Source organism: Streptomyces sp. AK02-01A (assembly GCF_033795305.1).
Taxonomy (GTDB): Bacteria; Actinomycetota; Actinomycetes; order Streptomycetales; family Streptomycetaceae; genus Streptomyces.
Genome location: NZ_JARBAE010000045.1, coordinates 1 through 56748 on the forward strand (window position 1 = coordinate 1; position 56748 = coordinate 56748).

Below are 56748 nucleotides of genomic sequence, written 5' to 3' on the forward strand. Positions count from 1 at the left end.
TATCAGATGCTTTCGTATCCGATTTCCCCGGCCGGCGGGGCCGCCTTCCCGGTTCCCGCTTTCGCGTTTCCCTTTCCAGCGATTCCGACTCTACCAGATTCATTTGGCTGTTCTTGCCGCTTGAATTCCGGTGGCCTTTGGATTGGCCTTTTGCCTTTCGGCGGACCCGACTTTATCAGAGAAACATTCAGGCCGATCACATCGGCCTTCACTCATCCAAGAGTCGAGTCGCTGGACTCCACGGAAATTCAATTTCCGTCGGGAGCCGCGTAGATTTGTACCACCGCACTCGAAGCTTGTCCAACTTCGAGGCAACCGTTCTAATCTACCTCCCCACACAGACCGTGTCAACGGTTTGGTGAGGCGAAGAGGAGACTAACAGCTCAGGGACGGGATGCGCACATCAGGCGGCGACGGGCAGTTCGGCGCTCCGGTCCGTGGCCTCCACGTCTCCCGTCTCGCCGACACGGGCCGCTCGCCCGCCGAGGACGTAGACGTACGCCAGGAACGCCGCCTCAGCGGCGACACCAATGGCGATTCGGGCCCATGTAGGCAGGCCGGACGGCGTCACGAAGCCTTCGATCACGCCTGACACGAAGAGCACCAGGGCAAGACCGATGGCCATGCCGACCGCGGCGCGGCCCTGTCGGGCCAGTGCGGACCGGCGGCTGTACGGACCCGGGTCGATCAACGTCCAGCCGAGGCGGAGGCCCGTGCCGGCCGCCACGAAGACCGCGGTGAGTTCGAGCAGACCGTGCGGAAGGATCAGGCCCAGGAAGGTGTCGAGGCGGCCGGCCGACGACATCAGACCGATGCCAACGCCCAGATTGAGCACATTGGTGAAGAGGATCCAGATCACCGGCAGGCAGAGGAACGCGCCCAGGACCAGGCACATGGCGGCCGCCTGAGCGTTGTTCGTCCAGACCTGAGCCGCGAAGGACGCCGCGGGATGGCTGGAGTAATACGTCTCGTATTCACCGCCGGGCCGTGTCATCTGCCGCAGTTCCTCAGGAGCGGCGATCGCCGCCTGGACCTCGGGATGGGCTCCGATCCACCATCCGATGGCCGCCGCGAGAAGCGTGCTCAGGAGTGCGGTCGGGACCCACCAGTGCCGGGAACGGTAGACGGCCGCCGGAAAACCGGCGGTCAGAAAGCGCGCGGCGTCGCGCCAGGTGGCGCGGCGGGTGCCGGTGACAGTGGCACGGGCACGGGCCACGAGCTGGGTGAGGCGTGTGGTGAGCGTGGGATCGGGCGCGCTGGACTGGACCAGGGAGAGATGGGTGGCCGTGAGCTGGTACAGGGCGACGAGTTCGTCGGCCTCGTAACCGCTGAGGCGGCGACTCCGGCGCAGGAGATGATCCAGACGGTCCCACTCGTCGCGGTGGGCTGCCACAAAGACATCGAGATCCATGGTCGGCTGCTGCTCCAGGCACTTGGTGCGTACGGTCCGTACTACCGCGGCGCGCTGCGGGTCAGCTTGGCAGACTGAGGCTTCCAGGGGCAGGGAAGGTTGGCGAGGGGTGGGCATCGGTGGATGAGCTCGTAACGGGCGATGCGGTCGTGCTGGGGCTCCGCCCGGCGAAACTGCCGAGCCGGGCGCTGGCGCTGGCGATCGACCTCGTGGTGGCCTGGGCGGCCTACTTTCTGGTGTCGTTCGGGATTGTCCTGGCGACGGGCGCGCTGGACGACGCCGCGGCCATGGCGCTGGCCATAGCGACGTTCCTGCTCGTGCTGGTGGGTCTGCCGATCGCGGTGGAGACGCTCAGCCACGGACGCTCGCTGGGCAAGCTGGCCTGCGGACTGCGGGTCGTCAGGGACGACGGCGGGCCCATCCGGTTCCGGCACGCGCTGGTGCGCGGGGCGATGGCAGTGGTGGAGGTCCTGTTGTCGTTCGGGGTCATCGCCTGTATCGCTTCGCTGGTGTCCGCGCGAGGGCGGCGGATCGGCGATGTCTTCGCGGGAACTCTCGTCGTACGGGAGCGGGTGCCGGCCGTGCGTCTGGCGACGGTTCCACCTCCGCCGCCGTGGCTCGTCGGACGCTTCGCGGAGCTGGATCTCTCCGCCGTGCCGGATGATCTGTGGCTCGCGATACGCCAGTACCTGACGCGAATGGAGCAGCTCGACGCGCCGGTGGGCCGGTCGATGGCCGAGCGGCTGGCCGGCGATCTGGCGGCGTGTACGGGAACGCCGGCGCCGCAGGGAGTGTCTCCGGCCGCGTATCTGGCGGCCGTGGTCAACGAGCGGCAGACGCGGGACGCGAGGCGGACCTTCGGAGCCGCCGCTCCCGGTCCGGCCGGTGCCGCCGCCTACCCGGCTCCCGCGTTCGCGCCGCCGACGGCCGGGACGGCGGCGCGCGCGGCCGGTGCCGGGACGGAACCGGCCGCGGTACGGCGGCACGCGGCGGAGCCGGCACCGGGCCGGGCTCCGGATGCCGGATCGCCGCCTGCCACCGGCTTCGCCCCGCCGGCGTAGGCGCCTACGTCCTGTCCGGTCACGGCAGGACGGAGGGCGGTGTTTCCAGGTCTTCCAGTTCGATGCCCGGAGCCGAGAGCACCACGTCGCCGGCGAGGTGGACGGTGTGCTGTTCGCCGGTGTCCAGGGCGCTGACCTGGTACTCGTCCACTGTCAGAGGCCCATTGTCAGTGGCGTGCGCTTCACTCTTCAGCAAGGCCCACGACTGGTCGAGCGTGCGAGGTGCCAGGACCGGGTCTGTGAAGGCGACAAGGCGTACGCGCGTCGAGGGAGAGCCGGGGGTCAGCCGCAGGAGCCGGGCCGTCGCGACCAGGAAAGCGGGAGAGGTGCCGGTGAAGGCGTGGGCGCGGACATTGCCTTCGGTGGCGTGGACGCCGGACGGGTCGGTGCGGACCCAGGTGACGCCGTCGATGGCGGCGCCTCGGATCTGCCAGCTCGCGGCGTGGAGTTCAAGGCGGATGGGGCGGCCGAGTTCGTCGAGGGCCAGATCGACGGAGCCGGCGTGGTCGCCGGAGGGAGTGGTGGTCTGGGAGACATAGCGCCAGCCGGAGGGGCCTGGCGCGCAGTGGAAGTGTTCGTCACCGAGAGGGGTGTGATCATGCGGATCATGGAGCGAATAGCGGCCGCGGGGCATGGGGTCCTTCGAGTCTTTCGAGTGCTCGCCGACTGACACGGCCCGTATCGGACGGGCGCGAGCGGCACGGGCGCGAGCGGACCTGGCCGCGGGGCGCTGGAGGAGAGTCGGCGCGGTGTGCGGGCCCCGGATGAGCCGGAGCGGCCACTACGGTCGCCGCCCACGGGACAGGCCCCCGACACGGGGGTGCGGGGGCCTGTCCGGTACCGCCGGTACCTGTCTATGAGGGCGCGTCAGTGATCCGTCGGGCCGTCAGCCCTTCGGCGACGTGGCTCAGTAGCGGTAGTGGTCGGGCTTGTACGGGCCCGCGACATCGACGCCGATGTAGGCGGCCTGCTCCGGGCGGAGAGTCGTGAGCTTCACACCGAGCGCGTCGAGGTGGAGGCGAGCGACCTTCTCGTCCAGGTGCTTGGGAAGCACGTAGACCTCCGTCGGGTACTCCTCCGGCTTGGTGAACAGCTCGATCTGGGCCAGCGTCTGGTCCGCGAACGAGTTGGACATCACGAAGGACGGGTGGCCGGTCGCGTTGCCCAGGTTCAGCAGGCGGCCCTCGGAGAGGACGATGATCGTCTTTCCGTCGGGGAACGTCCAGGTGTGGACCTGCGGCTTGACCTCGTCCTTGACGATGCCGTCGATCTTCGCAAGGCCGGCCATGTCGATCTCGTTGTCGAAGTGGCCGATGTTGCCGACGATCGCCTGGTGCTTCATCTTGGCCATGTCCGCGGCCATGATGATGTCCTTGTTGCCGGTCGTGGTGACGAAGATGTCAGCGATGGAGACGACGTCGTCGAGCGTGGAGACCTGGTAGCCGTCCATCGCCGCCTGGAGCGCGCAGATCGGGTCGATCTCGGTGATGATCACGCGGGCGCCCTGACCGCGCAGGGACTCGGCACAGCCCTTGCCGACGTCGCCGTAGCCGAAGACGACCGCGACCTTGCCGCCGATCAGGACGTCGGTGGCGCGGTTGATGCCGTCGATCAGGGAGTGGCGGCAGCCGTACTTGTTGTCGAACTTGGACTTGGTGACAGCGTCATTGACGTTGATCGCCGGGAAGAGGAGGGTGCCGTCGCGGTGCATCTCGTACAGACGGTGGACACCGGTGGTGGTCTCTTCGGTGACACCGCGGATCTCGGACGCCAGACGGGTCCACTTCTGCGGGTTCTCGGAGAGGGTGCGGTTCAGCAGACGGAGGATGTAGCCGAACTCCTCGCTGTCGGCGGTGGCCGGGTCGGGGGCCTCGCCGGCCTTCTCGAACTCGACACCCTTGTGGACCAGGAGCGTGGCGTCACCGCCGTCGTCCAGGATCATGTTGGGGCCGCCGGTGGGCGTGTTCGGCCAGGTCAGCGCCTGCTCCGTGCACCACCAGTACTCCTCCAGCGTCTCGCCCTTCCAGGCGAAGACGGGGATGCCCTGAGGGTTTTCCGGAGTGCCGTTGGGGCCGACGGCGATGGCGGCAGCGGCGTGGTCCTGGGTGGAGAAGATGTTGCAGGACGCCCAGCGGACCTCGGCGCCGAGCGCGGCCAGGGTCTCGATGAGGACCGCGGTCTGCACGGTCATGTGCAGGGAGCCGGTGACGCGGGCGCCCGCGAGCGGCTGCGCCGCGGCGTACTCCGCGCGGATCGACATCAGGCCGGGCATCTCGTGCTCGGCGAGGGTGATCTCCTTGCGGCCGAACTCGGCGAGCGAGAGATCGGCGACCTTGAAGTCCTGTCGGTTGGCGACAGTCGTCATAACGAGCTGCTCCTCGTAAAGGGGTCGAGGGTGGGTACGTACGGCTGGCTCTGCGGCGGAGGGCATACGAATGCCCGGGCGCTCGCGGCGCAGTCCGTCGGAGGCCCTCTCTCCCTCGGCCGGTCCGCGAGGGCGGACCGCCCGACCGCCATCAGCAGCGACGTCTGGCTCTCCGGACGAATCTACACCGACCGGCCCGGCGGCCCACAGCCGAATGAGGAAGGGATACGGGACGAGGGAAGGTCCGGGCGGCCGTTGTCGTGCGTTTCAGGACGCGCCGCTGTCGAACCGGCGTCGCTCCGGCCACCGGCACCGGTGGCCGGAGCGACGGTGGAGCGCCGGTGTCAGTGGGCGGGATCCGGAGTCGGACCGTCCGGGTTCTCGGCGGCGGCCGGGTCCTGCGCCGCTGCCCGCTCGCTGTAGATGTCCGGCTCCAGGTAGATCACACGGGCGATCGGAACCGCCTCGCGGATCCGCGACTCGGCGGCGTTGATGGCATGCGCGACCTCGGCGGCCGTGTCGTCGTGCTGGACCGCGATCTTGGCGGCGACCAGCAGTTCGTCGGGGCCGAGGTGGAGCGTACGCATATGGATGATGTCCGTCACCACATCGCCGTCGACGAGCGCGGCCTTGATCTTCTCCACGTCCTCCGTCCCCGCGGACTCGCCGAGGAGCAGGGACTTCGTCTCGGCCGCCAGGACCAGCGCGATCACGATGAGGAGGACACCGATGCAGAGCGTGCCGACGCCGTCCCAGACGCCGTCACCGGTGGCCAGCGACACACCCACACCGCAGAGCGCGAGCACGAGACCGATCAGCGCGGCGAAGTCCTCCAGGAGCACGACGGGAAGCTCCGGAGCCTTGGCGCGGCGGACGAAGTCCGTCCAGGAAAGCTGGCCGCGCGTGACGTTGGACTCCTTGATGGCGGTACGGAAGGAGAACGACTCCGCGATGATCGCGAAGATGAGCACCCCGACCGGCCAGTACCAGGCCTCGATCTCGTGCGGGTGCATGACCTTCTCGTAGCCCTCGTAGATGGCGAACATGCCACCCACCGAGAAGAGCACGATGGAGACGAGGAAGGCGTAGATGTAGCGCTCACGCCCGTAGCCGAAGGGATGCTGCGGAGTGGCCTCGCGCTGTGCCTTCTTGCCGCCGAGGAGCAGCAGTCCCTGGTTGCCGGAGTCGGCGAGGGAGTGGACGCTCTCCGCGAGCATGGACGACGAACCGCTGAAGAGGAACGCCACGAACTTGGCTGCCGCGATCGCGAGGTTGGCGCCGAGCGCCGCCACGATCGCCTTGGTTCCGCCTGACGCGCTCATGGGTGCGTTGATGTCCCTTCTTCGGTGCCGCGGCCCTGGCGCCGCGCTACGGCGGCACATTGTTGCAGCCGCCCGGCGAGGCCAGTTGGTCAGACCACCACTGTTGCCCGGAAAACCGTGCCGACACCTGACAGTTCGGCTTTCTCGCCCGCCGGTACGAAGACGGAGGTACCGGGAGTGAGCGCGAGGTCGTTCGCGGACGGCGCCCCGGCCGTGCAGAGCAGGATCTGCGGCGTGGCGGCCGTGAGGTCGCGTACGGCCGCGTCCGGTGTCAGGACATAGCGGGACAGCCGGAATTCGTCGATGGGAGTGTCGTAGAGCTCCTCGCCGGAGCTGGACGCCTCGGGCCGCAGGACGTCCGGCTCGCTCGCCTCGAAGCGGACGATACGGAGCAGTTCGGGGACGTCCACGTGCTTGGGAGTGAGGCCGCAGCGCAGGACGTTGTCCGAGTTGGCCATGATCTCGACGCCAAGGCCGTTGAGATAGGCGTGCGGAACACCGGCGCCGAGGAAGAGCGCCTCGCCGGGACGCAGTTGTACGTAGTTGAGCAGCATGGCGGCGATCACGCCGGGGTCGCCGGGATAGTGGCGGGCGATCGACACGTACGGCGTGTAGTCGCCGCCGAGACGTTCGGCGGCCGCGGCGGTCTCGGTGACGGTCGCGGCCATCTCGTCCGGATCGGCGGCCAGGACCGCGGTCAGGACCTCACGCAGCGCGGCCTCTTCGGGATGGGCGTGGAGCAGGTCGACGTACGGCTTGAGCGAGTCGACGTCCAGCCGCGCGAGGAGCTCCGCGGCCTCGCCGGGTGCGCGGAAACCGCAGAGTCCGTCGAAGGGCGTGAGCGCGCATATCAGTTCGGGCTTGTGGTTGGCGTCCTTGTAGTTGCGGTCCGGCGCGTCGATCGGGACGCCGCGGCGCTCCTCGTCCGCGTACCCCTCCCGTGCCTGCGCGAGGTCGGGATGGACCTGGAGGGAGAGCGGTGAACCGGCGGCGAGGAGCTTGAGGAGGAACGGCAGGCGTGGGCCGAACTTCAGCGCCGCCGCCGCGCCCAGTTCCGTCTCGGGGTCGGCGTCGATGACGGCGGAGAGCGGCTGCTCCCCCGCGCCGCGGTCGAGGCGGGACGGTGCTCCCGGATGGGCGCCCATCCACATCTCGGCCTGGGGCTCGCCGGTCGGGGCGACGCCGAGCAGCTCCGGGATGGCGGTCGTGGAGCCCCAGGCATAGGGGCGCACGGTGTTGGAGAGGCGGTCCATGGATGGGCTTCCTTGTACGTGGTGATCAGTGACGTGGTGGATCGATGACGTGCCGGCGGCGCCAGGTCCGTGTCATACGGGTGCGCCCCCGGCGAGAGCCAGGTAGACGGTGGCGAAGTCGGTGACGGCGATGAGCTCGGCCAGTGCTTCGAGTTCGCTGCCCGCTTCCGGCTCCAGTTCGCTGATGGCCGTGTCATGGCCGAGGGCGAGTTCGCGGGCGGCGGGAGCGGCGGTCAGACCGCCGGCGGGACGGTCGCGGAGCAGGACGATACGGGCGCGCAGGGCCTGGCGTTCCTCGACCCGGTCGCGGAAGAAGTCATCCGGTTCGGTGCCGCCGCCCGCGAAGTTCCCGGCGAGCAGCGAACCGTGGGCCGTGATGGCTTCCGGGAGTTCGGCGGCGAGAGCGGGTCGGCCGGTCAGTTCGGCCAGTACGGCGGCGAAGCGGCGGCCCGCCGGCGCGGCCGCCGTGCCCTCGGTCCAGATCAGCGGCAGGCTGTCGGCGAGTTCGGCGGCGAGGGTCTTGGCCGGGTTGCTGTACGTGGCGACGGCCGGGCCGCAGCGTTCGGCCACGCGGTCGAGCCGGTCGGCGACGAGCTGGAGGCTCTCCGCCGGCGCGGTGAGCAGCCCGACCCGGTCGAGGAGCGCGAGCAGCGGGACCAGCAGGGACCACAGAGCGCCGGGACCGGCCGCCAGCGTTCCCTTGTCCTCGTACTGCTCGTGCGGTGTCGTCGCCATCGGGACGACCAGGCCGTGCGTACCGTCGACCGCCTCGCTCAGCTGAGAGCGCCGCGGAGCGACGGCGACGACCGTGCAGCCGCGGCGGTACGCCTGCTCGGCGAGGAGCGCGAGGCCGGGTTCGCTGCCCTCGGTGGTGACGATCAGGAGCAGATCCACGGATCCGGCCCAGCCCGGGAGTGTCCAGCGCAGCGCGCCCGCGGCCGGCGCGACGCCGGTGGGGCGGAGCCGGGTCACGGGCGCGGCTCCACCGGCCAGGGCCGCGACGAGATCGGCGACACCGGCCGCGGCGGCGCCGGATCCCGCGATCAGTACGGCGCGAGGACGGCCTTCGGGGCTGAGCGCGGCGACTCCGGCCTCGGCGGTGTTCCGCAGGGCGGTGCGCACACGCGCTCCGGCCTCGGCGACGCCACGGAGGAGACCACCGCGGTCGGCCTGGGCCAGCGCGTCGGGCGCGTCGAGCAGCGACTCGTCGAGCATGTGGATGGGCCTCCGATCGCCGGTCGCTGTGGCGGTGCCAGAGCGGGGCTTACGTGGACTGGCGGGCCGGACCGGCTGACGGGAGCGGAGCGGCACGCCTGGCTGGTTACGCGGGGCGGCGTGCCTCGTCGACAAGGAGAACCGGGATGTCGTCCCGTACCGGATAGGCCAGACCGCAGTCCTCGGCGGTGCAGATCAGCTCAGGAGTCTCGGCCGCGGTGCGGTCGCTGAGCGGCGCGTGGCAGGCCGGGCAGGCGAGGATCTCCAGGAGACCGGCTTCGAGCGGCATAAGGGTGGTGTCCCTTCGAACAGGCGGATCGGGCCACGTCAGCCTACCGCCGGGCAAAGGGCCGGGGCTCATTCCGGGATGACGGACGCGGGGCCGGACCGCGGAGGCCGGACCGCGGAGGCCGGACCGCGGGCACGGCGGCCCGGAGCGCGGAAGAGGCACGGGCCGACGCCGTCGCGCGGGCCCGCGCCTCCTCACCCGTACTGAGGCGCCCATACTGAGGCACCCGTACTGAGGGCACCCGTACTGAGGCACCCGTGCTCAGGCACCCGTGCTCAGGTCCCTCGTACTCCCGTCCTCCGGACTCAGGCGCGGATCAGCGCCAGCGCCTCGTCCCGCACCTTCGCCATCGTCGTCTCGTCCCGCGCCTCCACATTCAGCCGCAGCAGCGGCTCCGTGTTGGACGGACGGACGTTGAACCACCAGTCCGCCGATGTCACCGTCAGCCCGTCGAGTTCGTCGATCGTCACGCCGTCCCGCTTCGCGAACGCCTCGTGGACGGCGGTCATCCGGGCCGTCTGGTCGTCGACGGTGGAGTTGATCTCTCCGGAGGCGGCATAGCGGTCGTACGAGGAGACGAGCTCGGAGAGCGGGCCGTCCTGGCCGCCGAGCGCCGCCAGGACATGGAGCGCCGCCAGCATGCCCGTATCGGCGTTCCAGAAGTCGCGGAAGTAGTAGTGCGCGGAGTGCTCACCGCCGAACACCGCGCCCGTGGTCGCCATCTCCTGCTTGATGAAGGAGTGGCCGACCCGGGTGCGCACCGGAGTGCCGCCCTGTTCTCTGACGACTTCGGGCACGGACCAGGAGGTGATCAGGTTGTGGATGACCGTGCCGCCCGGGTGCTTGGCCAGCTCGCGCGCGGCCACCAGCGCGGTGATCGCCGACGGCGAGACACCCTCGCCGCGCTCGTCGACGACGAAGCAGCGGTCCGCGTCACCGTCGAAGGCCAGCCCCAGGTCGGCGCCCTCGGCCCGGACACGGGCCTGGAGGTCCACGATGTTCTTCGGGTCGAGCGGGTTGGCCTCGTGGTTCGGGAACGTACCGTCCAGCTCGAAGTACATCGGCACCACGTCCAGCGGCAGGCCACCGAGCACCGTCGGGACGGTGTGCCCGCCCATGCCGTTGCCCGCGTCCACGACGACCTTCAGCCGGCGGATCCGTGAGATGTCGACCAGCGACCGCAGATACGCGGCGTAATCCGCCAGCGTGTCGCGCTCCGTGAGGTGTCCGGGCCTGGTCACCGACGCCGGAGCGCCTTGCGCCAGCCAGCCTTCGACCAGCGCGCGGATCTCCGCCAGGCCCGTGTCCTGGCCCACCGGCGCCGCCCCGGCCCGGCACATCTTGATGCCGTTGTAACGGGCCGGGTTGTGCGACGCCGTGAACATCGCGCCCGGCAGATCCATGCTGCCCGACGCGTAGTAGAGCTGGTCGGTGGAGCACAGCCCGATGATCGTGGCGTCCGCTCCGCGCGAGACGGCGCCCCGCGCGAAGCTCGACGCCAGTCCGGGTGAGGAGGGCCGCATGTCATGGCCGACGACGATCGCCTCGGCGCCCGTGACCTCGACGAAGGCGGCGCCGAAAAGCTCCGCGAGTCCGTCGTCGAGCTGGTCCGGGTACACCCCTCGCACGTCGTACGCCTTCACGATCTGCGACAAATCGGCCACGGCCAACCCTCCAGAGGTTTCTGTCACTGCGGACACTTCAAACTACCCGCACGGTTACCCGCTCGCAGTCACGGAAGCATCCAGCCCAGCACCGACGTGCTCTGTCCCAGCACGATCAGACACATCACCAGCAGCAGCCCGAGACTCCACGGCAGCACCTTGCGCAGCAGATCTCCCTCCTTCCCCGCGAGACCGACCGCAGCGCACGCGATCGTCAGATTCTGCGGAGAGATCATCTTGCCGAGCACTCCGCCGGAACTGTTCGCCGCCGCCAGCAGCTCCGGCGAGAGGCCGGACTGCTGTGCCGCCGTCACCTGGAGTGCGCCGAAAAGGGCGTTGGCCGAGGTGTCCGAGCCCGAGACCGCGACCCCGAACCAGCCCAGAATCGGCGAGAGGAACGCCAGTCCGGCGCCCGCCGCCGCGACGAAGTGTCCAATGGTGCCCGCCTGTCCGGACAGATTCATCACATACGCGAGGGCCAGCACCGAGGTGACGGTGAGGATGGCGTACCGCAGTTCGTAGACGGTCGCCGCCCACTCCCGCGCCGCGTCGCCCGCGCGCACACCGATCACCACAGCCGTGAGCAGGCCCGCGAGCAGGACGAGCGTGCCGCCCGTGGCGACCAGTGGCAGAGAGAAGATGTTCGCGCCGACCGGCTCGCCCTTCGAGTCCGCGACATCGAGGAAGGGCCAGTCGAAGCTGCGCGTCGCCTTGGCCAGCAGGTCCTTGACCGGCGGGAGTTGCGCGACGGAGAAGACGACCACGATCAGCGCGTACGGCGCGTAGGCGCGCACCACTTCGCGGCGCGGGTCCACCTGGTCCAGGTCCTCGCTCCGGGCGCCCGTGAGCACCGCCGCGCGCACCGGTTCCGCCGCGGGACGGCGCGCCGAGGGAACCGCCACCAGCGCCGCCGCGCCCACCAGCGCGGCCCCGATGTCAGCGAGTTGCGCGGAGACGTAGTTCGAGGCGGCGAACTGCGCGACGGCGAAGGCGACTCCGCACGCCAGCGCGGGCACCCAGGTCTCGCGCAGTCCGCGCCGCCCGTCGACCAGCCAGACCAGCACCAGCGGTACGACGAGCGCGAGCAGCGGTGTCTGCCGGCCGACGACCGCGGCGACCGTGTCCAGCGGCAGCCCGGTGACCTGAGCCAGTGTCACCACCGGTGTGCCCATGGCACCGAAGGCGACCGGCGCGGTGTTGGCGACGAGGGAGACCACGGCGGCCTTGACCGGGTCGAAGCCGAGCGCCACCAGCATCACCGAACAGATGGCGACCGGCGCCCCGAAACCGGCGAGCGCCTCAAGCAGCGCGCCGAAGCAGAAGGCTATGACCAGCGCCTGGATACGAGGATCGTCGGAGAGGCGTCCGAAGGAGCGGCGCAGGATGTCGAAATGGTGGGTACGGACCGTCATCCGGTACACCCAGAGGGCGTTGACGACGATCCACATGATCGGGAAGAGGCCGAAGAGCACGCCTTGCGCACCGGCCGAGAGGGTCTGGCCGAAGGGCATGCCGAATACGAGCCAGCCGACCAGCACGGCGACCGTGAGGCCGATGAGCCCCGCGAGGTGGGCTTTCATCCGGACGGCGCCGAGCAGGATCAGCACGGCGGCCAGTGGTAAGGCGGCGACAAGGGCGGAGAGGGCGAGCGAGTCGGCGACGGGTTCCAGTTGCTGTACGAACACGACAGTCCTCCGGATTCCGCGATACGGAAACTGATCTCTCACAGGTGGGGGAATGGTCGTGTCCGCGCCAAGCGCAGGTCAATGCCCGACACAGGATCCGTACCGGAAAACCTCGTCAAAGAGAGCGGCGCCGGAGAAATTCCGGAGGAGACAGGGACCGGAAGCGACGGCGAAGAGACGGACGGCCGCGCGCGCCACGAACGTGACCGGCCCGGCCGGAAGCGCGGATCAGTGGCGCGGGATCAGGGCCGGCGGCTCAGGATCTGGCGGCCCGGCGTCGGCGTATCACGACTCGGGAGAGCGCAGCACCCGCAGATGCCCCCGGCGCCCGGCCTCGGTCGGATCCACTCCTCGGGTCCCCTTGTTACCGGTGTTGCCGGCGACACCGCCGCCGGCGGCGCGCTCCTGAGGGCGGGCGGCTTCACGTACGGCGTTGGCCAGTGCCTCAAGATCGTCACCACTCGGGCGTGCGGGAGCCGAGCCGTCCGTCAGACGGACGACCTCCCAGCCGCGCGGAGCGGTCAGCCGCTCGCTGTGTTCCGCACACAGGTCGTAGCAGTGAGGCTCGGCGTAGGTGGCGAGCGGGCCGAGGACCGCGGTCGAGTCGGCATAGACGTACGTCAGTGTCGCGACAGCAGGGCGGCCGCACGCGGTGCGCGAACAGCGACGTACAGGGCTCACGATGTTGGACGGTACCGCACTCTTGAGCGGGCCGCGACGACTCTCCACCAGGTCACCCCACCGTGTCGCGCCATGGCATCCCACCCAACTTGGCTGGAAGCAACCGGTCTGACCTGCATGAAAGGTGGTGTGACAGGTCAACGACAGCCCGTGACGCGGTCATCACTTGGGACAAATCCCGTCAAGGAAGGCGAGATCGGTGATCGCGAGGGCGTATGGAATCGAGCCCAAGCTTGGCCTGAATGTTCAATATGCGACATGCCGTCCGAGGGGCCGGCAGCCGCGATCGCCCGCTCCCCGGGAGGGCTACGCTGCGTCAGTGATGGACAGTCCTGTACCGCCCCGCCCGGCCGAACCCCGGCCGCGCCGCCGCGACCGGCACGGCCGCGGTATGCGCGGGCCCGTCGCTCCGCCCCAGGTGCCACTTTCGGCCAGCCGTTCCGAGACGTTCCGCGATCTCGTCGCGGACTCCGTGGACCGGCTGGAGCGGCGCTGGCCTCAGCTCGCGGAGGTCGAGTTCCTGGTCTTGGACGTGCCCACCGCACAGGACGAGTCCGTGCCGCTCGGCAGTTCGGTCCCGGCGGGCAAGGAGCATCCCGCGCGCATCATCGTCTATCGCAGGCCCGTGGAGATCCGCACCAAGAGCCGCGACGACCGGGCGATGCTGGTGCACGAGATCGTTGTCGAGCAGGTCGCGGAATTGCTCGGCCTGGCGCCGGAATCCGTCGATCCGCGGTACGGACAGGAGTAGGACCCCGGCCGTCCGCCGACCGGGCCGGGGTCCTTCTGTACGGGACAGCCCTTAGTCGCGGGCGCCGAGGATCGAGAGATCCTCCCTGGCCTTCGGCACGGACACCGTTCCCCGGTCGTCCGGCAGCGTCTGCACGGTGAACATCGGGACGCCGTCCTCGGGCAGCGCCAGCGTGCGCGCCGCGTACACCGGACCGCCCGACTCCGGCTCGACCGTCAGCGCGTACGAGCCCTTCAGGCCCGCCGGCACCGGCGGGGTCACGGCCAGGGTCGTACCGGCCTTGACGGTGTACGTCTTCACGACCGGCTCTCCCGCCTCGGTGCCCGCCGAAGCCGTGACCTTGACCTTCGCGGCCGCGCCCGGCGCCGTCAGCGAAAGCGTCGATCCCTTGGCGCGGTTGTCGGCCGCGGTGGCCCGTGCCGCGATCGGGCCCGTCGCCGGGATGAACGCGATCTCCTGCTTGTCGCCCTTGCCGCGCACCACGCGCAGCGCCGCGACGACCGGGGTCGCGCGTCCGCCGTCGGCCGGGCTGAGCACGAGCGAACCCGCCTCGCCCTTGGTGACGTCCGCGAGGTCGAGGGACGCGGTCATGCGTGACTTGACGTGCAGGGTCTCGTGGCCGGCCGGAGTGATCGTGCCGTCGGCCCCCGCGAGCTGCACCTTCAGATCGGCGTCGTCGTCGCCGGGCGCGAACGCCACCACCCGGACATCGGTCGCGTCCGCCGGGATACCCGGCAGCACCACACGGCCCGAGGGATCGGCGGAGGCGGCCAGCCAGTCGCTGCCCGCCGTGTCGTCGGCGGCGCGCACCACGGCGCCCACCCGGCCGGTACGGGTGGTGACATGGACGGTCACATCGGCCGCGGCGTCGGTGGTCAGAGTGGAGAGCAGCACCGGGACGCTGGACCGAGGAGGCACCGGAACGCCCTCGCCCACCTCAGCCTTGAGCGCGCCGTCCTTCCCGTACAGCTCGATGTCGGCGACGGCGGCGGTGTCGTCCGGGTTGGTGAGATGGACGTAGTCCTGCCGCGTCTTCTCCGTGTCGGCTCCCGGGAACCAGAAGTCGGTGTCGGGCGCGGCGCAGGCCGTGCCGAGCAGGCCGCGCGCGCCGCCCACGGCGACGGTGGTGGTCTGCTGAGTGGTCCAGCCCGGCGCGAACCGGCCGGTGGCGACGCCGACGAGAGCCGGTGCCTCGGCGCCGCTCGCCTCGGCCGCGACCGGTTTGCCGGGCTCCTTCAGAGCGATGAACGCCTTGTCCTGAGCCGCGTCCTTCTTCGGGTCGTCCTTCTTGCCGGCCTTGTCGTCGGCGCTGTCCTTGTCCTCGGCGGTGTCGGCGCTGTCCTTGTCATCGGCGCTGTCGTCGCTCTTGTCGTCGGCCTTGTCGTCAGTGCCGGACGGGTCGGCCAGCGTGACGGTGGACTCCCGCAGTTCCGCCGTGCCGGTCGCGGCACCACCGCCGGTGCCGCCGGCCGGCGTGAACGAGGTGTACGTCGTCTCCGCGATCTCCGAGACGCTCGGCGCCGGGCAGAGAAGACTGCTGCGCTCCACCGGCAACCGCGCCGGCGCCTGGGCCGACGCCGTGTCCGTACCGTCCGGCGCGGTGAGCGCCGCGAATCCGGTGACGGCGGCGAGTGCGGTGGCGGCCGCGAGGAGGGAGAGGGTCGTACGGTTCACTGGTTGCTCCCGTCGGGACGCTGACGCCGCTCGTTCTCGGGGTCGTCGGCGTAGGGCTGCTGCTGTCCGTAGCCGTACGGGTCGTACACCGACGGGTCGTACTGCCCCTGGCCTTCCTGATACGGATCGGCCTGGTACTGCTGATACTGCTGCTGGTACTGGCCTTCGCCGTACTGCCCGTCCTGGTACTGCTCGTGCTGGTACTGGTCGTGCTGGTACTGCTCATTCGCGTACGGCTCGTTCGGCTGCTGGGCCTGGGCGTATTCCGCGCCCGTGTACGCGCCGCCGTCCCATTCGCCGTACGCCGGCTGCTGCGGCACCGCCGCGTACGGCGCCTGCCGGGCGTCCTGGCCGTCCTGGCCGTACGGGTCAGGCGCGGGAGCGCCCGCGGGCACCGGCGGGACGGCCTGCTGCTGTCCCGTCTCGTAGTCGCCCGTCTCGGACTCGCTGGTCCCCGGCTCCGCGTCCGGTCCCGCCTCGGCCTCCGCCGCCGCCCGCAGCCTGCGGGCCCGGCGGCCCTCGCCCTCCACCGGCTGCGCCGGAATCTCCAGGTCCTCGTCGGGCAGATCGTCGTCGATCTCGCGGCGGCGGCCCGGCAGCGCGAGCACCAGCAGGACGACGGCGAGCGCTCCCTGGAGCCAGATCCACGCGGTGTGCGTGAGCGGGTCCTCGTAGGTGAGGTCCAGCCGGCCGCCCTCGGCCGGCAGCTCGAAGCCCTGGGCCCAGCCGTCGACCGTCTTCTTCGTCAGCACCTGTCCGTCGAGCGTGGCCTGCCAGCCCTCGGCGGCCCGGTCCGCGATCCTCAGCACCCGCCCGGCGGCGCCCGCCGGGATCTTCGTGTGTGCCTCGACCGGTGAGGACGCGACGGCCAGCGGTTCGCCCGCGCCCTTGCCGTCGACGATCGTGGCGCGCGAGATCTGGCGGTCCACGCGCCACAGCGCGCTGCCGTCAAGCTGGCTCAGCCGGCTCAGGCCCGGAGTGGCGTCGAGGACGCGGCTCATCTGCCGCGGCGCTCCGTCCCGTACCAGCACGTAGCGGACCGCGAACCCGCTGAGTTCCTCGGTCTGGTCCGCACCGGATCCGGCGACCAGGTTCGCGACGACCTTGTCGAGCCGCGCGTCGCTTCCGCCGGCCTCGGTCAGTTCGGCGTCACCGAGCCGCCCGCCAGAGCCGCGTACCAGGACGTACGAGACCTCACCGGCGGAGGTGCCGCCGAGGACCAGGGTGCGGGGCTGGTCGCGGGTGATGCTCTCCTCGGCGACGAAGGCCGGGACCTGGACCGGGTCGCGGCGCTCCAGCGGGCCCGCCGCTCCGCTGATCATCCAGCCGCAGGCGGCGAGCAGCGGTGCGCAGACCGACGCGGCGGCGATGAGCGCGGCGACCGGCTGGCGCCAGCCGAAGCTCTGCGCGGCGACCCGCTCCCGGGCGCCTTCCGCGCCGACCACGGCGGCCGCGATCAGCGCGAGTCCGTAGACGAGGGTGGCGGGACCGGCCCAGCCGGAGTTGTTGGTCAGTACGGCGAAGACGAGCGCGACAACGGCGACGGCCCAGGCGGCGCGTACGGCGAACTGCCGCTCGCCGCGGAGCAGTGCGGCCAGTGCGGCGAGGACGACGCCGATCAGCAGGATGCCGCCCGCGGTCCTCGGTCCGCCGGGGCTCATGCCGAGCAGATCGAGTGCGGAGGCCGATCCGGTGCCGAACTCCAGGCCCGCCTCGCGAAGAAAGGCGGACGGGCTGGTCAGGAGCGAGAGCGACCACGGCGCCAGCAGCAGCACCGGTGTGCCGAGCGCGGCGAGGACACGGAGGCCGTACGCGGCTATGTCGTCACGGCGCAGCGCCAGGACACCGAGGCCGACCAGCAGCGCCATCGGCCATACGACGGGTGTGAAGGCCATCGCGAAAGTCAGCAGGAAGGCGTACGCCCAGGTGGCTCGCCAGCTACCGCGGGCCTCGCCGCGCAGTCCGTACGCGGCGACGCCGGCCCGGGCGATCAGCGGCAGCAGGATGGCCAGCACGGCCGTGCCGAGCCGGCCGGTGGCCAGCGCGCCGGTCGCGGCGGGCAGGAAGGCGTAGGCGATGCTCGCCCAGGCCCGCAGCGGCCGGGACTCGGTGAGAGGCCGGGAGGCGAAGTAGGCCGTGACTCCGGCGAGCGGCACCGAGCAGACGAGCAGCAGGGTCAGCGCGAAGCCGGTGGAGCCGAGGAACAGCGCGGAGAGCGCGGCGAGTACGGCGAGATAGGCGGGCGCGGTCTGGGTGCCGCCCGTACCGATGGGATGCCAGCCGTCGGCGTACCGGGACCACAGGTCGGAGACGTCCGCGGGCGCGGGCAGCAGTGCGCCGCCCGCGAGCGCGCCGCCGCCGAGCAGTCCGCGGCAGGCGATGAGCGAGACGACCAGCAGGATCGCGAAGAGTACGGGGCCCGGCTTGTGCGCGAGCTTCTTCACCCTGGCGAACTGTTCGATCTCCAGGAAGTCGGCGTCGTCGCCGCCCGGTCCCGACTCGACGGCGCCGTGGCGTGAGCCGCCCGCTTCGGAGTCGGAGTCGCCGAGGCTGCCGGCGATCTGCTCGAAGGTGGCCCGCACCGTCGCGCCGGGCGGCGGGAAGAGCGGACGCAGCTCGGCCGCCTCGACGACTCCCTTGCCGCGGTGCCGCCGGGCACTGATGATCCTGCCGGGACGGAGCAGCGTGCCGGAGAGTCCCATGACCTCGTCGACGGCCTGGCCCGGCGCCTTGCCGACCAGATAGGCGAGGGTGCGCAGCAGTGTTCCGACGACGAGACGGAGCAGTACGTACGGGACGGCGGCGGCTCGCGTGTTGACGAGCATGGTGTAGACGGCGCCGGCCTTGTCGACCCGGTGCGGGTTGACGACGGAGCGGCCGGCGCAGTCGACCGTACGGCGCTCGCGGGCGGCCGCTTCGGCGTGCCGCAGGACGGCGTCGGGAGCGACGAGCACGCGGTGGCCGGCGGCGTGCGCGCGCCAGCACAGATCGACGTCGTCGCGCATCAGCGGCAGTCTGCGGTCGAAGCCGCCGAGTTCCTCCCAGACGTCGCGGCGGATGAGCATGCCCGCGCTGGAGACGGAGAGGACGGTACGGACCTGGTCGTGCTGGCCCTGGTCTTGTTCGCGCCGGTCGAGCCCGGTCCAGCGGCGTCCGCTGTTGGCGATGGAGACGCCGACTTCGAGGAGCTGCTTGCGGTCGTACCAGCCGCGCAGTTTGGGGCCGACGACGGCGGCGTACTCGTCGGAGTCGGCGACGCGCAGCAGCTCGGCGAGGGCGGTGGGGTCGGGCGCGCAGTCGTCGTGGAGGAGCCACAGCCACTGCACCGGTTCGCCGTGCGGCAGTTCCGGCATGTCGTAGGTGTCGTCGCGCCAGGCCCGGTTCACCGGGTCCCAGCCGCTCGGCCGCTTCAGATACGGCAGGTCCTCGGGTGTGAGCACACCGGCGGAGCGGACCGCCTCGTCGACGGCCGTACCGAAGCCGGAGCGGCGCGCGAGATGCAGGACGCGTTCGTCGCCGAGCGACTCGGTGAGCAGCCGGGCGGAGTCGTCGGCGCTGCCGGTGTCGGCCGCGACGACGTTCTGTACGGGGCGTTCCTGACCGAGCAGCCCGGCGAGGGCGTCTGGCAGCCAGCGCGCACCGTCGTGGGAGACGAGTACCGCGGTCACGACGTGCCGCGGAAACTCGGGGGCGGTGGCGGAAACGAACGCGGCTGTGGTGGGGGACATTGAGGTAACGGGCCCTCCGGCCGGGGATCGCCCCGTAGGGGCGTTGGTGCGTCTCGGACGGGGCCCCACACTAACGGCTGAGAGCAGCACGGTCCGCCGCCTGCGACAAGGGCGCAGACCGCGGACCGGTCATTACGTACGGAGTTGTGCGGATTGACCAATGGGTCCGGCCGGTCGTCGAACAGACGGCGGACACCGGTTCGCACAGCGTTCAGATCGCGGCTTTCTTCAGACGCCGGCGCTCTCGCTCGGACAGGCCGCCCCAGATACCGAATCTCTCGTCGTTGGCAAGGGCGTATTCAAGGCATTCGGAGCGGACCTCGCAGGCGAGGCAGACCTTTTTTGCCTCACGGGTGGAACCGCCCTTCTCGGGGAAGAAGGACTCGGGATCGGTCTGGGCGCACAAGGCGCGCTCCTGCCAGCCGAGTTCCTCGTCCGCGTCCTCGACCAGCAGTTGCTGGAACAGCTCGGTCATGTGCGCCCCTCGTCTGTCTTTTGCGTCCCCGTGATGCGGCCGCTGTCGATTTCCGGCCGAACGACACGAGTGAAATTACAAGTGTGTGGCTCCGGGCCAGTCAAGCCGAGATCTGCTATTGGGCCCGGTATTCACTCTGCGGAACCAAGGCTATGCGGAAAGTGTTCAAATCACCAAAAACCTGACACATGCCACTGGCCCGTCCACATCGCCTACCCGCACTCACCTCCCTTCAACGAGAGAGACGCCGTCGGCTCCGACCTTGGTGCCGACCCGGCCGCGGAAGCGATCCGGATCACAGTCTGATCACGAGGGGGCGACAGTGTTTGCGAGCACGGTCGCTGCCCCATGTCTCCACACTTACAGGTGGACAAACCTTTCACCTGCCTCAGTAACCGGATGAGGTGAAACATTGCCGCCAAATCGGTCATCAAGTTGACATCGTTGACCTCGGTCGCCACCTTTGTTCGTATGCCGGTGATCTCCGCTCAGACCGCGACCCACGTCCGTGGATTCCGCAGTGCTGTCCAGGCTCGCTGTTGCTGTTCCTGCTGTTGATGCCCTCGGGCTCCAGCCGATCTCCTCGACCGTTCTGATCTTCGCGAGTGCTTCGAACTTTCGAATCGTTCCGAGCTTTCCGCGCGCTCCCGTCTTTCCGGTTGTCTGATCACCTTCTGATCCCCACCACAGCGTTTTCGCGGCATCCGTCGCGTTCGCGCATTGCTCCGTGACACCCCCTCACATCTTTTCTGCCGAGGATTCACCGCACCCATGAACAGCGACAGCGACCTCCAGATCGCCGGCGACCTCCTTGAGGTCCCGCACCTTCTCCAGCCCGCCCGCGAGCACCCGGCGACCGTGGCCGAATTCGCCGGCCTCGCCCGCACCCTCGCCGGTGACCGCGCGCAGTGGGCCCCGCTCGTCCAGTACGACGCCACCAGCCGCTGGTACCACCGGCTGCGCACCGGCCCCGGCTACGAGGTGTGGCTGCTCTCCTGGGTGCCCGGCCAGGGCAGCGGAGCGCACGGCCACGGCCCGTCCTCGGGCGTACTGACCGTGCTCGCCGGTGAACTGACGGAGCGTACGGAGCGCGGCAGCCGGGCGCTCGCGCCGGGCGCACAGCGCGTCTTCGCTCCCGGCTATGTCCACGAGGTCGTCAACGACACGATCGAACCGGCCGTGAGCCTGCACATCTACTACCCGGGCCTGACCGAGATGCCGGCGCACTCGGCCCGCTGCGCCCCGGCCGCCCAGGAGGCCGTACGCGCCTGAGACCCGCAGGCCCCGACCACCACCCCCGATCGGGCGGCTCTCGGCTGAGACACTGTCCTCATGCGCATTGTGGTTCTGGCCGGCGGTATCGGCGGCGCCCGCTTTCTCCGTGGCCTCAAGCAGGCCGCGCCCGACGCGGACGTCACGGTGATCGGCAATACGGGTGACGACATCCATCTGTTCGGGCTGAAGGTCTGCCCCGACCTCGACACCGTGATGTACACCCTCGGCGGTGGCATCAATGAAGAGCAGGGCTGGGGGCGTACCGACGAGACGTTCCAGGTCAAGGAGGAGCTCGCGGCCTACGGCGTCGGACCCGAGTGGTTCGGCCTCGGCGACCGCGACTTCGCCACCCATATCGTCCGCACCCAGATGATCGGCGCGGGCTATCCGCTCAGCGCCGTCACCGAGGCGCTCTGCGCCCGCTGGAAGCCGGGCGTGCGGCTGCTGCCGATGTCCGACGACCGCGTCGAGACGCATGTCGCCGTCGATGTGGACGGCGAACGCAAGGCGGTGCACTTCCAGGAGTACTGGGTGAAGATGCGGGCGTCCGTGGAAGCCCAGGCGGTCGTCCCGGTCGGCGCCGACCAGGCGAAGCCCGCGCCGGGAGTACTCGACGCCATCGCCTCCGCCGACGTCATTCTCTTCCCGCCGTCCAACCCCGTCGTCAGTATCGGCACGATCCTCGCCGTCCCCGGCATCCGGGAAGCCATCGCCGAGGCGGGCGTACCGGTCGTCGGCCTCTCGCCCATCGTCGGCGACGCGCCCGTGCGCGGGATGGCCGACAAGGTACTGGCCGCCATCGGCGTCGAGTCGACCGCCGCGGCCGTCGCTCTGCACTACGGGTCCGGGCTGCTGGACGGCTGGCTCGTCGACACCGTGGACGCGGCCGCCGTGGCCGAGATCGAGGCCGCGGGGATCCGCACCAGGGCCGTCCCGCTGCTGATGACGGACGTGGACGCCGCCGCCGCGATGGCACGCGAGGCGCTCACGCTGGCCGAGGAGGTACGGGCATGACGTCGTACCGCGTCCGCGCCCTGCCCGGACTTCCGGAGGTGCGTCCCGGCGACGACCTCGCGAAGCTGATCGCGGCCACCGAGCCCGGCCTGGTGGACGGCGACATCCTGCTGGTCACCTCGAAGATCGTCTCCAAGGCCGAGGGCCGGATCGTCGAGGCGGCCGACCGCGAGGCCGCCATAGACACGGAGACGGTACGGGTGGTCGCGCGGCGCGGTCCGCTCCGTATCGTCGAGAACAGGCTGGGTCTGGTGATGGCGGCGGCCGGAGTCGACGCCTCCAACACCGCCCCCGGCACGGTGCTTCTGCTGCCCGAGGACCCGGACGCCTCGGCGCGGACGATCCGGGACGGGCTGCGCGACGCGCTCGGCGTGGACATCGGCGTGATCGTCACGGACACCTTCGGCCGGCCCTGGCGCAACGGCCTCACCGATGTGGCGATCGGCGCCGCGGGAGTGCGGGTCCTGGACGATCTGCGCGGCGGGACGGACGCCCACGGCAATCCGCTGAGCGCCACCGTCGTCGCCACCGCCGACGAACTGGCCGCCGCGGGCGATCTGGTGAAAGGCAAGGCGGAGGGCCTGCCGGTCGCCGTGGTGAGCGGTCTGCCGCACCTCGTGGCCGGATCCGGCGGTTCCGGCGGTCCCACTGGTTCCGGCGACACCGGGCCCGGCGACGGTGCGCGAGCGATGGTGCGGGTCGCCGCGGACGACATGTTCCGGCTCGGCACGTCCGAGGCGGTACGGGAAGCGGTCACCCAGCGGCGCACGGTCCGGGAATTCACGGACGAGCCGGTCGACCCGGGCGCGGTCCGCCGCGCGGTCGCGGCGGCCGTCACGGCGCCGGCCCCGCATCACACCACGCCGTGGCGCTTTGTCCTCCTGGAGTCCGCGGAGTCCCGCACGCGGCTGCTGGACGCGATGCGTGACGCCTGGATCGCGGATCTGCGCCGCGACGGCAAGTCCGAGGAGTCCGTCGCCAAGCGCGTCCGCCGCGGCGACGTCCTGCGCGGCGCGCCGTATCTGGTCGTGCCGTGCCTGGTCATGGACGGCTCGCACACCTATGGCGACCGGCGCCGGGACGCCGCGGAGCGCGAGATGTTCGTGGTCGCGGCCGGCGCGGGCGTGCAGAACTTCCTGGTGGCGCTGGCGGGTGAGCGGCTCGGCTCCGCGTGGGTCTCGTCGACGATGTTCTGCCGGGAGGTCGTACGGGACGTGCTGGACCTGCCTGTGAACTGGGACCCGATGGGCGCGGTGGCGGTGGGCCACGCGGCGGCCCCGCCGAAGGACCGGCCGGCCCGGGAGGCCGGGACGTTCATCGAGGTGCGCTGACCTGCTCGTACCGCCGTGCGGGCCCGCACGGGCGCCACGCGCTACAGACGGGCGATGTTCCGGACCGGCATGCGCGGAGCGCGGCGCGGCGGAGCGTGACCGCCGAGCAGGATCAGCCGGGTCGCGCGGTGGCGCTGGCCCGCGTACGGAGCGAGCAGCTCCAGCATCGCCGCGTCGTCCGCGTCCCGGTCACCCGCGAGCGCGTGGCCGACGATGCCCGGAAGGTGGAGATCGCCGACGGTGACGGCGTCCGGAGCGCCGTTCGAACGCTGGAGGACCTCCGCGGCGGTCCAGGGACCGATGCCCGGGATCAGCTCCAGCCGGGCGGCGGCCCGCTCCAGGTCCATCGCCGCGGCCTCCTCCAGCCGGCGGGCGACACGGACGGCGCGCAGGATCGTCGAGGAGCGCTTGGCGTCGACACCGGCCTTGTGCCACTCCCAGGACGGGATCAGCGCCCAGGTCCGCGCGTCCGGCATGACATGGAGACCCTCGGCGGCGCCGGGTCCCGGCGCGGGCTCTCCGTGTTTCCGGACCAGCAGACGCCAGGCGCGGTACGCCTCGACGGTGGTGACCTTCTGCTCCAGGACGGACGGAATCAGCGACTCCAGCACGAGCCCGGTGCGGCAGAGACGCAGTCCCGGACGGTGCCGCAGGACCGTGACGAACAGGCGGTGGCGCGGAGTGAACGCCTCCGGTTCGTCGGACTCGCCGAGCAGCTCCGGAAGCTGTTCCAGCATCCACTCCGCACCGGCGCCCCAGGCCTCGGCCTCCACGGCGCCGCCGCGCGCCACGACCCGCAGCGTGCCCGGACCGGCCGGCGTCCTGGCCGTCCGCCAGACGGAACCGTCGGAGCCGGCCCGGAAAGTCGGATCGCCGGGCCCCCGGCGCAGCGGTCCGAGGACGAGTCCGAGATCGTACGGTCCCGCCGGAGGCGTCCAGCGTCGCCGGATCCCGTCCACCGGACCGGAGGGACGCGGCACGGACGGCCGCGCGTGCGCCTTCGGCGTGGGACGGGATCGGGGAACGAAGCGGCCTGCCACGGATGAGGTCCTCGGGGGTCGGGGTCTCTCCCGAGAGTAGGCGGTACGGCCAGGCGCGGCCGGGGCGGGAGGTCATCCTGCCCGGATCTGCTCGTCCTGCCCGGTCTGCTCGTCCAAACCGGTCTGCTCGTCCTGCCCGGTCGCTCGTCCTACTCGTCCTACTCGTCGGAGGAGAATCGCACCGACGCCGGCGGGAGGATCGCGTCGCACCAGACGCGGACTCCCTCCCGCAGTTCGTTGTCCGCCCCCACCTGGGCGCCGTCTCCGACGACCGCGCCCGTCAGCACCGTACGCGCGCCCACCCGCGCGCCCGCGCCGATCAGCGAGTCCGTGATCACCGCGCCCTGTTCCACCACAGCGCCGTCCAGCACGGCGCTGCCGGTGATCCGCGCTCCCTCGTGGATCACCGCGCCCGCGCCCACCACCGTGCCGCCCGTGAGCTTCGCGTCGGGCGCCACGGAGGCCGTCGGCAATATCAGCCGGTCGCCGCAGCGGCCGGGGACCGCCGGCGACGGGGCCCGGCCGAGCACCAGGTCGGCCGAGCCCCGGACAAAGGCGTGCGGCGTGCCCAGGTCCAGCCAGTACGTGGAGTCGACCATGCCCTGGAGATGCGCGCCCGCGGCCAGCAGATCCGGGAAGGTCTCCCGCTCCACCGAGACCGGCCGTCCCGCCGGAATGGAGTCGATCACCGAGCGCCGGAACACATACGCGCCCGCGTTGATCTGATCGGTGACGATCTCCTCCGGTGTCTGCGGCTTCTCCAGGAACGCCGTCACGCGTCCGCTCTCGTCCGTCGGCACCAGCCCGAAGGCCCGCGGGTCCTCGACCCGCGTCAGATGCAGCGAGACATCCGCTCCGGACGACGCGTGCGTCGCGACAAGCGCCTGGATGTCGAGGCCCGTCAGGATGTCACCGTTGAAGATCAGCACCGGATCGTCCGGGCCGGAACGCAGCCTGGAGGCGACGTTGCGTATCGCCCCGCCCGTACCGAGCGGCTCCCGCTCGGTGACGTACTCCAGACGCAGCCCGAGTGACGAGCCGTCACCGAAGTACGGCTCGAAGACCTCGGCGAGATAGGAGGTGGCGAGGACGATGTGTTCGACGCCCGCCGCACGCGCGCGGGCGAGCTGATGTGTGAGAAACGGGACGCCCGCCGCCGGGATCATCGGCTTGGGAGTGTGCACCGTGAGCGGCCGCAGCCGGGTGCCCTTGCCGCCGACCAGGAGGATCGCTTCTGTCACCGTGTCGTCTCTGCTTCCTGCTGGGGCCGGCGCTTTCGCATGTACGCATATACGTACCCGTGTACACGCGTACATGGGACCGGCAGTGTATGCAGCCTGTGCGGTGCGTCCCGGGCCATTGCCTCGATCAGCGGGCCCCGATCGGCGTCTCCTGTCGCTGGTGCGGATCAACGGCGCTGCTCAGCGGCCCTGGTACCAGGCCGACGAACTGCGCGCCTTGCCGAGCTTCTCGTAAAGGCGGGTTCCTGGACATTCGGTGGCGAACCCGTCCCGGTGTCCCGAGATCGTATTGAGCCTGACCCGCATGCCCCTCCGGTACTTGTCGCTCCCCGCCGATGTGAGTGTGACCTTGCCGCGCGGGTTGACTCCGTACATCCCGAGCTTCCACGCGGTGAGCCTGGCGATGGCGGTCGTGGTGGCCGCCGGTGGTTTCATCCGGTTGTACGTTCCGAGGACGGCGATGCCCATGCTGTTCGTGTTGAAACCGAGCGTGTGAGCACCCACGACGGACCTGGCCACTCCTCCGGCCCGCCCTTCGTAGATGTTTCCGCACCGGTCGATGGCGAAGTTGTAGCCGATGTCGCGCCAGCCACTGCTCTTGACGTGGTAGCGGTAGATACTGCGCAGGACGGACGGCGACTGCGCGCAGTGGTAGTTGTTGCCCGTCCCGGTGTGATGGACGAAGGCCGCCTTGACAACGGATCCGGTGTAGCCCAACTCCCGCTCGCGCAGCCGCTCGTTCGCACCCCAGCCACGGCGCGTGATGATCCGCGGGCGCGGGCCGACATGCGGCCGCGAGTAACGGAGAGCGGCCATCGTCTGCTTCCTGGACAGGGCCGGGATCTCGGTGCCACCGCGAATGGTGAGACCCGCGTTGGCGGACCTGGCGTCGTTCGGGACGCTCGCGCCGAGTGACCGGTGCTGTCTTCGCGGCGGACGCCCGGCGTCGCCGACGATGTCGTCCGGAGTCACCCCGATCTCCGCGACCGTCCCGCCGGAGGACGAGGAGCCATTGCCCGGGTCGACCAGTTCCAGGCGCAGCCCCTCGGGCAGCCGCGTGCGCGGCGGTCCGGCCGCGCCCGGCCGGCCGGCGGCCCGCACCCGGACCTCGACGCCGTCCGAGCCGCCGACCCAGAGCGGAGCGGTGGAGCCGCGGACCGTTCCGGAGTCGCGCTCCTCCGTACCGCGGTCGGCGCCGTGCTCCTGATTGTGTGTCTCCAGTTCCTGCCAGTGGGACCATCGCCGCGTCCCGGACGCGCGGGTGCGGACCTGGACCCTTCCGTTGAGTTCTTCGTCGGCGTTCTCCCAGACGAGGCCGAGCAGCGAGAAGGACCTGACATCACGCCGGTTCAGGCCCTGCCGCGCGGCGGAGCCGAGCGCCCGGTCCATGCCGAGAGAGGCCAGCGGAAGCGACTGGGTGGAGCCCGGCGGTTCCGCCGTGTCCGGCGGGACGGTGGGCTGGGAGGCCGCCCGCTGGTGTACGGCACGCGGGACGGCGGCCCCCGGAGCGGCGACCGCGCCCGAGGGCAGCGACAGCGGGAGGATCAGGGCCGCGGTGCACGCGACACCGATCGAGGTTGCAAGGTAGGCACGCATGTGGTGATCCTGGCGGCGTCCCGACGGTCCCGCCCGCTGGGAAAACTGACGGGCCGTCGGGCCAACCGGTGGGCGCCGTCACCGGTACGGCGGTGGGCGAGCGGCGCGGCGGCGTACCCTTTCCCGCGTGAACGCCAGCGACCGCACCCCCGCCGACCTGCTGCGATCCGCTCTCATCACGGATCCGGCCCGCCCCTTGGTCACTTTCTACGACGATGCCACCGGTGAGCGCGTCGAATTGTCCGTGGCCACATTCGCCAACTGGGTGTCCAAGACCGCCAATCTGCTCCAAGGTGACCTCGCCGCGGCTCCGGGCGACCGGCTCGCGCTGCTGCTGCCCGCGCACTGGCAGAGCGCCGTCTGGCTGCTCGCCTGCTCCTCCGTCGGTGTGACGGTCGAGATCGGCGGCGATCCGGCCGGCGCCGATCTTGTCGTCAGTGGCCCCGACACGCTGGACGCGGCGCGCGCGTGCCGCGGCGAGCGGGTGGCGCTGGCGCTGCGGCCGCTGGGCGGCCGTTTTCCGCAGCCGCCGACGGGCTTTGTGGACTACGCGGTCGAGGTGCCGGGCCAGGGCGACCGCTTCGCGCCGTACGCTCCGGTGGATCCGGACGAGCCGGCGCTCGTCGTCGACGGCACGGAGCTGACGGCGGACCAGATCGTCGCGCGTGCGCGGGCGGACGCCGGAGAGCGCGGTCTCGCGCCCGGCTCACGGCTGCTGTCCGGGCTCTCGTACGACAACTGGTCGGGCCTGTCGGCCGGACTGTTCGCGCCGCTCGCGGCCGGTGGTTCCGTGGTGCTCTGCCGTCATCTCGAACAGCTCCCGGCGGCAGCGCTCGAAAAGCGTTTCGAAAGTGAACGAGTGACCGACAAGGCGGTTTGACCGCCGCCGGGCAGGAAAGATGACAAGCCGCCGGAGGCCACTCGACCGGCGCACAGCGGGACCCGGGATGATCAGGATCGGCACTCAACCGCAGTACATGATCGGCGATACGTGCCTCCCGCAGCACAACCAAGCGCGGGGTTCGCCCGTCTACCCCAGCGACCGGCGGCCCAGCGCGCCGCCGACGCCTTGTAAGGATGGACGCAGACGTGACCGACAGTGCTGGCACGCCGGCCGAACCTGAGACTCCGGCCGCGAACGAGCCGGCGGCAGGGACGCCTGAGCCCGACGACGACGCGCCGGCGCGCGAGACGGCGCGCGCAGGCGCCGACACGCCCCCGAGCGAGCGGACGACACGCGAGGAAGCGACGGACGGCCCGGCGGTGGCCGAGGCCGCTCCGGACACCGACTCCGGCAACGCCACCGCGACCGCCCCGGACGCCGATCCCGGCAGCGCGACCGCGACCGCCGGAAAAAACGTCCCTTCTGGCCTCAACCGCAAGAGCCACTGGCTCCGTTGGACCGCCCTCGGAACCTCCGTCGTCGTGCTCGCCGCCGCCGCTGCCGGCTGGTGGGTCTACGAGAAGCTCGACGGCAACATCACCACCGACACCACCGCCGCCGCCGAGCTGCGGACATACGAGAAGGACCGGCCGACGCCCGTCGTCCTGAACGCGCAGAACATACTGCTCCTCGGCTCCGACACCCGCTCCGGCGAGGGCAACGGCAAGTACGGCCGGGACGACGGCGGATCACAGCGTTCCGACACCACGATCCTGCTGCACCTCGCCGCCGACCGGCAGAGCGCCACGGCCGTCTCCGTCCCGCGTGACCTGATGGTGGACATCCCGAGCTGCCGCAAGCCGGACGGCACCCGCACCGAGGCGCGTTTCGCACAGTTCAACTGGGCCTTCGAGTTCGGCGGCGCGGCCTGCACGATCCGTACGATAGAGAAGCTCACCGGCATACGGGTCGACCATCACATGGTGATCGACTTCAGTGGCTTCAAGGACGTGGTGGACGCGGTGGACGGCGTCCAGGTCTGCCTCAAGGAGCCGGTGGACGACAAGGAGGCGCAGCTCAAGCTGCCCGCCGGCACCCCGACCCTCAACGGAGAGCAGGCTCTCGGCTTCGTACGCGCCCGTCACGGCATCGGCGACGGCAGTGACACCCAGCGCATGGACCGGCAGCAGCGTTTCCTCGGCGCCCTGTTCAAGAAGGTGCAGAGCAACGGAGTACTGCTCAATCCGACCCGGTTGTATCCGGTGCTGGACGCGGCCACCAAGGCGCTCACCACCGACCCGGGGCTGAACAGCCTCCAGGACCTTTACGATCTGGCGCGTTCCATGCAGAGCGTCCCGACGGAGAAGGTGCAGTTCCTGACCGCTCCGCGCGAGCCCTACAGCGCGGACCCGAATCGCGATCAGCTCCAGCAGCCCGACGCCGGAAATCTTTTCAAACAACTGCGCGACGACGAGCCCGTCTCGGTCTCACCGTCCGGGAAGTCCGGCGACTCCGGCGACTCCGCCAAGAGCGAGAACTCCCGGAAGAGTTCCGAAGACACCACCGGCGGCACAAGCACCGACGACGGCGGAAGCGGCGAGGAAAACAGTTCTTCGACCGACGAGAAGTCTGGCGATTCCGCACCGGGAAACACCGGCCGGGTTCCGACATTCTCGGGCTCAAATGCCGCTCAGGGCTTGTGCGATTAGAACGACGAGCGAAAAGAACCCGTCCGCCACGGAGATTGGGCGGAGCGTCGGCTTGTAATGCGTGTGGAATTTGTCAAGGTCGTCGTCCGATGCCGAACTGTGCAGATAGTGTGACGTGATCCGTGCATCCGTGAGTTCACGCACTGCCGGATCGAAAGACCGAGCGCCTTCGGGGGAAGGCGCCTCGCGTGGCACCGACGGAGGATTCAAGCAACCGTGGATGCGCAAGACCGTGGACAGGCGGGCGAATTCGACTCCGCCGATCAGTGGGTCCTCAACCCGCGGACCGGCACTTACGAACTGCGGCTGGACCGATCCTCGGAGCAGTCCGCCTCTTCCCGTCCGCGCGGCGCCGGAGGAGGCGCGCCGCGGCCGGACGCCCAGGACACGGGCGGCCCGCGTAACAACGCCACACAGAACGGTTCCGCGCGAACGTCCTCCTCCCAGGCCGAAGCCCAGGCCGAAGCCCGGGCCGAAGCCGGACCGGGCCCGGCGCCCGGGGCCGCCGAGGGCGTCGCCGCCGTGTCGCGCCCCGATCTGCCGGCGCAGCGCAGCCGCCGCGCCCGGGACGCGGCCGACGCCGCCATCGCCGCCGGCCGACGCAAGCGCAGACCCGGGAAGCCGGGCAGGAGGAGAGCGCTGCTGTGGACCGGCGGCATGCTGGCGTTGCTGATCGCCGGCGGTTCGGTCGGCTCGTACCTCGTCTACCAGCACCTCAGCGGCAATATCGACACGATCGACATCGGCGGCGCGGGCAGCGGCGGCTTCAAGAAGGACCGGGCCGTCAATGTCCTGGTGATCGGCACGGACAAGCGGACCGGCTCGGGCAACGAGAGTTACGGCGACAAGGACAGCGTCGGCCATGCCGAGACCACGATCCTGTTCCATGTGTCCAAGGACCGTACGAACGCGACGGCGCTCTCCATCCCTCGCGACATGATCACCGATATCCCGGACTGCGTCACCAGGACACCGGACGGCACCAGAGTCATCGCCGGGACGGCGGAGACCCGGTTCAACCAGAGCCTCGGCCAGCTCGACCGCGATCCCGGCTGCACGATGCGTACCGTCACGAAGATCACCGGGCTGACGGTCGATCACTTCATGATGGCCGACTTCAACGCCGTCAAGACACTGACGACGGCCCTGGACGGCGTCGAGGTCTGTCTCGCCAAGGACGTCGACGACCCGTCCTCCCGGCTGCGGCTGACCGCGGGCGACCACAAGCTCCAGGGCGAGCAGGCGCTGGCCTTCGTACGGACCCGTAAGAGCTTCGGCAACCGCAGCGATCTCGACCGGATCCAGACGCAGCAGCAGTTCCTCGGCTCGATGATCAGGAAGATGAAGTCCGGCGACACCCTCACCAGTCCCGGCAAGCTGTGGAAGCTGGCGGAGGCCGCGACCGAGGCGCTCACGGTCGACACCGGCATCGGGACGATCGAGAGGCTCCGCGATCTCGGCGCCGAAATGGCCAAGGTGGACCCGAAGCACATCACCTTCGCGACCGTGCCGGTGGTCGACAGCGAGGACGGCGCGACCGTGCTGCTCAACAAGGCCGAGGCCGAGCCGCTCTTCGCGATGATGCGGAGCGACACCTCTCTGTCCGAGGTGAAGCACCAGGAGGCGTTCGCCAGGAGCGAGCGGAAGAGGCTCCTCAGAGGTCCCAGGGCGGACCCGGCCGACGTACGGGTCGATGTGTACAACGGCGGTGGTCCGCAGGGCGCCGCGCAGGAGACGCTGGCCTGGCTGCGGAACGACAAGGACGTACCGAGGTCCGCCAACCGGGGCAACGCGCCGGCCGGAGTGCCCAGGACCACCTTGGAGTACGCGCCGGACCAGGCCGACCAGGCCCGCGCGCTCGCGGACATGATGGGCCTTCCCGCCGCCGCGCTGAAGCGGATGGCCAAGGACCGGGCCGGACACCGGCCGATGTCGCTGACTCTGGGACCGGACTTCAAGGAAGCGGGAGTGTCCGTCGGCGGACCGGCGGAAGTGCCGGACGGAGTACAGCGGATGGGAGCCGACAAGCGCGTCTGCGCCAAGTGACGCCTGGTCAGCGGCGCGGCCGGGCTCTCACCAATGGTCGGCGCCCGGGGCCCGGAAGAGCGGGCCACGGACGCCGTACAGCCGGATCACGGCGCGGAACGGCAATCAGACGGCGCGTCAGACCGGACGGCGCGTCAAACCGGACGGAGCGTCAGACTGCGGTGGTGTCGGTCCGCACCGGCGAGCGGCGGCTCGCGATGACCTTCTTCGCCAGCGAACGAGGGCTGGTCAGAAAGCCGTATCCCCACGACATGTGCATCGTGGCCAGCGCCACCGGGATCTGGAGCCGGGCCTTGAGCGGCAGGCCCTTGCCCGCCGGGACCGAGCCCGCGGCCATCGCGGCGAGATAGCCGGCCGGGACGACGAGGCCCCAGGGCGTGAGCACCACGCCGACCACGACACCGGCGACGATCGCGCAGACGGCCGTCGGCGGAGCGAGATAGCGCAGGTTGATGGAGCCGGAGTGGTAGCGGGCGACGACATGCCGCCAGCGGCCGTACTCCTTGTACTGCTTGGCGAGCGCCCTGACCGAGGGACGGGGCCGGTACTGGACCCGCAGCTCGGGAGAGAACCAGATCCCGCCGCCGGCCTCCCGGATACGGAAGTTCAGCTCCCAGTCCTGAGCGCGGATGAACTCCTCGTTGTAGCCGCCCTGCTGCTCCAGCGCCTCGCGCCGGAAGACACCCAGATACACGGTTTCGGCGGGCCCGGCCTCGCCTCCGGTGTGGAAGGCCGCGTTGCCGACGCCGATCTTCGAGGTCATGGCGGCGGCGACCGCGTTCTCCCAGTCGTTCTCGCCCTCGGCGTGCATGATTCCGCCGACGTTCTGCGCGCCCGTCTCCTCAAGGAGTCTGACGGCGGTCGCGATGTAGTCCGGCGAGAGCATGCCGTGGCCGTCGACCCGGACGACGACGGGATGCCTGGACGCCTTGATCGCCGCGTTCAGCGCGGCCGGCGTGCGGCCGGACGGATTCGGGACGGTGCGGACTCGGGCCCGCTCGTTGGACGCGGTCTCCCGCACCAGTTCCGCGGCGATCTCGTCGGTACGGTCCGTGGACGGGCCGAGCGCGATCACCACCTCCATCTCGCCGTCGTACTCCTGCTCCAGGATGTGCCGGACGGAGTTCCTCAGATGGCGTTCCTCATCGAGCACCGGCATGATCACGGAGACTGCGGGCGGCAGGGCAGGCATGTGGTCCTTCGGGGGTCCTTCGGGCCCGGGGACCGGCCTCGGCCAGGGCTTCACACGGACCGTGGCCGGCCTTCGGGAGACGGCGGTATGACCGCCACGTTACCGCGAACGGGGGACAGCGACGCGCGCCGCCCTGTCGCCGTCCCGTGTCGCTGATCGTATCGGCCTACCTTGCTCACGGTCCCTCGTCACCGCAGTCACCGCTGTCACCGCGGAGGTGTTTCCCGTGCCCACGCCGCCCCGCTCCTCCGGCCGCTCCGCCCACCGCTCCTCCGACAGTTCCCTCCGCCGGTCCTCCTCGCTGCCGCGACCCGCCGGCCGTCCCGGTCCGGGCCGACGGGCCAAGCGGCCGCGCTGGGGCATGCGGCTGGCGACGACCCTCTCCGTGCTGGTGCTGGGCGCCGGCGGCATCGGTCACGCGGTGATGACCAGCCTCAATTCCGGTATCGGCCGAGTGGACGCGTTCAAGGACATGAAGAACCGGCCCGACGAGGGACACGGTCTGAACTTCCTCCTCGTCGGCACCGACGGCCGCGACAAGATCACGGAGAAGGAGCGGCAGAAGTACCGGCTCGGTGGCGCTCCCTGCCACTGCACCGACACGATCATGCTTGTCCATCTCTCGGAGAACGGCGAGCGGGCCAGCGTGGTGAGTGTGCCGCGCGACAGCTACGCGGAGCTGCCGGAGCACACCGATGTGACCACCGGCAAGCACCACAAGCCCCATCCGGTGAAGATCAACGCGGCGTACGCGGAGGGCGGGCCGAATCTGACGGTCCGGACCGTCGAACACCTGACGGGCGTGAAGATCGGCCACTATCTGGAGGTCGATTTCACCAGCTTCATGAAGACGGTGGACGCCCTCGGCGGAGTGGAGATCTGTACGCCACGGCCGCTGAGCGACTCGTACACAGGACTCGATCTGACGCCCGGCACACACAAGCTGGACGGCGGGCAGGCGCTCCAGTACGTACGGTCCCGGCATGTCGACGGCACCGCCGACCTCAGCAGGATGGAGCGCCAGCAGCGGTTCGTGGCGGCTCTGATCAGCCGCGCGACCAGCAGCGGAGTCCTGCTGAATCCGGTGAAGCTCCGGGACATCGCCACGACCATGCTGAGCTCGGTCCGGGCCGACTCGGCCTTCGGTACGGAGGAGATGCTCGCGGTCAACGAGGCGATGCGCGGCTTCTCTCCCTCCGCCGCGGAGTTCACCTCGGTGCCGGTCATCGGTAACAGCGTCGCGGTCAAGGGCATCGGCGCCACGGTGCGCTGGGATCCGGTGAAGTCGAAGAAGCTCTTCCAGGCGCTGCGCGAGGACAAGCCGCTGACACCGGCGGAGACCTCGCGCACGCCGCGGCCGGACGAGACCACCGAAACCTTGGCGAACCAGGCGAGCCTCCGGAGCCCTCGGACCTCGCTGAGTCCTCCGATCTCGCCGAGCCCTCCGATCTCTCAGAGTCCGCAGATCTCTCAGAGTCCGCGGATGTCTCAGAGCCCGCAGGCCGCCGAGAGCCGGCCTGGCGATGTCCCGGGCGAGCCGAGCCCGGGGCCTCGGGGCGACGTCGCGCTGGTCGATGTGAAGCCGCAGCGGATCCGGGTGCAGGTCATCAACGGGACGCGGACGGACGGACTCGGCAAACAGGTGGACGACGCGCTGCGCGCCACCGGCTTCGACACCACCCGCGCGCCCCTCACCTCGGACGGGCGCGACGCGCGGCGCACGGTCGTGCTGTACGACCCGCGCTGGGACCGCTCGGCGAAGTCCCTGGCGGCCGCACTGCCCGGCAGCGAGCTGCGCGCGGTACGGCAGCAGGGCCCGGTGCTCAAGGTGATCGCGGGGTCGGACTACAAGGCCGTGCGGCCCGTACGAGTGGAGGAGCCTCCGAAGGGCCAGTTCGGCACGGTGACCGGAGACCAGGTCGTGTGTCCTTGACCTGCTCGTGTGTCCTTGACCTGCTCGTGTGTCCTTGACCACAGGCACACGCACGGTCCTGGACGCGGCTCCGGACGGCGCGGCGGGCCGCGCCCGCCGGCTCACTGGTCGTCGATGCCGTCCGCCGCGCGCTTCTCCCGGAGCTCCTTGATCGCGCGGCGCCTGGCGAGCCGGTGCGTACGGCGGATCTGCGCCTCCTGGTAGCGGCGCCGGTCCCGCTCCGTCTCCGGGACCACCGGCGGCACGGGACGCGGCTTGCCCTCCGCGTCCACGGCCGTGAAGACCAGATACGCGCTGCCGACCTGGGTCGCGGGAGTCGACTCGTTCCAGCGCTCGGCCAGCACGCGTACACCGACCTCCATCGAGGACCGGCCCGTCCAGTTGACCTGCGCCTTCACATGGACCAGATCGCCGACCCGCACCGGCTCCAGAAAGACCATCTCGTCCATGGAAGCCGTCACCGCCGGCCCGCCGGAGTGCCGTCCGGCGACGGCACCCGCCGCGTCGTCGACCAGCTTCATGATCACGCCGCCGTGCACCGTGCCGAGGAGGTTGGTGTCACTGCCGGTCATGATGTGGCTGAGTGTGGTCCGGGACGCGGAGGTGGGCTTGCCCGCTATCGCGGTCTCCGGGGAAAGGGCCTGGTCTGTCATGCGCTCCACCATATGCGGCGGTCGGTGCGGGAAAGCATTGCATCAGCTTGGCAACAGCCCCGACCCGATTTCCCACCTGCTCTGTTTGGCGCGCTGCCGCGCCCTGCACACTGGTCCGCATGAATGAATGGCCCGATGGATGGAACGGCGACCGCGGCGAGCGCCGCGACCGTTACGGGCGCGGCAGCGCGGGCGCGCAGCCCGAGAGCGCGCGCGTGATGCCACACGTACAGCCGGGGAGCGTCCCCCAGCAACCCGGAGGGTACGGCCAGGGCCATGCCCAGACGTACGACAACGGATACAACACGGGCCAGGTCTACGGCCGGCCGCCGAACGGCGGCCACGGCGGTGCGCCGCCTCCGCCCGGCTATTCCGCGCCGCGCAGCGCGCCCGACTGGCGCCGTCGCCTCAAGGTCGGTTCGCTGGTGCTGGTCGTCGCGGTACTCGGCGTCTCCATCGGCACGTACTTCTGGGCCGACTCCAAGCTCCAGCGCGAGGTCGACCTCTCCAAGGTCATCGAGCGCCCGGAGGCGGGCGACGGCACGAACTATCTGATCGTCGGCTCCGACAGCCGCGAAGGCATGTCGGCGGACGAGAAGAAGAAGCTGCACACGGGCTCGGCCGAGGGCAAGCGCACCGACTCGATGATGATCCTGCACGACGGGTCCAACGGTCCGACGCTCATCTCGCTGCCGCGCGACTCCAATGTGACGATCCCGTCGTTCCGGGGATCGGAGTCCGGCAAGTTCTACGCGAACACGGGCCGTCAGACCAAGCTCAACGCGGCCTACGCGTCGGACGGGCCCGAACTGCTCGTCCGTACCGTCGAGTTCAACACCGGGCTGCACATCGATCACTACGTCGAGATCGGCTTCGCGGGCTTCGCCAATATCGTGGACGCGATAGGCGGCGTGGAGATCGACATCCCGAAGGCGTTCAAGGACAAGCACTCCGGCGCCGACTTCCAGGCGGGCAAGCAGACGCTGAACGGGGAAGAGTCGCTGGCCTTCGTACGGACGCGGTACGCCTTCGCCAACAGTGACCTGGACCGGACGAAGAACCAGCAGAAGTTCCTCGCGGCCCTGGCCTCGCAGACGGCCACGCCGGGCACGATCCTCAACCCGTTCAAGCTCTATCCGACGATGGGCGCGGGCCTGGACACGCTGATCGTGGACAAGGACATGTCCTTGTGGTCCCTGGGCCAGATGTTCTTCGCGATGAAGGGCGTCACGGGCGGCGAGGGCAAGTCCATGAACATGCCGATCTCGGGCAGCGCGGGCGGCAATCTCGTCTGGGACAAGGCCAAGGTCAAGGAGCTGGTGACGCAGCTCAACAACGACGAGAAGGTCACGGTCTCCAGCAACTAGGGCTGACCCGGAACGTACGGCGGAGCGGGCCGGTGGCACCCGGAAGGGCGCCACCGGCCCGCTCGCGGTGTTACGGAAGGTTCCTCGCCATGACGATCCGCCGACCGAACCGTGGCGCCCTTGGCCGTCTTCACGCACCCTTGACGTGCTGACCGGCTCCCGCGAAGCTCGTGCAAGTTGGCGCAAGCCACTCGACGCCGGAGGCGGCCATGGCATTACGGTTCATCGGGATCGACCCGGACACAGGGCAACAGGGTTCGCCCACCATCTGGGTGGACGAGGCGAAACAGGAACTCGTACTCCAGGGCTGGAAGCCGGACGAAGGACTGGAGGCGGAGTGCGCGGCCTTCGAGGCTCCCGGCCACGCGCCGGGTATTCCAGCTCACGAAGCCGTCATCCGGATCCCGGTCCGGATGGTGCCAATGCTCAGGAAGGCATGCGATGTCGCCGAACGAACCGGGCTTTGACGAGCTGCTGGCGGCAGCCAAGCGCTCCGCTGTGCACCTGGAGATGCGCGACTCATACGGCGTGGGCGATGAGGCCGCCGACTTCGAGGGTTGGAAGCGCACCGGTCAACGGGACGTGGATCCCGCATCCTCCTACTGGGCGCCTTGGGTTGAATTGATCCGGCATACGGTAGTCCGAGGCGTCATCGTGCGGCGCGCCCGTCTGGTGTCCGAACCGGTCACCGAATACATCCAGTACGAGCACGCCGGCACTCCGGTCAACATCCACGCGGGTGAGCAAGTCCGCTGGCTGCCCAGGCGGCAGGCTTCGGACATTGCGCTGCCCGGCAACGACTGCTGGGTGTTCGACGGCGAGACCGTGCTCTTCAACCACTTCTCGGGCAACGGCGACTGGGCCGAACCCGGCTGGGAGGTCCGCACGGAACCGGCCGTGGCGCGTCTGGCAACGACCGCATTCGAGACCGTATGGGAGCGCGGTGTCCCACACGAGAAGTATTCGGTCTGACCCATTGCCCCTGCCTGCACGCTTGCCCCGTCGTGGCGCGGGCGAATGACTGAAGAGCGAACTCATGTCCGTCTCCCCCTCTTCCAACGCGCAGGCCGCCCGCGAAGTGCTTGCCGCGCGCCTCGGTGAGCTGCGCAGAGACGCGGAGCTCACCGGACACGAGCTGGCGGTTCGGTGCGGCTGGAGCCCCGCGAAGTCGTCACGCGTCGAGCGGGCCAAGACCCCGGCTTCCGACGCCGATATCCGTGCGTGGTGCAAAGCGTGCGGTGCTGAGGACCAGGCGGCGGATCTGGTCGCGGCGAACCGCCAGGCCGATCAGATGTACGCGCACTGGAAAAAGCTCCACCGCCACGGGATGCGCCGGTCGCAGGAAGAAATGGTTCCTCTCTACGAACGGACCCGCCACTTCCGCGTGTATTGCTCGAACGTCATTCCCGGCATGCTCCAGACAGAAGCGTACGCGGCCACTCTTCTTGCCACGATCGCCGCCTTTCAAGGCACCCCCGACGACTCGGCATCGGCTGCGGCTTCGCGTGTGGAGCGCTCACGGGTGGTTCACGAGGGCGATCACCGGTTCGCGCTGCTGATGGAAGAAACTGTGCTTCGCTACCGCATCGGGGATGAGGAGACGATGGCGGGCCAGCTCGGGTATCTGCTCGCCGTGATGGCTCTGCCCAACGTCAGCCTCGGAGTCATCCCGTTCACCGCGCGGCGACGCGTTTGGCCGTTGGAGGCCTTCTACCTGTTCGACAACCGGCGAGCGAGCGTGGAACTGCTCACAGCGGCGGTGAACGTCTCGGCGCCCAGCGAGATCGCCGTGTACTCCAAGGCTTTCTCCGAGCTGACGAAGATCGCTGTGTACGGCGCGGATGCGCGGGCTCTCATCACCGAAGCAATCAGCTCGCTTCGTTAGTTCGTATGCAAGGCTATGCAAGGTCGTGGACCATCCGTGTCCGGTCTTCGTAGTGTCCTTGGCGTGACAGACGACGAAGCGCACGGCCCGTACGGGTGATGCTGCCGGCTCGTCACATCTCCCTCTGTCTACGGAAAGTGGTGCGTACACATGACCAAAAAAGGTGGAGATCACTCCGGCAAGCCCGACACCTCCGAAAGTGACGGCCACCGCGACAGGCCGCCTGGTTCGACCAAGCCGTACGAGCCTCCGAAGAAGTAGGCCCGGATGACCACGCAACAGCGGCTTGTGCGGACTCTCCTGGCCAAGGGCGCGTTGCCGCCGGAGTGGCACGATGCCGTGGCGTCGGTGGACCGCGCTCTGTTCATTCCCGAGGTCTTCGAGGGAGGTGACTTCGCCGAGGACGCCGAGGGCTGGTTGCGCCAGGTCTACTCGGACCAGCCTGTCGTTACGCAGGTCAACGACGGGAAGCAAACGCCCGACGGCGCGTTCCGCCTCTTCACGTCATCGTCATCCATGCCTTCGATCATGCTCGAAATGCTCGCTTTGCTCGATGTGAACGAAGGGCACAGCGTGCTGGAAGTCGGCACCGGCACCGGTTACAACGCTGCCTGGCTGTCGCACAGGCTGGGCGACACCAAGGTAACCAGCGTGGAGATCGACGAAAAGGTCCTGATCAGAGCCACGGAGAACCTGAAGCAAGCGGGATATCGCCCGCGGACAGTCCTGGGAAACGGCCGTGACGGGCACCGCCGACGCGTTCCGTACGACCGCGTCATCTGTACCTGCACCATGCGGGAGGTACCGAGAATGTGGCTGGAGCAGTGCCCCGACGGGCGCATCGTCACTCCCTGGGGAAGCAGCTTCTTCAGCGGCTCGTACGCCACGCTGGATGTGCGCGGCGGGGAGGCCCGGGGAGCGTTCTCCGGTTATCCGGCCTTCATGTGGGACCGGACGCGGCGGGCGGGGGCCGGACGTATCTCGGAGATCTACCACGAGGAGAAGGGGAGCGAGAGCGTCACGGACATCGCGCCGCAGAACGTCATCCAGGACGATCCGGCGTTCTTCACCAGCCTGTGCGTCACCGACGTGTCGTACCGCTGGTGTGACGCGCACGACAGCAGCACAGAAGCCACCCTGTGGTTTTTCGCGGACGACAGAAAGTCGTGGGCAACGGTTGAGTACGCCCCCGACCGGGAGATGTACGAGGTCGAGCAGTACGGACCCCGCGCGCTGTGGGACGAAGTGCGGGCGGCTTTCCTCCGGTGGCACGATCTGGGAAAGCCGGGTCGCTCACGGTTCGGCCTGTCGGTCGACGGCGACGGACAACGCGTGTGGCTGGACGATCCGCACCACGTGGTAGGACAACCGTAGGACCGTAAAAGAGGTTGCGGACACCATCGAAGCTCAGGCCGGAGTCGGAGTCGTCTGCATCGAGGCTGACCGAGCGAAGGAGCGCCCCCGCCGAGGACGGAGTGGCGGGGGCGCTCTGTGGTCTGTTCGCGGGCCCGGAGCCGGGCCCGGCACGGGTTGCCGTGTCGAAACAGCGTGTGACCCGCGGCGGAGGGGCTACGGAAGGTTCCTCGCCATGACGATCCGCTGGATCTGGTTCGTGCCCTCGTAGATCTGAGTGATCTTGGCGTCACGCATCATGCGCTCCAGCGGGTAGTCACGCGTGTAGCCGTAGCCGCCGAGGAGCTGGACCGCGTCCGTCGTTATCTCCATGGCGGCGTCCGAGGCGAAGCACTTCGCCGCCGCGCCGAAGAAGGTCAGGTCCTCCTTGCCGCTGCCCGCGGAGACGCGTTCCGACCTGGCGGCCGCCGCGTAGGTGAGCTGGCGCGCGGCCTCCAGCTTCATCGCCATGTCGGCCAGCATGAACTGCACGCCCTGGAAGTCACCGATCGGCTTGCCGAACTGCTTGCGCTCCTGGACATAGCCCTTCGCGTAGTCGAGAGCGCCCTGCGCGATACCGAGGGCCTGGGCCGCGATCGTGATGCGTGTGTGGTCCAGGGTCTTCATCGCCGTGGCGAAGCCCGTGCCCTCCTCGCCGATCAGCCGGTCGGCGGGGATGCGGACCTGGTCGAGATAGACCTCGCGGGTCGGTGAACCCTTGATGCCGAGCTTCCGCTCCGGAGCGCCGAAGGAGACGCCGGCGTCGGACTTCTCCACCACGAACGCGCTGATGCCCTTGGTCCGCTTGTCCGGGTCGGTGACGGCCATCACCGTGTAGTACTCGGAGACACCGGCGTTGGTGATCCAGCGCTTCACGCCGTTCAGGACGTAGTGGTCGCCGTCCCGTACCGCCTTGGTCTTCATACCGCCCGCGTCGGAGCCGGCGTCCGGCTCCGAGAGGCAGTACGAGAACATCGCGTCGCCCTTGGCCAGCGGGCCCAGATACTTCTTCTTCAGGTCCGGGGAGCCGGAGAGGATCACGGGCAGCGAGCCGAGCTTGTTCACGGCCGGGATCAGCGAGGAGGAGGCGCAGACCCGCGCCACCTCTTCGATGACGATCACGGTGGCGAGGGCGTCGGCGCCCGCGCCGCCGTACTCCTCCGGGACATGGACGGCGTGCAGATCGGAGGCGATCAGCGCGTCCAGCGCCTCCTGCGGGAAGCGGGCCTCCTCGTCCACGGCGGCGGCGAACGGCGCGATCTTCGCCTCGGCCAGCGCGCGCACGGCATCGCGGAGCATGTCGTGTTCTTCGGACGGGCGGTACAGGTCGAAATCAGCCGATCCGGCCACGGTCTTTCACTCCCCTGGATGCTAACTACCGTTAAGTAACTCGATTTTAGAGGCGGAGCCGCCGTGGGTGAAGGTGAGTTTGCCGACAGCCGTCCCGCCGTGGGATGACCTACCCGTGAGAGGCACCAGTGAGGCCTCGGCGGCGCGCGGCTATGCTCGGGCACCGCACTCCCGCCCGATTTCTCTGGAGTACCAATGGCCCTCAAGATCACAGTGATCGGCACCGGCTACCTCGGCGCCACGCACGCAGCGGCCATGGCGGAGCTGGGCTTCGAGGTCCTCGGCCTCGATGTGGTCCCGGAGAAGATCGAGACGCTGTCGGCGGGCCGGGTCCCGATGTACGAGCCCGGCCTGGAGGAGCTGCTGCGCAAGCACGTCGCCGGGATCGAGGGATCGACCGGACGGCTGCGGTTCACGATGGACTGGTCCGAGATCGCGGAGTTCGGCGATGTGCACTTCGTCTGTGTGAACACACCGCAGAAGCACGGCGAGTACGCCTGCGACATGTCGTATGTCGATTCCGCGGTCGAGAGCCTCGCCAAGCATCTCGCCAGGCCCGCGCTGGTCGTCGGCAAATCCACCGTGCCGGTGGGCAGCGCGGAGCGGCTCGCGGCCCGCATCGCCGAACTGGCGCCGGCGGGCGGCGAGGTGGAGCTGGCCTGGAATCCGGAGTTCCTGCGCGAGGGCTTCGCCGTACAGGACACGCTGCGTCCGGACCGGATCGTGGTGGGCGTGCGGAGTGAGCACGCCGAGCGGGTGCTGCGCGAGGTGTACGCGAAGCCGGTCAGCGAGGGATCGCCGTTCGTGGTGACGGATTTCCCGACCGCCGAACTGGTGAAGACCTCCGCCAATTCGTTTCTGGCCACGAAGATCTCCTTCATCAACGCGATGGCCGAGCTCTGCGAGGCGGCGGGCGGCGATGTGCAGAAGCTGGCGGAGGCGCTCGGTCACGACGAGCGGATCGGCAAGAAGTTCCTGCGCGCGGGCATCGGCTTCGGCGGCGGCTGTCTGCCGAAGGACATCCGGGCGTTCATGGCGCGGGCGGGTGAGCTGGGCGCGGACCAGGCGCTGACGTTCCTGCGCGAGGTCGACTCGATCAATATGCGGCGCCGCGGTCATATGGTCGAGCTGGCGCGCGAGGCCGTCGGCGGCGACTCGTCCTTCCTCGGCAAGCGGGTCGCGGTGCTCGGCGCGACCTTCAAGCCGGACTCCGACGACGTACGCGACTCACCCGCGCTCAATGTCGCCGGCCAGATCCATCTCCAGGGCGGCCAGGTGACGGTGTACGACCCGAAGGGCATGGAGAACGCCAAGCGGCTCTTCCCGACGCTGGGATACGCGGACTCCGCGGTGGACGCGGTGCGCGGCGCGGATGTGGTCCTGCATCTGACGGAGTGGCGCGAGTTCCGCGAGCTGGACCCGGCGGTGCTCGGCGAGGCGACGGCGCGCCGGCTGATCCTGGACGGCCGCAACGCGCTGGATCCGGAGCTCTGGCGCGCGGCCGGCTGGACGTACCGCGCGATGGGACGTCCGCGGGCCTGACACCGGTCCCGGGACCGCGAGGTTACGAGGTCCCGCCCTCTGGTGCCCGGCGGGCGCGGTAGGCGCGCATTTTGGCGCGGGCGCCGCACACCGACATCGAGCACCAGCGGCTGCGGCCGGCCGGGCTGCGGTCGTAGTACGCCCACTCGCAGTCCGCCGCCTCGCACGCCTTGAGACGCGCCCACGTACCGTCGGCGACGGCCGCCGCGATCACCGTCGCGACCCGGCAGAGCAGCGCGTCCGGATCGGTGGCGGGACGGAGCGCGGCCACGCCCCGGGCGTCGACCGTGAGCCGCAGCGGAGCGTCGGCGAGCAGGTGGTCGAGAACGGCCGTCGAGCGGCCCGGCGGGTGATGGCCCGCGTGGGCGAGACAGACCGTGCGCAGAGCCTCACGGAGTTCGCGCGCGGCGGAGACGTCCCGCTCGGTGAGGCCGAAGGCGGCGCGGCCGTCCTCCGTGTCCAGAGCGTCGGCGCCGGTCTCGATGTCGAGCGTGTTCACCAGTGCCTCGACCAGTGCGAGCCCTCCTGGTGCGGGCGGTCTGTCCGTCATGGTTGCGACGTTACCTCTTATACGGAACCATGCAGTAACGGTTACCGGCAGCGGCTCTTTTGCGGTAACCGTGTGCCATCCATGACCAGTGCTCGCAGCGCCGCTCGCGGCGCGGGCGCACTCGAAGTGAGAGGGAAAAGACATGGCCATCGCCACTCTGGGCGCCGTCGTCCTGGACTGCCCCGACCCGGTCGCACTCGCCGGTTTCTACTCCCAGGTGCTGGGCGGTGAGATCAAGGACGACGGCGACGGCTGGGTCGATCTGACCGGCGCTCCCGGCACACCGCTCGCCTTCCAGGCCGCGCCCGGCTTCGTACCGCCGGCCTGGCCCCGGCCCGAGGGTTCGCAGCAGTTCCATCTGGATCTGACCGTCGAGGACCTGGCCGCGGCGGAGAAGCAGGTGCTCGCGCTCGGAGCGACGCTGCTGGACGCGGCCGACCCCGCGCGCAACTGGCGGGTCTACGCCGACCCGGCGGGCCATCCGTTCTGTCTCTGCGCCGCCTGACACGGCGGACGTGCGCGCCCGCTGTCGCGGTCGGCTGCGACAGCGGGCGGAGGTACCGTCAGACGGCCGTGCCGTCCAGCTCGCCGATCGTCGCCAGCGACGGTCCGCGCTCAGCCTGGAGACTGCGGGCCACGTCCTCCGCGGCGCGCAGCACCCGGACCGCGTTCTGCCAGGTCAGCTTCGACAGATCCGACGCGGACCAGCGGCGCGACAGCAGCTCCGCGATCAGGTTCGGATAGCCCGCGACATCCTCCAGACCGGCCGGAGTGAAGGCCGTGCCGTCGAAGTCTCCGCCGATGCCGATGTGGTCGATACCGGCGACCTCGCGCATATGGTCGAGATGGTCCGCGACGGTGGCGGGCGTGGCCACCGGACGCGGGTTCGCCTCCTCGAAGGCCTGATGGATCTTCATCGCCTCGGCGGTGGTGTCCAGCGCGTGCAGACCGTGCGCCCGCATGTTCTCGTCCGCCGACTGCGTCCAGGCGACCGCCGCCGGAAGGATGAACTTCGGTACGAACGTGGCCATCGCGACACCGCCGTTCGCGGGCAGCAGCGCCAGTACGTCGTCGGGAATGTTGCGCGGGTGATCGCAGACGGCCCGCGCCGACGAGTGCGAGAAGATCACCGGCGCGGCCGTCACGGCGAGCGCGTCACGCATCGTCGTCGCGGCCACATGCGAGAGGTCGACCAGCATGCCGGTCCGGTTCATCTCGCGGACGACCTCGCGGCCGAAGGCCGAGAGCCCGCCGACGCGCGGGACGTCCGTCGCCGAGTCCGCCCAGGCGAGATTGTCGTTGTGGGTGAGCGTCATATAGCGGACGCCCAGCGTATGGAGGGCCCGCAGGGTGGCGAGGGAGTTGTTGATGGAGTGGCCGCCCTCGGCCCCCATGAGTGAGGCGATCCTGCCCTCGCCGCGCGCCGTCTCCATGTCGTCCGCCGTGAGCGCGCGGACCAGATCCCGTGGATGGCGGGCGAGCAGCCGGCCGACCACGTCGATCTGTTCCAGCGTCGCGCTGACCGCGTCGTCGCCGGCCATGTCGGAGCGTACGTACACCGACCAGAACTGTCCGCCGACGCCGCCCTGCCGCAGCCGGCGAATGTCCGTGTGCAGCCGGCCGGACTGGTCGTCGGCGATGTCGAGGCGGTCCAGGTCGTAGCGGACGTGCTCGCGCAGCGCCCATGGCAGGTCGTTGTGACCGTCGACCACCGGGAAGGCGGCCAGCAGTTCGCGTGCCTCGTCGAGGAAGTCCGCCGCACCCATGGCCGTCACTTCCCGAATCCGAAGTGGTCCGCGCCCTGGACCTTCGAGCGGAGCCGTTTGCCCTTCTCCGTCGCCTGGTCGTTCAGCTCCTGAAGGAAGTCACGCATCCGGTTCTGCAGGTCCGGGTCGTGGGACGCGAGGATCCGGGCGGCCAGCAGGCCCGCGTTCCGCGCGCCGCCGACCGAGACGGTGGCGACCGGGACACCGGCCGGCATCTGGACGATGGACAGCAGCGAGTCCATGCCGTCGAGGTACTTCAGCGGTACGGGCACGCCGATCACCGGCAGCGGGGTCACCGAGGCGAGCATGCCCGGAAGATGCGCCGCGCCGCCCGCGCCCGCGATGACGGCCCTGAGGCCGCGCCCGGCCGCTCCCTCGCCGTACGCGATCATCTCGCGCGGCATCCGGTGGGCGGAGACGACATCGACCTCATAGGCGATCTCGAACTCGTCCAGGGCCTTCGCGGCGGCCTCCATGACGGGCCAGTCGGAGTCGGAGCCCATCACGATGCCAACAACGGGGGAAGTCATTCGGTGATCGTTCCTCGGAGGTAGCCGGCGGCATGGCGGGCGCGTTCGAGCACGTCGTCCAGGTTGTCGCCGTAGGTGTTGACATGACCCACCTTGCGGCCGGGCTTCACGTCCTTGCCATACATATGGATTTTGAGCTGCGGGTCCCGGGCCATGCAGTGCAGATAGGCCGCGTACATATCGGGATAGTCGCCGCCGAGGACATTGCACATGACCGTCCACGGCGCGCGCGGGCGCGGGTCGCCGAGCGGGAGATCGAGCACGGCCCGCACATGGTTGGCGAACTGCGAGGTGATCGCGCCGTCCTGGGTCCAGTGGCCGGAGTTGTGCGGCCGCATGGCCAGTTCGTTGACGAGGATGCCGGAGGTCCCGTCGTCGGAACGGACCTCGAAGAGCTCCACCGCGAGATGGCCGACGACGCCCAGTTCGGCCGCGATCCGCAGCGCGAGCTGCTGGGCCTCGCCCGCCAGCTCGTCCGAGAGACCGGGCGCGGGCGCGATGACCGTGTCACAGACGCCGTCGACCTGCTGCGACTCGACGACGGGATAGGCGACCGCCTGGCCGTGCGGTGAGCGGACGATGTTCGCCGCCAGCTCCCGTACGAAGTCGACCTTCTCCTCGGCGAGGACCGGGACCCCGGCGCGGAACGGCAGCTCGGCGTCCTCCTCGGAGCGCACGACCCACACGCCCTTGCCGTCGTAGCCGCCGCGCACCGTCTTGAGGATGACCGGGAAGCCGCCCACCTCGGCGGCGAAGGCCGCGGCGTCGGCGGGATCGGACACGATGCGGTGGCGCGGGCAGGGCGCGCCGAGCTCGGTGAGCCTGGCACGCATCACACCCTTGTCCTGCGCGTGCACCAGCGCGTCCGGGCCGGGCCTGACGGGTATGCCGTCCGCCTCCAGGGCGCGCAGATGCTCGACCGGCACATGTTCGTGATCGAACGTGATCACGTCACAGCCGCGCGCGAAGGCACGCAGCGTGTCGAGATCGCGATAGTCGCCGATGACGACCTCGTTCACCACCTGGGCCGCCGAGTCCTGCGGGGTGTCACTGAGAAGCTTGAATCTGAGGCCGAGGGGGATGCCCGCCTCGTGGGTCATACGGGCGAGCTGACCGCCGCCGACCATGCCGACTACCGGGAACGTCACGTGCCCAGGATATCCGCCGCCCGGGCCGGGCCGGTCGCCGAGCGGCGGCGGTGCCCAGCGTCAGGCGCCGTCACCGCCGGTAGCCGGCGACCCAGGGGCGACGGCCGGAGCCGCTCGTTAGCATGGCGGGTACTGACACTCGACCGGACGGGGCTGAACGGGCTAATGAGCGAACGGGGCGCACTCCGCGCGCGACTGGGCCGGCTCGTGCGCGAGGTGGCCAAGTTCGGCGCGGTGGGCGGCGCGGGGCTGCTGGTCAATCTCCTGGTCTTCAATCTCGTACGGCACACCACCGGGCTGCCCGTGGTGCGGGCCAGCGTCCTGGCCACCGTCGTCGCCATCGCCTTCAACTATGTGGGCTTCCGCCACTTCACCTACCGGGACCGCGACAAGAGCCGCCGCACCAAGGAGCTGACACTCTTCCTGGCGTTCAGCGCGGCCGGTCTGGTGATCGAGAACGGCGTGCTCTACACCGCGACCTACGGCTTCGGCTGGGACACCCCGCTGCAGAGCAATGTGTTCAAGTTCCTCGGCATCGGGATCGGGACCCTCTTCCGCTTCTGGTCGTACCGCACCTGGGTCTTCCGGGCGCTTCCGCAGGCTGGCGCGGTGGCGCCGGGCGAATCGTTCCTTGACGAACAACGGCCGCAGCCGGGCCGCGTCGGCGGCTGATCCGTATCCGCACGTCCTCGCGCGTCAGCGGACCGGCCGCTCCGGCTCCTTCGGCGCCTTGCGGGTCCGGGCCTCGCGGCTGAGGAAGAGCGCGAAGACCGGCGGCTGCTGCTGGAGCAGCTCCAGCCGGCCGCCGTCCGCCTCCGCCAGATCGCGGGCCACGGCGAGACCGATCCCGGTGGAGTTGCGGCCGCTGATGGTCCGCTCGAAGATCCGCGCGCCCAGGTCCGCCGGTACGCCGGGACCCTCGTCGGTCACCTCGATGACGGCCTGGTTACCGGTGACGCGGGTGCGCAGGGCGACCGTACCGCCACCGTGCATCAGTGAGTTCTCGATCAGCGCGGCGAGCACCTGCGCGACCGCGCCCGGAGTGGCGACGGCCCGCATCCCGGACCGGCCCGAGCAGACGATGGCCCGGCCGGCGCTGCGGTAGGCCGGACGCCACTCCTCAAGCTGCTGTTTGACGACCTCGTCGAGATCGAAGGCGACGGCCGAGCCGGTACGCGGATCGCGGGCGTTGGTCAGCAGCCGCTCCACCACGTCGGTCAGCCGCTCGACCTGGGCCAGCGCGATCGTCGCCTCCTCCTTCACGGTGTCCAGATCGTCCGTGGCGGAGATCTCCTCCAGCCGCATGGACAGCGCGGTCAGCGGTGTACGGAGCTGGTGCGAGGCGTCCGCCGCGAGCCGCCGCTCCGCCGTGAGCATCCGCGCGATCCGCTCGGCGCTGGAGTCGAGGACATCCGCGACCCGGTCGAGCTCGGGCACCGCGTACCGCTTGTGGCGCGGACGCGGGTCACCGGAGCCGAGACGCTCGGCGGTCTCCGCGAGATCGGTGAGCGGCGAGGCCAGCTTGTTGGCCTGGCGTACGGCCAGCAGGACTGCGGCGATGACGGCGAGCAGCGCCACCATGCCGATGATCAGCAGCGTGCGGCCGACCTCACGCGTGACGGAGGAGCGGGCCTCCTCCACGGTGACGACCTCACCCTCCTCGCCCTCCTCCTTGCCCCGGATGACGCTGCCTTCCGGCCGCACGCCGATCTCGACCGGGGCGCGGCCCGGGATCTCGATCCGGGCGTAGCGCTCGTTGTCGACCTGCTCGGCCAGGATCTGGGAGGTGATGTTCTCACCGCCGAGGAGACGGCTGTCGACGATGCTCACCAGCCGCAGCGCCTCGGAGTCCACGCTCTCCTGGGCGCTGCTGCTGATCGTGCGGGTCTCCACGATGACGAGAGAGACCCCGAACACGGCGATGACGACGAGCACCACGGCGAGCGTGGAGTTGATCAGACGACGGCGCAAGGTGCCCTCCGGGCGGGTGACGCGATGGCGGTGGTACCACTCCGAGCGTAAGCACCCATGGCGGTCCCGGAGCCGCGGCCGCCCGCCGGGCCCGGCCGGCGTCAGCTCTCCTCGAAGGCGTCAGCTCTTCTCGAAGGTGTCAGCTCTTCCGGAAGGCGTCAGCTCTTCTCGAAGCGGAAGCCGACACCCCGTACCGTCGCGATGTAGCGCGGATTGGCGGCGTCGTCACCGAGCTTCTTGCGCAGCCAGGAGATGTGCATGTCGAGCGTCTTGGTCGACGACCACCAGGTGGTGTCCCAGACCTCTCGCATCAACTGGTCGCGGGTGACGACCCGGCCCGCGTCCCGGACGAGGACCCGCAGCAGGTCGAACTCCTTCGCGGTGAGCTGAAGCTCCTCGTCACCCATCCAGGCACGGTGCGACTCGACATCGATCCGGACGCCGTGCGTCGCCGGCGCCGGCACGGGATCCGAGGCGCCACGCCGCAGCAGCGCCCTGACACGCGCCAGCAGTTCGGCGAGACGGAACGGCTTGGTCACATAGTCGTCGGCGCCGGCGTCCAGGCCGACCACGGTGTCCACCTCGTCGGCGCGGGCGGTCAGCACCAGGATCGGCACCGCGTGGCCCTCGGCGCGCAGTCGGCGGGCAACTTCGAGGCCGTCCATCCCGGGCAGTCCCAGGTCGAGTACGACCAGGTCGACACCGCCCTGGAGTCCGGCGTCCAGCGCGGTCGGACCGTCTTCACGGACCTCGACCTCGTAACCCTCCCGACGCAGGGCGCGGGCCAGCGGCTCCGAGATGGAAGCGTCGTCCTCGGCGAGCAGTACACGGGTCATGTGGTGATGGTAGACCGCACGGGGCGGGCCCAGGGCCCTGCTCAGCAATGCCTTTGAGTAGGGGGTCTAATCCGATGAACCACCTTCGAATATAAGAAGCTAGTCCCCGTACCGCCTGTGATCCATCCCTCAAGACCCCCATATCCCACCGTGGCATGTCGTATGGTGACGACACACCTGTAGCACGACTCGGAAATCTTTGGCCCGATCAGCACCAAAGGTCTCTTTTCCGCGCCGAGTCCGGTTCAGCCGGATCCGGTGGCAGTGAACGGCGCCGCGTCCGGCAGCGAAAAAAGAGCACGCCCCGGGGACGTGCTCTCGCTCACGAGGAGTGCCGGTGGCGGGACCGGCGCGATGCGCCTACTCCGGCGCGGCCAGCTCCGCCCAGACGGTCTTGCCGGTCTCACCCGGCGTCCTGACGACGCCCCAGTCGAGGCAGAGCCGCTGGACGATGAACATGCCGTGGCCGCCGGGCCGTCCCGCGCGGTGCGGGGTGCGGGGCGCGGGCTGTCCCGTACCGAGGTCGGTGACCTCCAGCCGGAGCACCTTGGAGGTGGCCGAGACCAGCAGCGACTCGGGCCCTTCCGCGTGCAGACACGCGTTGGTGACCAGCTCGGAGACGACCAGCAGCACATCCTCTGCCGCGGCGCGCCGGTCCGCGGTCTCGCCCGGGAGCCATCCCCAGTCGTAGAGGGCCTGGCGGGTGAAATCGCGCGCCAGCGGTACGACACCGCTGGCGCCGGACAGCGCGAGCGTCCGTACCCGCCTGTCGGACGTCGCGGAAGGAGGTACCGCGCCGTCGGACTCGGGGCCGATGTCGCCCGGCTGAGGCTGCCGGGTGGTGCTCATCAGCGCTTCACCTCACCGATTCACCAATTGCCAGTTCATCAATACAGAGAGTGCAGGGTCCTGAGTGGCCTGCCGGGGGTCTTCTGCCCCTCCGGCTCGCGACAACACTTACTCCGCGATCCGGAAGTAGCGACCCGAGCGACACGCGGTGCGCCCAGGTCGGCGAAAGGGCCGTGGGCTCAGTCGGCGAGGGCTTCTTCGACGGTGTCGTGGACCGTGAAGACGGCGTCCGCTCCGGTGATCTCGAAGACTCTCGCCACCACGGGCAGCATCCCGGCCAAATGGACCCCTCCCCCGGCGGCGTCCGCCTTGAGGCGGGCACCGAGCAGCACATTGAGTCCGGTGGAATCACAGAACTCAAGCCGTGAACAGTCGACCACCAGCCGTACGCGGCCCTGTTCGATCGCATCGTCCAGAGGTTCGCGCAACAGTTCGGCCGTGTGGTGATCCAACTCACCGGCCACTGCCACAACCTCGCTCCGGCCTTCGGTCCGAACTTCGACCTGAAGCCGGCCCCGGTTCGTGCTGCCGACCGTCTGGCGGTCCATGCCCGTCCCTCTTCGCCGTGTCGTACGCCGTCGTCAGTTGGTGGTGTCAACGCCATCACAGGCCGATGACGCCGGTCGAACATTACGCCTTTCACACGCCCACCGGTAGCCGAACTCCCCCACAATGCAGACATATAGAACAATTAGCACTTGCAACTGCCTGTGCCGACCGGGTAGGGCTAGTAGGGACACACCCAAGACGGCCGGCTTCGGAGGCGCCCGCAGACCGCAGCAACACGTAGTGGCTTCGGCAGCCATATGCCGAGGACGATGGAGGAGACCATGTCACCCCGGCTCGACGCGACGCGTACCCCCCACGTGCCGTCGACAACTCCGCCCGTACCCAATGAGGCCGGTCTCACATCGGCCGCCGGCGCCGAGGGCCTGGAGGATCTGCCTGAGATCCCGCCCTTCGCCGAGGTAGGAGCCCTGGACGCGAGGGCCCTGTCGAAGACGCTGTTCGCCCGGCTGGAGACCCTCGAAGAGGGCACACACGAATACGCGTACGTCCGTAACACCCTGGTCGAACTGAACCTGGCTCTGGTGAAGTTCGCGGCCTCCCGGTTCCGCACGCGCAGCGAACCGATGGAGGACATCGTCCAGGTCGGCACGATCGGCCTGATCAAGGCCATCGACCGCTTCGAGCTGAGCCGCGGCGTCGAGTTCCCCACCTTCGCGATGCCGACCATCATCGGCGAGATCAAGCGCTTCTTCCGCGACACGTCGTGGGCGGTGCGCGTGCCGCGCAGGCTCCAGGAGCTACGCCTCGACCTGGCCAAGGCAGGCGACGAGCTGGCGCAGCGCCTCGACCGCTCCCCCACGGTCGGCGAACTCGCCCAGCGGCTCGGCATCACCGCCGAAGAGGTCGTCGAGGGCATGGCCGCGAGCAACGCGTACACCGCCAGTTCGCTGGACGCACAGTCCGTGGACGACGAGACCGAGGGCGCGCTCGCCGACCGGATCGGCTACGAGGACCACGGACTTGAGGGCATCGAGTACATCGAGTCGCTGAAGCCGCTCATCGCGAGCCTTCCCGCACGGGACCGCAAGATCCTGTCCCTGCGCTTTGTCGCCAATATGACGCAGTCGGAGATCGGCGAGGAGCTCGGCCTCTCGCAGATGCATGTGTCGCGGCTTCTTTCGCGCACTCTCACCAGGCTCAGGAAGGCTCTGACGCTGGAGGAGTGAGGGCCGGCCCGGGCCCTTGGCCGCGCCGGTCGTTCGTCGGCGCGGCCCCGCACCCAGTCGTCGGCCCCGGTCCGGCCGGTCGGACGGCGCGAGCTCAGCGGTCGGCTGTCGGCTGCGGCAGTTCGCCGGCCTCGGAGCGCGGCAGATCGGAAAGGTGTCCGCGAGCAGGAGATGGTCCAGGCGGCCCCGGTCGGCGCGGACCATCACCACGGTCGCCTGCGGGCTGCTGGGATGCGCGATGTCGCAGGTGGCGCGGTGATCGGCGGCCGTCTCACCGATCGCGGTGGCGAGGATCGCCGCGAGGTCCCGTCCGTCGCCACGCGACAGCCGGCCGAGCAGCGCGCCGCCGAGACGGTGTGTGTACCAGGCGACCCCGTGGGAGCAGACCGACTCGCTGCCCGGGATGCCGGCGCCGTCCAGCAGCACAGCGGCGCCGGGGACGGCGCCGACGAAGTCCTCGTTCGGCCGGTCGGCCCTACCGGCGCTGGTCGCCATGCTGACACGCACTCATGGGCTCCTGGGTCAGGGACAGGCGGGGACGGGCGTCGCTGTGCGGGAGGTGCGGGCAGGTCGTGGTCCTGCCGGGAGTTTGAACGAGTGGCCCTCTGGCCGTCCTCGCCCCGGACCACGGCCACGGCCAGACCGCCCGTCAGTTCGTTTTTATGGCATCACCAGGCCAGTCGGCGGCATAGAACACCTCCATTTGCCCGTACGGCACATCTCGCTCGACGATACTCGACAGATCGTCGGCCATCCCGATGGCCACCATGAAACGGACACGAGCATCAGGGTCGTCGATCACTATTTCCAGAACAGCCAACGGCACCGTCTTGTTCTGGGCAACTGCCACTCGTTCTTCCGAATATCGATCGACGACCTCCATCCATACCTGCGCGGGCGCCTCCTCAACTGCCGCCCTGCGGCATTCCTATGGATCTGAGCTGTTGCGCAGCCGTACGAACTCCTCGGCAGTCTCGATCATCTCTTGACGCTCCGCAAATTGCTGTTCGGTAAAAATTCCCTCGCCCTGCAAGGAGCCATACTTCTTGGAGATGGATGATCTGGTCCGTGGTTGTGCGTGGTTGTTGCCGTCAGCTACTGCCGTCAGCCGATTCCATCTCTCCCGAGGCTGCCGAAGCGCCTGAAAGACCCGGGCTGGGCGGCTTCGCGGACCGTACACTGGCTGGTATGACCGTTCGCGACGAAGCGCACCGCCTGCTGGATGCTCTGCCGGAGGACCGGCTGATGGACGCCATAGAGTTGCTGCGCGAGTGGGCCGAGGTGGAGCGTGGTGAGCGCCCGCGTCGGCGCTTCCGCACGACCGCTTCCTTCGACGGTGACCCTGACCTCGGAGCGCGCGCCAAGGACATCGTGCGTGAGGCGTGGGATGGTCGGGAGCGGCGCAGCGCGTGATCGTGATCGACACTGGCCCCGTCGTCGCGGCGGCCAACCGCAAGGATGATCAGCACGCCGCTTGTGTGCGCCTACTGGAGAACCACCCAGGACCGCTGCTGTTGCCGTCCCCGCTCGTGGCAGAGATCGGCTACATGCTCTCCAGCCGGGCAGGAGTGAAGGCCGAAGCCGACTTCCTCCGCGATGTGGCCGACGGCGTGTACGACCTGGTCCCAGTCACCTCCTCCGAAGCCGCGCGGGCCGCCGACCTGGTGGAACGGTACGCAGATCTCCCCCTCGGGACGGCGGACGCCTTCGTCGTGGCCGTGGCGGAGAAGTTCCGCGCGGTCAACATCGCGACGCTGGACCGCCGCCACTTCAACATCGTCCGACCCATCCACGTGCCCGCCTTCACCCTGCTCCCGTAGCAAGCCCTCGGCTCCTCGGCCCGCCCAATGGCAGGTGGTCGGGCCTCAGCCGCCGACCGTCAGCCACGGCGGCGGGTGCGCCGGACGGTCACCTGTCACGTATGTCTCGCTCAGCCCCCACCGGCACCAGACACGCTGTCCATGCCGTCACGGCCTGAGGCAGCGACGGGCCCAGGCGTACGGAACGGTGGTTCGGCCGAGTCGGGGTTTCGCTTCTCTGCCGGTCGGGTCCGTGGGTGCCGGGGGTGCGCGGCGAGTGGACGGTGGGCGTCGCCAGCGGGGCGGTAGACAGGAGCGGGCGGCGGGCACCGGCCGCCGGCGCGCGGCGGCCCGCGGCAGCGGGGCGCCCTTGATCAAGTAAAGAAACTCTGAACAGCTCCGACGCCCTCTCGTGGCTGGCTCGTGTTGCTCTGCTGCCGTCGGCGGTGTGCATCGCGGGCACCGAGCCGGTGCTGAAGATCAAGGACCAGCAGACCGGGGAGGTCGCCACCGACCGGGAGACCGGTGCGTCGCTGTACACGGTGACCGTGATGCTGATGGAGGACGGCCGGGCCGAGGTTCTGAAGATCACGGTCCCGGAGACGGGTCTCCCCGCCGGGCTGAAGCCGGGTGCGATGGTGCGGCCGTTGGAGTTGTTCGCGACCCCTTGGGCTCGGATCTTCAACGGTCAGCTCTCCGACGGCGTGGCCTACCGTGCCGCTCGCCTGGACCTGGCGACGGAGGCGGCCAAGTGATCCGCTTCGAAGGGCCCGCTCCGGAGCGGGCGACCTTTCCGCTCCGGCCCTTGCCGGGTACCGACAACGTTCTGACGTGCTCCGTGTCCGGGGCCGTGCTCGATCTGCTGGGCCTGAGCCCGGCCGACGCTGCGGTCCTCGACCTTGGCGACGTGTTTCGTCTGCTGAGCGAAGCGGGGGCGTGACATGGCAACCGTGATCGACCGCGCGCCGGACGTACTGCCGGTCGCTATAGCGCTGGTGGCGGCCTGGGGGCTGCTGGGCGTGGTGCGCTACGTGCGCGCTGACCGGGGCACTCGGGCCAGTATCCGGCAGGCCGTGCGGGTGCGCTGCGGCTGGATGCGCCTGGCGCGGATGGCGGGCCTGACTGTCACTGACAAGACCCCCGGCCTGCTGGGGCAGCTGGCCGCGCCGAAAGGCACGACATCCCCGCCGCGTGTGCTGACTCCGAGGATCAAGGTGACGGCTGATCAGTTCGGTGTGGTCGTGCGGGCCAAGTGCCTGCCGAAGGTCGGGTTGGAGGAGTTCCAGCGGGCGGCCCGGTTCCTGGCCGACTCGTGGCGGTGCACGCGGGTGTCCGTGCTGCCGGACGGCCCCGGCCGGGTGGTGATCCGGGGCGTCCGCCTGGATCCGCTGGTCACGCAGACCGAGCACCGTCCCACCGGCCGCCCACCGGCCGACCTGTCTCGGTGGGAACTGGGCGTGGACGAGTACGCCGCCCCCGTATGCGTGTCGCTGGCCAACGTGCCCGGCGTGACCGTGGCCGGTGTCCCCGGCGCGGGCAAGACCTCGCTGATCAACTGGCTCGTCTGCGACCTCGCGCCGTCGCGCGCGGTGCAGTTCGCGGTGGCCGACGGAAGATGTCGGCAGCCCATGAGGGTGACTACGCCGACCTGCGGACCCGTCTGTTCGCGTTCGTCGGTGACGACCTGGACGAGGCGAACGCCCTGTTCAAGCGCCTGGTCGCGCTGCGGCGTACCCGGTCCTCGGCGATCCGTGACGTGCTCGGGGTGAAGAACATGTGGCACGTCGGTCCCTCCTCGCAGGTCTGGCCGCTGACCGTGCTGATCATCGACGAGGCCCACACCTACTTCCGGGACTACAAGGGCAACGACCCGGAGACCAAGCGCCTGGCGGCGCTGACGGCGGACAACGCGCGCCTGGTCGAAGACCTGGTCAAGAAGGGCCGCAGTGTCGGCTTCCTGGTCATCCTGGTCAGCCAGAAGGTGACCGGCGACGCGATCCCCACCTTCATCCGCGACGTGTGCCCGGTCGGATTGTCCTTCGCCCAGAAGACGGCGGAAGCCGCCGTGGCCGCACTCGGGGACGACATCCGCAACTGGCCGGACGCCAGCCCCGGGACCTTGCAGGACCCCGCCTACGTCGGCGTCGCCGTCATGGCGATGCAGGGCCGCCCCGGCTTCACCCGCATCCGCACCCCGTACGTGCCGGACGCCGACGCGGCCCGCATCGCGGAAGCGACCGCCCACCTGGCCATAAACCCGGCCCTGTACCTGGAGTCCGTCCCCGGCCCGCGCGGCTGGGCCGGCACCGCACCGACGGACCGCACAGTCGTGCCGCTGGCCAAGCGCCGTCCGTGACCATCCCCGAACCCCACCCCGGAAGGAGGCCCCACACATGACCGAGGAACGATTCACCCGGCGCACCGTGACCGTGGTCATGGCGGTCATCGCGGCCCTGGCCTTCGTCTTCTCCTTCGGCAACGTGTGGGCGCTCGCCCTGCGCCTCGGTGTTCCGCACCTGATCGCCCCGCTGGTCGCCCCC

54 protein-coding genes (1 of these 54 only partly in view) are annotated in these 56748 nt (G+C 69.8%); 26 read left to right on the plus strand and 28 right to left on the minus strand.

All coding sequences use genetic code 11. The features are described 5' to 3' along the window. On the plus strand, positions 1 to 273 hold a 273-nt coding region (locus PV679_RS29755), incomplete at its 5' end, for a hypothetical protein (protein ID WP_319683661.1). 130 nt (positions 274 to 403) lie between these two features. On the opposite strand, the gene PV679_RS29760 is transcribed toward PV679_RS29755, so the two are convergent. Further along, on the minus strand, positions 404 to 1411 hold the full coding sequence (locus PV679_RS29760; protein ID WP_319683725.1) for a stage II sporulation protein M: 1008 nt from the start codon (positions 1409 to 1411) through the stop codon (positions 404 to 406). Between the two features lie 119 nt (positions 1412 to 1530). Here PV679_RS29760 and PV679_RS29765 point away from each other — a divergent pair, with 119 nt between their 5' ends. Next, the gene (locus tag PV679_RS29765; RefSeq protein ID WP_319683663.1) at positions 1531 to 2472 is read left to right on the plus strand and encodes an RDD family protein; all 942 of its coding nucleotides are present in this window, start codon (positions 1531 to 1533) and stop codon (positions 2470 to 2472) included. A gap of 19 nt (positions 2473 to 2491) precedes the next feature. Here the strand turns inward: PV679_RS29765 and PV679_RS29770 are convergent, their stop codons facing one another. The 9 genes from PV679_RS29770 to PV679_RS29810 all read right to left on the minus strand — a co-directional run bounded on the left by PV679_RS29770 (position 2492) and on the right by PV679_RS29810 (position 12994). Continuing rightward, positions 2492 to 3106 carry a hypothetical protein gene (locus PV679_RS29770; protein ID WP_319683665.1) on the minus strand — a complete coding sequence of 205 codons (615 nt, stop codon included), beginning with the start codon at positions 3104 to 3106 and terminating at the stop codon, positions 2492 to 2494. A gap of 273 nt (positions 3107 to 3379) precedes the next feature. After that, positions 3380 to 4837: an adenosylhomocysteinase gene (ahcY, locus tag PV679_RS29775; protein ID WP_319683666.1), complete on the minus strand. Its 1458-nt coding sequence runs from the start codon at positions 4835 to 4837 to the stop codon at positions 3380 to 3382. Between the two features lie 344 nt (positions 4838 to 5181). Then, complete coding sequence (locus PV679_RS29780) at positions 5182 to 6159, minus strand: cation diffusion facilitator family transporter (RefSeq protein WP_319683667.1); 978 nt, start codon at positions 6157 to 6159, stop codon at positions 5182 to 5184. A gap of 89 nt (positions 6160 to 6248) precedes the next feature. Beyond that, the gene (gene manA, locus PV679_RS29785; RefSeq protein WP_319683668.1) at positions 6249 to 7412 is read right to left on the minus strand and encodes a mannose-6-phosphate isomerase, class I; all 1164 of its coding nucleotides are present in this window, start codon (positions 7410 to 7412) and stop codon (positions 6249 to 6251) included. Between the two features lie 72 nt (positions 7413 to 7484). Next, positions 7485 to 8627, minus strand: a complete 1143-nt coding sequence (locus tag PV679_RS29790) for an SIS domain-containing protein (protein ID WP_319683669.1) — start codon at positions 8625 to 8627, stop codon at positions 7485 to 7487. Positions 8628 to 8733: 106 nt separating this feature from the next. Further along, positions 8734 to 8916 carry a Trm112 family protein gene (locus PV679_RS29795; RefSeq protein ID WP_319683671.1) on the minus strand — a complete coding sequence of 61 codons (183 nt, stop codon included), beginning with the start codon at positions 8914 to 8916 and terminating at the stop codon, positions 8734 to 8736. A gap of 305 nt (positions 8917 to 9221) precedes the next feature. After that, positions 9222 to 10580 carry a phosphomannomutase/phosphoglucomutase gene (locus PV679_RS29800; RefSeq protein ID WP_319683672.1) on the minus strand — a complete coding sequence of 453 codons (1359 nt, stop codon included), beginning with the start codon at positions 10578 to 10580 and terminating at the stop codon, positions 9222 to 9224. A gap of 68 nt (positions 10581 to 10648) precedes the next feature. Next, positions 10649 to 12265 carry an L-lactate permease gene (locus tag PV679_RS29805; protein WP_319683674.1) on the minus strand — a complete coding sequence of 539 codons (1617 nt, stop codon included), beginning with the start codon at positions 12263 to 12265 and terminating at the stop codon, positions 10649 to 10651. Positions 12266 to 12550: 285 nt separating this feature from the next. Further along, a complete protein-coding gene (locus PV679_RS29810) occupies positions 12551 to 12994 on the minus strand; it encodes a DUF3499 domain-containing protein (RefSeq protein ID WP_319683676.1) in 444 nt (147 codons plus the stop codon). A 274-nt stretch (positions 12995 to 13268) separates the two neighbouring features. Between PV679_RS29810 and PV679_RS29815 the strand changes: the two genes are divergently transcribed. Continuing rightward, positions 13269 to 13697, plus strand: a complete 429-nt coding sequence (locus PV679_RS29815) for a metallopeptidase family protein (protein ID WP_319683677.1) — start codon at positions 13269 to 13271, stop codon at positions 13695 to 13697. A 51-nt stretch (positions 13698 to 13748) separates the two neighbouring features. On the opposite strand, the gene PV679_RS29820 is transcribed toward PV679_RS29815, so the two are convergent. The 3 genes from PV679_RS29820 to PV679_RS29830 form a co-directional block, all read right to left on the minus strand. Next, entirely contained in the window at positions 13749 to 15371 is a 1623-nt protein-coding gene (locus PV679_RS29820; RefSeq protein ID WP_319683679.1) for a DUF5719 family protein, read from the minus strand. Beyond that, positions 15368 to 19099 (minus strand): glycosyltransferase, encoded by a 3732-nt coding sequence (locus PV679_RS29825; protein ID WP_319683680.1) that lies wholly within the window; start codon positions 19097 to 19099, stop codon positions 15368 to 15370. The genes PV679_RS29820 and PV679_RS29825 overlap by 4 nt, the downstream gene beginning before the upstream one ends. A 211-nt stretch (positions 19100 to 19310) precedes the next feature. Beyond that, entirely contained in the window at positions 19311 to 19574 is a 264-nt protein-coding gene (locus PV679_RS29830; RefSeq protein ID WP_014046372.1) for a WhiB family transcriptional regulator, read from the minus strand. A gap of 771 nt (positions 19575 to 20345) precedes the next feature. Here PV679_RS29830 and PV679_RS29835 point away from each other — a divergent pair. Genes PV679_RS29835 through PV679_RS29845 form a run of 3 tightly spaced genes read left to right on the plus strand, consistent with a single transcriptional unit; the run spans position 20346 to position 23194 of the window. Further along, entirely contained in the window at positions 20346 to 20846 is a 501-nt protein-coding gene (locus tag PV679_RS29835; protein ID WP_319683681.1) for a cysteine dioxygenase family protein, read from the plus strand. A 60-nt stretch (positions 20847 to 20906) separates the two neighbouring features. Next, positions 20907 to 21863, plus strand: a complete 957-nt coding sequence (gene cofD / locus PV679_RS29840) for a 2-phospho-L-lactate transferase (RefSeq protein ID WP_319683682.1) — start codon at positions 20907 to 20909, stop codon at positions 21861 to 21863. After that, a complete protein-coding gene (locus tag PV679_RS29845) occupies positions 21860 to 23194 on the plus strand; it encodes a coenzyme F420-0:L-glutamate ligase (protein ID WP_319683683.1) in 1335 nt (444 codons plus the stop codon). Before cofD ends, PV679_RS29845 begins: the two co-directional genes overlap by 4 nt. A 41-nt stretch (positions 23195 to 23235) precedes the next feature. Here PV679_RS29845 and PV679_RS29850 read toward each other — a convergent pair whose 3' ends face one another. From PV679_RS29850 to PV679_RS29860, 3 genes are all read right to left on the minus strand, one after another. After that, positions 23236 to 24174 carry a DNA-3-methyladenine glycosylase 2 family protein gene (locus tag PV679_RS29850; protein WP_319683726.1) on the minus strand — a complete coding sequence of 313 codons (939 nt, stop codon included), beginning with the start codon at positions 24172 to 24174 and terminating at the stop codon, positions 23236 to 23238. 218 nt (positions 24175 to 24392) lie between these two features. Then, positions 24393 to 25475 carry an NDP-sugar synthase gene (locus tag PV679_RS29855; RefSeq protein WP_319683684.1) on the minus strand — a complete coding sequence of 361 codons (1083 nt, stop codon included), beginning with the start codon at positions 25473 to 25475 and terminating at the stop codon, positions 24393 to 24395. Positions 25476 to 25655: 180 nt separating this feature from the next. Continuing rightward, positions 25656 to 27071 carry a peptidoglycan recognition protein gene (locus PV679_RS29860; RefSeq protein ID WP_319683685.1) on the minus strand — a complete coding sequence of 472 codons (1416 nt, stop codon included), beginning with the start codon at positions 27069 to 27071 and terminating at the stop codon, positions 25656 to 25658. A gap of 127 nt (positions 27072 to 27198) precedes the next feature. On the opposite strand from PV679_RS29860, the gene PV679_RS29865 reads away from it, so the two are divergent. The 3 genes from PV679_RS29865 to PV679_RS29875 all read left to right on the plus strand — a co-directional run bounded on the left by PV679_RS29865 (position 27199) and on the right by PV679_RS29875 (position 31709). Continuing rightward, the gene (locus PV679_RS29865) at positions 27199 to 27951 is read left to right on the plus strand and encodes a TIGR03089 family protein (RefSeq protein WP_319683687.1); all 753 of its coding nucleotides are present in this window, start codon (positions 27199 to 27201) and stop codon (positions 27949 to 27951) included. Positions 27952 to 28148: 197 nt separating this feature from the next. Beyond that, positions 28149 to 29663 (plus strand): LCP family protein, encoded by a 1515-nt coding sequence (locus tag PV679_RS29870; protein WP_319683688.1) that lies wholly within the window; start codon positions 28149 to 28151, stop codon positions 29661 to 29663. Positions 29664 to 29879: 216 nt separating this feature from the next. After that, positions 29880 to 31709: an LCP family protein gene (locus tag PV679_RS29875; protein WP_319683689.1), complete on the plus strand. Its 1830-nt coding sequence runs from the start codon at positions 29880 to 29882 to the stop codon at positions 31707 to 31709. Between the two features lie 151 nt (positions 31710 to 31860). On the opposite strand, the gene PV679_RS29880 is transcribed toward PV679_RS29875, so the two are convergent. After that, complete coding sequence (locus PV679_RS29880) at positions 31861 to 32901, minus strand: glycosyltransferase family 2 protein (RefSeq protein WP_319683690.1); 1041 nt, start codon at positions 32899 to 32901, stop codon at positions 31861 to 31863. A gap of 361 nt (positions 32902 to 33262) precedes the next feature. Between PV679_RS29880 and PV679_RS29885 the strand changes: the two genes are divergently transcribed. Next, positions 33263 to 34834, plus strand: coding sequence for an LCP family protein (locus tag PV679_RS29885; protein ID WP_319683727.1), 1572 nt, complete (start codon positions 33263 to 33265; stop codon positions 34832 to 34834). Between the two features lie 101 nt (positions 34835 to 34935). Here PV679_RS29885 and PV679_RS29890 read toward each other — a convergent pair whose 3' ends face one another. Beyond that, positions 34936 to 35487, minus strand: coding sequence for an acyl-CoA thioesterase (locus PV679_RS29890; RefSeq protein ID WP_319683692.1), 552 nt, complete (start codon positions 35485 to 35487; stop codon positions 34936 to 34938). 119 nt (positions 35488 to 35606) lie between these two features. Between PV679_RS29890 and PV679_RS29895 the strand changes: the two genes are divergently transcribed. The 5 genes from PV679_RS29895 to PV679_RS29915 all read left to right on the plus strand — a co-directional run bounded on the left by PV679_RS29895 (position 35607) and on the right by PV679_RS29915 (position 40113). After that, positions 35607 to 36854, plus strand: coding sequence for an LCP family protein (locus PV679_RS29895; RefSeq protein WP_319683693.1), 1248 nt, complete (start codon positions 35607 to 35609; stop codon positions 36852 to 36854). A 209-nt stretch (positions 36855 to 37063) separates the two neighbouring features. Next, entirely contained in the window at positions 37064 to 37321 is a 258-nt protein-coding gene (locus tag PV679_RS29900) for a hypothetical protein (protein ID WP_319683694.1), read from the plus strand. Then, positions 37296 to 37826, plus strand: a complete 531-nt coding sequence (locus PV679_RS29905; RefSeq protein ID WP_319683696.1) for a DUF6879 family protein — start codon at positions 37296 to 37298, stop codon at positions 37824 to 37826. Before PV679_RS29900 ends, PV679_RS29905 begins: the two co-directional genes overlap by 26 nt. A gap of 64 nt (positions 37827 to 37890) precedes the next feature. Next, a complete protein-coding gene (locus tag PV679_RS29910) occupies positions 37891 to 38739 on the plus strand; it encodes a helix-turn-helix transcriptional regulator (RefSeq protein WP_319683698.1) in 849 nt (282 codons plus the stop codon). Positions 38740 to 39006: 267 nt separating this feature from the next. After that, complete coding sequence (locus PV679_RS29915; protein WP_319683699.1) at positions 39007 to 40113, plus strand: methyltransferase domain-containing protein; 1107 nt, start codon at positions 39007 to 39009, stop codon at positions 40111 to 40113. 195 nt (positions 40114 to 40308) lie between these two features. Here the strand turns inward: PV679_RS29915 and PV679_RS29920 are convergent, their stop codons facing one another. Then, the gene (locus PV679_RS29920) at positions 40309 to 41481 is read right to left on the minus strand and encodes an acyl-CoA dehydrogenase family protein (protein ID WP_319683701.1); all 1173 of its coding nucleotides are present in this window, start codon (positions 41479 to 41481) and stop codon (positions 40309 to 40311) included. Positions 41482 to 41676: 195 nt separating this feature from the next. Between PV679_RS29920 and PV679_RS29925 the strand changes: the two genes are divergently transcribed. Then, positions 41677 to 43023 (plus strand): UDP-glucose/GDP-mannose dehydrogenase family protein, encoded by a 1347-nt coding sequence (locus tag PV679_RS29925; protein ID WP_319683702.1) that lies wholly within the window; start codon positions 41677 to 41679, stop codon positions 43021 to 43023. Positions 43024 to 43045: 22 nt separating this feature from the next. Here PV679_RS29925 and PV679_RS29930 read toward each other — a convergent pair whose 3' ends face one another. After that, positions 43046 to 43573, minus strand: a complete 528-nt coding sequence (locus tag PV679_RS29930; RefSeq protein WP_319683704.1) for a CGNR zinc finger domain-containing protein — start codon at positions 43571 to 43573, stop codon at positions 43046 to 43048. A gap of 142 nt (positions 43574 to 43715) precedes the next feature. Here PV679_RS29930 and PV679_RS29935 point away from each other — a divergent pair, with 142 nt between their 5' ends. Beyond that, entirely contained in the window at positions 43716 to 44078 is a 363-nt protein-coding gene (locus tag PV679_RS29935; protein WP_319683706.1) for a VOC family protein, read from the plus strand. A gap of 58 nt (positions 44079 to 44136) precedes the next feature. Here the strand turns inward: PV679_RS29935 and PV679_RS29940 are convergent, their stop codons facing one another. Genes PV679_RS29940 through PV679_RS29950 form a run of 3 tightly spaced genes read right to left on the minus strand, consistent with a single transcriptional unit; the run spans position 44137 to position 47017 of the window. Next, positions 44137 to 45339, minus strand: a complete 1203-nt coding sequence (locus PV679_RS29940; protein WP_319683728.1) for a dipeptidase — start codon at positions 45337 to 45339, stop codon at positions 44137 to 44139. 5 nt (positions 45340 to 45344) lie between these two features. After that, on the minus strand, positions 45345 to 45869 hold the full coding sequence (purE, locus tag PV679_RS29945; RefSeq protein ID WP_319683707.1) for a 5-(carboxyamino)imidazole ribonucleotide mutase: 525 nt from the start codon (positions 45867 to 45869) through the stop codon (positions 45345 to 45347). Beyond that, a complete protein-coding gene (locus PV679_RS29950; RefSeq protein WP_319683709.1) occupies positions 45866 to 47017 on the minus strand; it encodes a 5-(carboxyamino)imidazole ribonucleotide synthase in 1152 nt (383 codons plus the stop codon). Before PV679_RS29950 ends, purE begins: the two co-directional genes overlap by 4 nt. A 165-nt stretch (positions 47018 to 47182) precedes the next feature. Between PV679_RS29950 and PV679_RS29955 the strand changes: the two genes are divergently transcribed. Next, entirely contained in the window at positions 47183 to 47689 is a 507-nt protein-coding gene (locus PV679_RS29955; protein WP_319683710.1) for a GtrA family protein, read from the plus strand. Between the two features lie 24 nt (positions 47690 to 47713). On the opposite strand, the gene PV679_RS29960 is transcribed toward PV679_RS29955, so the two are convergent. The 4 genes from PV679_RS29960 to PV679_RS29975 all read right to left on the minus strand — a co-directional run bounded on the left by PV679_RS29960 (position 47714) and on the right by PV679_RS29975 (position 51221). Beyond that, positions 47714 to 48988, minus strand: coding sequence for an ATP-binding protein (locus tag PV679_RS29960; RefSeq protein ID WP_319683711.1), 1275 nt, complete (start codon positions 48986 to 48988; stop codon positions 47714 to 47716). A 158-nt stretch (positions 48989 to 49146) separates the two neighbouring features. Next, positions 49147 to 49824 (minus strand): response regulator transcription factor, encoded by a 678-nt coding sequence (locus tag PV679_RS29965; protein WP_030351003.1) that lies wholly within the window; start codon positions 49822 to 49824, stop codon positions 49147 to 49149. Between the two features lie 360 nt (positions 49825 to 50184). Then, positions 50185 to 50673 (minus strand): ATP-binding protein, encoded by a 489-nt coding sequence (locus tag PV679_RS29970; protein WP_319683713.1) that lies wholly within the window; start codon positions 50671 to 50673, stop codon positions 50185 to 50187. A gap of 179 nt (positions 50674 to 50852) precedes the next feature. Then, positions 50853 to 51221, minus strand: coding sequence for an STAS domain-containing protein (locus PV679_RS29975; protein WP_319683714.1), 369 nt, complete (start codon positions 51219 to 51221; stop codon positions 50853 to 50855). 282 nt (positions 51222 to 51503) lie between these two features. On the opposite strand from PV679_RS29975, the gene PV679_RS29980 reads away from it, so the two are divergent. Continuing rightward, positions 51504 to 52409 (plus strand): RNA polymerase sigma factor SigF, encoded by a 906-nt coding sequence (locus PV679_RS29980; protein WP_319683715.1) that lies wholly within the window; start codon positions 51504 to 51506, stop codon positions 52407 to 52409. Positions 52410 to 53058: 649 nt separating this feature from the next. Here PV679_RS29980 and PV679_RS29985 read toward each other — a convergent pair. Continuing rightward, a complete protein-coding gene (locus tag PV679_RS29985; protein WP_319683717.1) occupies positions 53059 to 53292 on the minus strand; it encodes a hypothetical protein in 234 nt (77 codons plus the stop codon). 305 nt (positions 53293 to 53597) lie between these two features. Here PV679_RS29985 and PV679_RS29990 point away from each other — a divergent pair, with 305 nt between their 5' ends. The 7 genes from PV679_RS29990 to PV679_RS30020 form a co-directional block, all read left to right on the plus strand. Next, on the plus strand, positions 53598 to 53822 hold the full coding sequence (locus tag PV679_RS29990; protein ID WP_319683718.1) for a hypothetical protein: 225 nt from the start codon (positions 53598 to 53600) through the stop codon (positions 53820 to 53822). Continuing rightward, positions 53819 to 54229, plus strand: a complete 411-nt coding sequence (locus tag PV679_RS29995; RefSeq protein WP_319683719.1) for a type II toxin-antitoxin system VapC family toxin — start codon at positions 53819 to 53821, stop codon at positions 54227 to 54229. The genes PV679_RS29990 and PV679_RS29995 overlap by 4 nt, the downstream gene beginning before the upstream one ends. A gap of 425 nt (positions 54230 to 54654) precedes the next feature. Then, positions 54655 to 54963 carry a hypothetical protein gene (locus PV679_RS30000; protein ID WP_319683720.1) on the plus strand — a complete coding sequence of 103 codons (309 nt, stop codon included), beginning with the start codon at positions 54655 to 54657 and terminating at the stop codon, positions 54961 to 54963. After that, a complete protein-coding gene (locus PV679_RS30005) occupies positions 54960 to 55148 on the plus strand; it encodes a hypothetical protein (RefSeq protein WP_319683721.1) in 189 nt (62 codons plus the stop codon). The genes PV679_RS30000 and PV679_RS30005 overlap by 4 nt, the downstream gene beginning before the upstream one ends. 10 nt (positions 55149 to 55158) lie before the next feature. Continuing rightward, positions 55159 to 55977, plus strand: a complete 819-nt coding sequence (locus PV679_RS30010) for a hypothetical protein (protein ID WP_319683722.1) — start codon at positions 55159 to 55161, stop codon at positions 55975 to 55977. A gap of 5 nt (positions 55978 to 55982) precedes the next feature. Continuing rightward, positions 55983 to 56564: a hypothetical protein gene (locus PV679_RS30015; protein ID WP_319683724.1), complete on the plus strand. Its 582-nt coding sequence runs from the start codon at positions 55983 to 55985 to the stop codon at positions 56562 to 56564. Between the two features lie 37 nt (positions 56565 to 56601). Then, positions 56602 to 56748 carry the beginning of a DUF2637 domain-containing protein gene (locus PV679_RS30020; RefSeq protein ID WP_416069834.1) on the plus strand. The gene runs 306 nt beyond the window's last position, so the window shows 147 of its 453 coding nt (coding positions 1-147); it begins with the start codon at positions 56602 to 56604; its stop codon lies off the right edge, out of view.

Coding starts and splice junctions, on each gene's coding strand:
- PV679_RS29815 (WP_319683677.1), top strand. CDS start 13,269: ATGGACAGTCCTGTACCGCCCCGCCCGGCCGAACCCCGGCCGCGCCGC.
- PV679_RS29990 (WP_319683718.1), top strand. CDS start 53,598: ATGACCGTTCGCGACGAAGCGCACCGCCTGCTGGATGCTCTGCCGGAG.
- PV679_RS29890 (WP_319683692.1), bottom strand. CDS start 35,487: ATGACAGACCAGGCCCTTTCCCCGGAGACCGCGATAGCGGGCAAGCCC.
- PV679_RS29880 (WP_319683690.1), bottom strand. CDS start 32,901: ATGCCTGCCCTGCCGCCCGCAGTCTCCGTGATCATGCCGGTGCTCGAT.
- PV679_RS29910 (WP_319683698.1), top strand. CDS start 37,891: ATGTCCGTCTCCCCCTCTTCCAACGCGCAGGCCGCCCGCGAAGTGCTT.
- PV679_RS29830 (WP_014046372.1), bottom strand. CDS start 19,574: ATGACCGAGCTGTTCCAGCAACTGCTGGTCGAGGACGCGGACGAGGAA.
- PV679_RS29955 (WP_319683710.1), top strand. CDS start 47,183: ATGAGCGAACGGGGCGCACTCCGCGCGCGACTGGGCCGGCTCGTGCGC.
- PV679_RS29930 (WP_319683704.1), bottom strand. CDS start 43,573: ATGACGGACAGACCGCCCGCACCAGGAGGGCTCGCACTGGTCGAGGCA.
- PV679_RS29825 (WP_319683680.1), bottom strand. CDS start 19,099: ATGTCCCCCACCACAGCCGCGTTCGTTTCCGCCACCGCCCCCGAGTTT.
- cofD (WP_319683682.1), top strand. CDS start 20,907: ATGCGCATTGTGGTTCTGGCCGGCGGTATCGGCGGCGCCCGCTTTCTC.
- PV679_RS29970 (WP_319683713.1), bottom strand. CDS start 50,673: ATGAGCACCACCCGGCAGCCTCAGCCGGGCGACATCGGCCCCGAGTCC.
- PV679_RS29935 (WP_319683706.1), top strand. CDS start 43,716: ATGGCCATCGCCACTCTGGGCGCCGTCGTCCTGGACTGCCCCGACCCG.
- PV679_RS29780 (WP_319683667.1), bottom strand. CDS start 6,159: ATGAGCGCGTCAGGCGGAACCAAGGCGATCGTGGCGGCGCTCGGCGCC.
- PV679_RS29760 (WP_319683725.1), bottom strand. CDS start 1,411: ATGGATCTCGATGTCTTTGTGGCAGCCCACCGCGACGAGTGGGACCGT.
- ahcY (WP_319683666.1), bottom strand. CDS start 4,837: ATGACGACTGTCGCCAACCGACAGGACTTCAAGGTCGCCGATCTCTCG.
- PV679_RS29940 (WP_319683728.1), bottom strand. CDS start 45,339: ATGGGTGCGGCGGACTTCCTCGACGAGGCACGCGAACTGCTGGCCGCC.
- purE (WP_319683707.1), bottom strand. CDS start 45,869: ATGACTTCCCCCGTTGTTGGCATCGTGATGGGCTCCGACTCCGACTGG.
- PV679_RS29845 (WP_319683683.1), top strand. CDS start 21,860: ATGACGTCGTACCGCGTCCGCGCCCTGCCCGGACTTCCGGAGGTGCGT.
- PV679_RS29925 (WP_319683702.1), top strand. CDS start 41,677: ATGGCCCTCAAGATCACAGTGATCGGCACCGGCTACCTCGGCGCCACG.
- PV679_RS29770 (WP_319683665.1), bottom strand. CDS start 3,106: ATGCCCCGCGGCCGCTATTCGCTCCATGATCCGCATGATCACACCCCT.
- PV679_RS29870 (WP_319683688.1), top strand. CDS start 28,149: ATGGACGCAGACGTGACCGACAGTGCTGGCACGCCGGCCGAACCTGAG.
- PV679_RS30015 (WP_319683724.1), top strand. CDS start 55,983: ATGTGGCACGTCGGTCCCTCCTCGCAGGTCTGGCCGCTGACCGTGCTG.
- PV679_RS29835 (WP_319683681.1), top strand. CDS start 20,346: ATGAACAGCGACAGCGACCTCCAGATCGCCGGCGACCTCCTTGAGGTC.
- manA (WP_319683668.1), bottom strand. CDS start 7,412: ATGGACCGCCTCTCCAACACCGTGCGCCCCTATGCCTGGGGCTCCACG.
- PV679_RS29790 (WP_319683669.1), bottom strand. CDS start 8,627: ATGCTCGACGAGTCGCTGCTCGACGCGCCCGACGCGCTGGCCCAGGCC.
- PV679_RS29795 (WP_319683671.1), bottom strand. CDS start 8,916: ATGCCGCTCGAAGCCGGTCTCCTGGAGATCCTCGCCTGCCCGGCCTGC.
- PV679_RS29860 (WP_319683685.1), bottom strand. CDS start 27,071: ATGCGTGCCTACCTTGCAACCTCGATCGGTGTCGCGTGCACCGCGGCC.
- PV679_RS29985 (WP_319683717.1), bottom strand. CDS start 53,292: ATGGAGGTCGTCGATCGATATTCGGAAGAACGAGTGGCAGTTGCCCAG.
- PV679_RS29895 (WP_319683693.1), top strand. CDS start 35,607: ATGAATGAATGGCCCGATGGATGGAACGGCGACCGCGGCGAGCGCCGC.
- PV679_RS29905 (WP_319683696.1), top strand. CDS start 37,296: ATGTCGCCGAACGAACCGGGCTTTGACGAGCTGCTGGCGGCAGCCAAG.
- PV679_RS29965 (WP_030351003.1), bottom strand. CDS start 49,824: ATGACCCGTGTACTGCTCGCCGAGGACGACGCTTCCATCTCGGAGCCG.
- PV679_RS29980 (WP_319683715.1), top strand. CDS start 51,504: ATGTCACCCCGGCTCGACGCGACGCGTACCCCCCACGTGCCGTCGACA.
- PV679_RS29900 (WP_319683694.1), top strand. CDS start 37,064: ATGGCATTACGGTTCATCGGGATCGACCCGGACACAGGGCAACAGGGT.
- PV679_RS29915 (WP_319683699.1), top strand. CDS start 39,007: ATGACCACGCAACAGCGGCTTGTGCGGACTCTCCTGGCCAAGGGCGCG.
- PV679_RS29885 (WP_319683727.1), top strand. CDS start 33,263: ATGCGGCTGGCGACGACCCTCTCCGTGCTGGTGCTGGGCGCCGGCGGC.
- PV679_RS29975 (WP_319683714.1), bottom strand. CDS start 51,221: ATGGACCGCCAGACGGTCGGCAGCACGAACCGGGGCCGGCTTCAGGTC.